Source organism: Sphingorhabdus sp., assembly GCF_046154385.1.
Classification (GTDB): Bacteria; Pseudomonadota; Alphaproteobacteria; order Sphingomonadales; family Sphingomonadaceae; genus Sphingorhabdus_B.
Genome location: NZ_JBJXFW010000006.1, coordinates 1 through 55,952, shown reverse-complemented (window position 1 = coordinate 55,952; position 55,952 = coordinate 1). Strand labels below are relative to the sequence as shown.

Annotated in this window: 55 protein-coding genes (1 of these 55 running past the window's edge); 31 read left to right on the top strand and 24 right to left on the bottom strand. The window is 57.8% G+C overall.

Translation table 11 applies throughout. The features are described from left to right. Positions 1 to 537 carry the 5' portion of a peptidylprolyl isomerase gene (locus tag ACKVOS_RS01050; protein ID WP_409210225.1) on the bottom strand. Its footprint begins 27 nt before the window's first position, so the window shows 537 of its 564 coding nt (coding positions 1–537); its start codon is at positions 535 to 537; the stop codon falls past the left edge of the window. Between the two features lie 403 nt (positions 538 to 940). Between ACKVOS_RS01050 and ACKVOS_RS01045 the strand changes: the two genes are divergently transcribed. The 4 genes from ACKVOS_RS01045 (at position 941) to ACKVOS_RS01030 (ending at position 9,015) form a co-directional block, all read left to right on the top strand. Beyond that, positions 941 to 4,078 carry a TonB-dependent receptor domain-containing protein gene (locus ACKVOS_RS01045; RefSeq protein ID WP_409210166.1) on the top strand — a complete coding sequence of 1,046 codons (3,138 nt, stop codon included), beginning with the start codon at positions 941 to 943 and terminating at the stop codon, positions 4,076 to 4,078. A 156-nt stretch (positions 4,079 to 4,234) separates the two neighbouring features. Continuing rightward, positions 4,235 to 6,232 (top strand): sulfotransferase, encoded by a 1,998-nt coding sequence (locus ACKVOS_RS01040; RefSeq protein ID WP_409210165.1) that lies wholly within the window; start codon positions 4,235 to 4,237, stop codon positions 6,230 to 6,232. A 203-nt stretch (positions 6,233 to 6,435) separates the two neighbouring features. Continuing rightward, positions 6,436 to 8,388: an ATP-dependent zinc metalloprotease FtsH gene (gene ftsH / locus ACKVOS_RS01035; protein ID WP_409210164.1), complete on the top strand. Its 1,953-nt coding sequence runs from the start codon at positions 6,436 to 6,438 to the stop codon at positions 8,386 to 8,388. Positions 8,389 to 8,454: 66 nt separating this feature from the next. Then, positions 8,455 to 9,015: a hypothetical protein gene (locus ACKVOS_RS01030; RefSeq protein WP_409210163.1), complete on the top strand. Its 561-nt coding sequence runs from the start codon at positions 8,455 to 8,457 to the stop codon at positions 9,013 to 9,015. Positions 9,016 to 9,081: 66 nt separating this feature from the next. On the opposite strand, the gene rpoZ is transcribed toward ACKVOS_RS01030, so the two are convergent. Further along, the gene (gene rpoZ, locus ACKVOS_RS01025; protein ID WP_409210162.1) at positions 9,082 to 9,426 is read right to left on the bottom strand and encodes a DNA-directed RNA polymerase subunit omega; all 345 of its coding nucleotides are present in this window, start codon (positions 9,424 to 9,426) and stop codon (positions 9,082 to 9,084) included. A gap of 130 nt (positions 9,427 to 9,556) precedes the next feature. Between rpoZ and ACKVOS_RS01020 the strand changes: the two genes are divergently transcribed. After that, positions 9,557 to 10,738 (top strand): phospholipase D-like domain-containing protein, encoded by a 1,182-nt coding sequence (locus ACKVOS_RS01020; protein WP_409210161.1) that lies wholly within the window; start codon positions 9,557 to 9,559, stop codon positions 10,736 to 10,738. Positions 10,739 to 10,788: 50 nt separating this feature from the next. Here the strand turns inward: ACKVOS_RS01020 and ACKVOS_RS01015 are convergent, their stop codons facing one another. Then, positions 10,789 to 11,235 carry a hypothetical protein gene (locus ACKVOS_RS01015; protein ID WP_409210160.1) on the bottom strand — a complete coding sequence of 149 codons (447 nt, stop codon included), beginning with the start codon at positions 11,233 to 11,235 and terminating at the stop codon, positions 10,789 to 10,791. Between the two features lie 119 nt (positions 11,236 to 11,354). Between ACKVOS_RS01015 and ACKVOS_RS01010 the strand changes: the two genes are divergently transcribed. From ACKVOS_RS01010 to coaD, 3 genes are read left to right on the top strand one after another with little or no spacing between them, the layout of a single operon-like run. Then, positions 11,355 to 11,594 carry an exodeoxyribonuclease VII small subunit gene (locus ACKVOS_RS01010; RefSeq protein ID WP_409210159.1) on the top strand — a complete coding sequence of 80 codons (240 nt, stop codon included), beginning with the start codon at positions 11,355 to 11,357 and terminating at the stop codon, positions 11,592 to 11,594. Positions 11,595 to 11,600: 6 nt separating this feature from the next. Further along, positions 11,601 to 12,482: a polyprenyl synthetase family protein gene (locus ACKVOS_RS01005; RefSeq protein WP_158902260.1), complete on the top strand. Its 882-nt coding sequence runs from the start codon at positions 11,601 to 11,603 to the stop codon at positions 12,480 to 12,482. After that, positions 12,482 to 12,982 (top strand): pantetheine-phosphate adenylyltransferase, encoded by a 501-nt coding sequence (coaD, locus tag ACKVOS_RS01000; protein WP_409210158.1) that lies wholly within the window; start codon positions 12,482 to 12,484, stop codon positions 12,980 to 12,982. The genes ACKVOS_RS01005 and coaD overlap by 1 nt, the downstream gene beginning before the upstream one ends. Before the next feature lie 92 nt (positions 12,983 to 13,074). Here the strand turns inward: coaD and ACKVOS_RS00995 are convergent, their stop codons facing one another. Next, positions 13,075 to 13,545: a DUF2721 domain-containing protein gene (locus ACKVOS_RS00995; protein ID WP_409210157.1), complete on the bottom strand. Its 471-nt coding sequence runs from the start codon at positions 13,543 to 13,545 to the stop codon at positions 13,075 to 13,077. Beyond that, entirely contained in the window at positions 13,535 to 15,103 is a 1,569-nt protein-coding gene (locus ACKVOS_RS00990) for a class I adenylate-forming enzyme family protein (RefSeq protein ID WP_409210156.1), read from the bottom strand. The genes ACKVOS_RS00995 and ACKVOS_RS00990 overlap by 11 nt, the downstream gene beginning before the upstream one ends. A gap of 443 nt (positions 15,104 to 15,546) precedes the next feature. Here ACKVOS_RS00990 and gyrB point away from each other — a divergent pair, with 443 nt between their 5' ends. Both gyrB and ACKVOS_RS00980 read left to right on the top strand, forming a co-directional pair. Beyond that, positions 15,547 to 18,099, top strand: coding sequence for a DNA topoisomerase (ATP-hydrolyzing) subunit B (gene gyrB / locus ACKVOS_RS00985; RefSeq protein WP_409210155.1), 2,553 nt, complete (start codon positions 15,547 to 15,549; stop codon positions 18,097 to 18,099). A gap of 101 nt (positions 18,100 to 18,200) precedes the next feature. Continuing rightward, entirely contained in the window at positions 18,201 to 18,569 is a 369-nt protein-coding gene (locus tag ACKVOS_RS00980) for a septal ring lytic transglycosylase RlpA family protein (RefSeq protein ID WP_409210154.1), read from the top strand. A gap of 8 nt (positions 18,570 to 18,577) precedes the next feature. Here the strand turns inward: ACKVOS_RS00980 and ACKVOS_RS00975 are convergent, their stop codons facing one another. Continuing rightward, positions 18,578 to 19,819: a polyhydroxyalkanoate depolymerase gene (locus tag ACKVOS_RS00975; protein WP_409210153.1), complete on the bottom strand. Its 1,242-nt coding sequence runs from the start codon at positions 19,817 to 19,819 to the stop codon at positions 18,578 to 18,580. Between the two features lie 251 nt (positions 19,820 to 20,070). On the opposite strand from ACKVOS_RS00975, the gene ACKVOS_RS00970 reads away from it, so the two are divergent. Then, positions 20,071 to 21,783: an ABC transporter transmembrane domain-containing protein gene (locus tag ACKVOS_RS00970; RefSeq protein ID WP_409210224.1), complete on the top strand. Its 1,713-nt coding sequence runs from the start codon at positions 20,071 to 20,073 to the stop codon at positions 21,781 to 21,783. Positions 21,784 to 22,061: 278 nt separating this feature from the next. Here the strand turns inward: ACKVOS_RS00970 and ACKVOS_RS00965 are convergent, their stop codons facing one another. Both ACKVOS_RS00965 and ACKVOS_RS00960 read right to left on the bottom strand, forming a co-directional pair. Beyond that, positions 22,062 to 22,511: a DUF1465 family protein gene (locus tag ACKVOS_RS00965; protein WP_409210223.1), complete on the bottom strand. Its 450-nt coding sequence runs from the start codon at positions 22,509 to 22,511 to the stop codon at positions 22,062 to 22,064. A 117-nt stretch (positions 22,512 to 22,628) separates the two neighbouring features. Beyond that, positions 22,629 to 22,826, bottom strand: a complete 198-nt coding sequence (locus ACKVOS_RS00960; protein WP_409210222.1) for a YdcH family protein — start codon at positions 22,824 to 22,826, stop codon at positions 22,629 to 22,631. A gap of 155 nt (positions 22,827 to 22,981) precedes the next feature. Between ACKVOS_RS00960 and ACKVOS_RS00955 the strand changes: the two genes are divergently transcribed. The 7 genes from ACKVOS_RS00955 to ACKVOS_RS00925 all read left to right on the top strand — a co-directional run bounded on the left by ACKVOS_RS00955 (position 22,982) and on the right by ACKVOS_RS00925 (position 30,557). Beyond that, a complete protein-coding gene (locus tag ACKVOS_RS00955) occupies positions 22,982 to 23,149 on the top strand; it encodes a YdcH family protein (RefSeq protein WP_409210152.1) in 168 nt (55 codons plus the stop codon). Between the two features lie 75 nt (positions 23,150 to 23,224). Continuing rightward, on the top strand, positions 23,225 to 25,489 hold the full coding sequence (gene ptsP / locus ACKVOS_RS00950) for a phosphoenolpyruvate--protein phosphotransferase (protein WP_409210151.1): 2,265 nt from the start codon (positions 23,225 to 23,227) through the stop codon (positions 25,487 to 25,489). 96 nt (positions 25,490 to 25,585) lie between these two features. Further along, positions 25,586 to 26,395, top strand: coding sequence for a helix-turn-helix domain-containing protein (locus ACKVOS_RS00945; RefSeq protein ID WP_409210150.1), 810 nt, complete (start codon positions 25,586 to 25,588; stop codon positions 26,393 to 26,395). Positions 26,396 to 26,507: 112 nt separating this feature from the next. Beyond that, positions 26,508 to 27,464, top strand: coding sequence for a tetratricopeptide repeat protein (locus ACKVOS_RS00940; RefSeq protein WP_409210149.1), 957 nt, complete (start codon positions 26,508 to 26,510; stop codon positions 27,462 to 27,464). After that, a complete protein-coding gene (tilS, locus tag ACKVOS_RS00935) occupies positions 27,455 to 28,414 on the top strand; it encodes a tRNA lysidine(34) synthetase TilS (RefSeq protein ID WP_409210148.1) in 960 nt (319 codons plus the stop codon). Before ACKVOS_RS00940 ends, tilS begins: the two co-directional genes overlap by 10 nt. Positions 28,415 to 28,554: 140 nt before the next feature. Continuing rightward, on the top strand, positions 28,555 to 29,265 hold the full coding sequence (locus tag ACKVOS_RS00930) for a hypothetical protein (RefSeq protein ID WP_409210147.1): 711 nt from the start codon (positions 28,555 to 28,557) through the stop codon (positions 29,263 to 29,265). Further along, positions 29,262 to 30,557 (top strand): terminase large subunit domain-containing protein, encoded by a 1,296-nt coding sequence (locus ACKVOS_RS00925; RefSeq protein ID WP_409210146.1) that lies wholly within the window; start codon positions 29,262 to 29,264, stop codon positions 30,555 to 30,557. Before ACKVOS_RS00930 ends, ACKVOS_RS00925 begins: the two co-directional genes overlap by 4 nt. 218 nt (positions 30,558 to 30,775) lie before the next feature. Here ACKVOS_RS00925 and ACKVOS_RS00920 read toward each other — a convergent pair whose 3' ends face one another. The 3 genes from ACKVOS_RS00920 to ACKVOS_RS00910 form a co-directional block, all read right to left on the bottom strand. Further along, complete coding sequence (locus ACKVOS_RS00920; protein WP_409210145.1) at positions 30,776 to 31,651, bottom strand: LysR substrate-binding domain-containing protein; 876 nt, start codon at positions 31,649 to 31,651, stop codon at positions 30,776 to 30,778. Positions 31,652 to 31,881: 230 nt separating this feature from the next. Beyond that, entirely contained in the window at positions 31,882 to 33,141 is a 1,260-nt protein-coding gene (locus tag ACKVOS_RS00915) for an MFS transporter (RefSeq protein WP_409210144.1), read from the bottom strand. A gap of 50 nt (positions 33,142 to 33,191) precedes the next feature. Further along, positions 33,192 to 33,515, bottom strand: a complete 324-nt coding sequence (locus ACKVOS_RS00910) for an antibiotic biosynthesis monooxygenase family protein (RefSeq protein ID WP_409210143.1) — start codon at positions 33,513 to 33,515, stop codon at positions 33,192 to 33,194. Positions 33,516 to 33,647: 132 nt separating this feature from the next. Here ACKVOS_RS00910 and ACKVOS_RS00905 point away from each other — a divergent pair, with 132 nt between their 5' ends. Continuing rightward, positions 33,648 to 34,274: a class I SAM-dependent methyltransferase gene (locus tag ACKVOS_RS00905; protein WP_409210142.1), complete on the top strand. Its 627-nt coding sequence runs from the start codon at positions 33,648 to 33,650 to the stop codon at positions 34,272 to 34,274. A gap of 13 nt (positions 34,275 to 34,287) precedes the next feature. On the opposite strand, the gene ACKVOS_RS00900 is transcribed toward ACKVOS_RS00905, so the two are convergent. After that, positions 34,288 to 34,599, bottom strand: coding sequence for a glycine zipper 2TM domain-containing protein (locus tag ACKVOS_RS00900; protein WP_409210141.1), 312 nt, complete (start codon positions 34,597 to 34,599; stop codon positions 34,288 to 34,290). 197 nt (positions 34,600 to 34,796) lie between these two features. Between ACKVOS_RS00900 and ACKVOS_RS00895 the strand changes: the two genes are divergently transcribed. Then, complete coding sequence (locus ACKVOS_RS00895; RefSeq protein ID WP_409210140.1) at positions 34,797 to 35,018, top strand: hypothetical protein; 222 nt, start codon at positions 34,797 to 34,799, stop codon at positions 35,016 to 35,018. A gap of 5 nt (positions 35,019 to 35,023) precedes the next feature. After that, positions 35,024 to 35,920: an EamA family transporter RarD gene (gene rarD, locus ACKVOS_RS00890; protein ID WP_409210139.1), complete on the top strand. Its 897-nt coding sequence runs from the start codon at positions 35,024 to 35,026 to the stop codon at positions 35,918 to 35,920. Positions 35,921 to 35,929: 9 nt separating this feature from the next. Here the strand turns inward: rarD and pyrC are convergent, their stop codons facing one another. Further along, complete coding sequence (gene pyrC, locus ACKVOS_RS00885; protein ID WP_409210138.1) at positions 35,930 to 36,967, bottom strand: dihydroorotase; 1,038 nt, start codon at positions 36,965 to 36,967, stop codon at positions 35,930 to 35,932. A 38-nt stretch (positions 36,968 to 37,005) separates the two neighbouring features. Between pyrC and ACKVOS_RS00880 the strand changes: the two genes are divergently transcribed. The 3 genes from ACKVOS_RS00880 (at position 37,006) to ACKVOS_RS00870 (ending at position 38,689) form a co-directional block, all read left to right on the top strand. Beyond that, a complete protein-coding gene (locus ACKVOS_RS00880) occupies positions 37,006 to 37,737 on the top strand; it encodes a YgfZ/GcvT domain-containing protein (RefSeq protein WP_409210137.1) in 732 nt (243 codons plus the stop codon). A gap of 369 nt (positions 37,738 to 38,106) precedes the next feature. Further along, on the top strand, positions 38,107 to 38,397 hold the full coding sequence (locus ACKVOS_RS00875) for a type II toxin-antitoxin system RelE/ParE family toxin (RefSeq protein ID WP_409210136.1): 291 nt from the start codon (positions 38,107 to 38,109) through the stop codon (positions 38,395 to 38,397). After that, positions 38,387 to 38,689 (top strand): HigA family addiction module antitoxin, encoded by a 303-nt coding sequence (locus ACKVOS_RS00870; protein WP_409210135.1) that lies wholly within the window; start codon positions 38,387 to 38,389, stop codon positions 38,687 to 38,689. The genes ACKVOS_RS00875 and ACKVOS_RS00870 overlap by 11 nt, the downstream gene beginning before the upstream one ends. Before the next feature lie 275 nt (positions 38,690 to 38,964). Here ACKVOS_RS00870 and ACKVOS_RS00865 read toward each other — a convergent pair whose 3' ends face one another. Beyond that, complete coding sequence (locus tag ACKVOS_RS00865; RefSeq protein ID WP_409210134.1) at positions 38,965 to 39,324, bottom strand: hypothetical protein; 360 nt, start codon at positions 39,322 to 39,324, stop codon at positions 38,965 to 38,967. A 772-nt stretch (positions 39,325 to 40,096) separates the two neighbouring features. Next, the gene (locus ACKVOS_RS00860) at positions 40,097 to 40,447 is read right to left on the bottom strand and encodes a hypothetical protein (protein WP_409210133.1); all 351 of its coding nucleotides are present in this window, start codon (positions 40,445 to 40,447) and stop codon (positions 40,097 to 40,099) included. A 240-nt stretch (positions 40,448 to 40,687) separates the two neighbouring features. Here ACKVOS_RS00860 and ACKVOS_RS00855 point away from each other — a divergent pair, with 240 nt between their 5' ends. After that, on the top strand, positions 40,688 to 42,019 hold the full coding sequence (locus ACKVOS_RS00855; RefSeq protein WP_409210132.1) for a DUF1963 domain-containing protein: 1,332 nt from the start codon (positions 40,688 to 40,690) through the stop codon (positions 42,017 to 42,019). Between the two features lie 75 nt (positions 42,020 to 42,094). Here ACKVOS_RS00855 and ACKVOS_RS00850 read toward each other — a convergent pair whose 3' ends face one another. The 6 genes from ACKVOS_RS00850 to ACKVOS_RS00825 all read right to left on the bottom strand — a co-directional run bounded on the left by ACKVOS_RS00850 (position 42,095) and on the right by ACKVOS_RS00825 (position 49,525). Continuing rightward, positions 42,095 to 44,230 carry a prolyl oligopeptidase family serine peptidase gene (locus tag ACKVOS_RS00850; protein ID WP_409210131.1) on the bottom strand — a complete coding sequence of 712 codons (2,136 nt, stop codon included), beginning with the start codon at positions 44,228 to 44,230 and terminating at the stop codon, positions 42,095 to 42,097. A 509-nt stretch (positions 44,231 to 44,739) separates the two neighbouring features. Then, on the bottom strand, positions 44,740 to 45,918 hold the full coding sequence (locus tag ACKVOS_RS00845) for an acetyl-CoA C-acyltransferase (RefSeq protein WP_409210130.1): 1,179 nt from the start codon (positions 45,916 to 45,918) through the stop codon (positions 44,740 to 44,742). A 24-nt stretch (positions 45,919 to 45,942) separates the two neighbouring features. Continuing rightward, positions 45,943 to 46,401 carry a MaoC family dehydratase gene (locus tag ACKVOS_RS00840; protein ID WP_409210129.1) on the bottom strand — a complete coding sequence of 153 codons (459 nt, stop codon included), beginning with the start codon at positions 46,399 to 46,401 and terminating at the stop codon, positions 45,943 to 45,945. A 242-nt stretch (positions 46,402 to 46,643) separates the two neighbouring features. Continuing rightward, positions 46,644 to 47,819 (bottom strand): mechanosensitive ion channel family protein, encoded by a 1,176-nt coding sequence (locus ACKVOS_RS00835; RefSeq protein ID WP_409210128.1) that lies wholly within the window; start codon positions 47,817 to 47,819, stop codon positions 46,644 to 46,646. Positions 47,820 to 47,985: 166 nt separating this feature from the next. After that, positions 47,986 to 49,362 (bottom strand): putative O-glycosylation ligase, exosortase A system-associated, encoded by a 1,377-nt coding sequence (locus tag ACKVOS_RS00830; RefSeq protein WP_409210127.1) that lies wholly within the window; start codon positions 49,360 to 49,362, stop codon positions 47,986 to 47,988. Then, a complete protein-coding gene (locus ACKVOS_RS00825) occupies positions 49,355 to 49,525 on the bottom strand; it encodes a hypothetical protein (protein ID WP_409210126.1) in 171 nt (56 codons plus the stop codon). The genes ACKVOS_RS00830 and ACKVOS_RS00825 overlap by 8 nt, the downstream gene beginning before the upstream one ends. A gap of 101 nt (positions 49,526 to 49,626) precedes the next feature. Between ACKVOS_RS00825 and ACKVOS_RS00820 the strand changes: the two genes are divergently transcribed. Both ACKVOS_RS00820 and ACKVOS_RS00815 read left to right on the top strand, forming a co-directional pair. Then, complete coding sequence (locus tag ACKVOS_RS00820; RefSeq protein ID WP_409210125.1) at positions 49,627 to 50,850, top strand: TIGR04063 family PEP-CTERM/XrtA system glycosyltransferase; 1,224 nt, start codon at positions 49,627 to 49,629, stop codon at positions 50,848 to 50,850. 29 nt (positions 50,851 to 50,879) lie between these two features. Then, positions 50,880 to 51,806, top strand: a complete 927-nt coding sequence (locus ACKVOS_RS00815; RefSeq protein WP_409210124.1) for a hypothetical protein — start codon at positions 50,880 to 50,882, stop codon at positions 51,804 to 51,806. A 239-nt stretch (positions 51,807 to 52,045) separates the two neighbouring features. On the opposite strand, the gene ACKVOS_RS00810 is transcribed toward ACKVOS_RS00815, so the two are convergent. Both ACKVOS_RS00810 and ACKVOS_RS00805 read right to left on the bottom strand, forming a co-directional pair. Next, positions 52,046 to 52,327 (bottom strand): hypothetical protein, encoded by a 282-nt coding sequence (locus ACKVOS_RS00810; RefSeq protein ID WP_409210123.1) that lies wholly within the window; start codon positions 52,325 to 52,327, stop codon positions 52,046 to 52,048. Continuing rightward, positions 52,324 to 52,530 (bottom strand): hypothetical protein, encoded by a 207-nt coding sequence (locus ACKVOS_RS00805; protein WP_409210122.1) that lies wholly within the window; start codon positions 52,528 to 52,530, stop codon positions 52,324 to 52,326. The genes ACKVOS_RS00810 and ACKVOS_RS00805 overlap by 4 nt, the downstream gene beginning before the upstream one ends. Before the next feature lie 120 nt (positions 52,531 to 52,650). Between ACKVOS_RS00805 and ACKVOS_RS00800 the strand changes: the two genes are divergently transcribed. Together ACKVOS_RS00800 and ACKVOS_RS00795 are read left to right on the top strand one after the other, a co-directional pair. Further along, on the top strand, positions 52,651 to 53,289 hold the full coding sequence (locus ACKVOS_RS00800) for a helix-turn-helix transcriptional regulator (protein WP_409210121.1): 639 nt from the start codon (positions 52,651 to 52,653) through the stop codon (positions 53,287 to 53,289). A gap of 70 nt (positions 53,290 to 53,359) precedes the next feature. Beyond that, on the top strand, positions 53,360 to 54,046 hold the full coding sequence (locus tag ACKVOS_RS00795) for an MBL fold metallo-hydrolase (protein ID WP_409210120.1): 687 nt from the start codon (positions 53,360 to 53,362) through the stop codon (positions 54,044 to 54,046). Between the two features lie 19 nt (positions 54,047 to 54,065). On the opposite strand, the gene ACKVOS_RS00790 is transcribed toward ACKVOS_RS00795, so the two are convergent. Further along, entirely contained in the window at positions 54,066 to 54,464 is a 399-nt protein-coding gene (locus tag ACKVOS_RS00790; RefSeq protein WP_409210119.1) for an MAPEG family protein, read from the bottom strand. Positions 54,465 to 54,660: 196 nt separating this feature from the next. Between ACKVOS_RS00790 and rpmF the strand changes: the two genes are divergently transcribed. Then, complete coding sequence (gene rpmF, locus ACKVOS_RS00785; RefSeq protein ID WP_409210118.1) at positions 54,661 to 54,837, top strand: 50S ribosomal protein L32; 177 nt, start codon at positions 54,661 to 54,663, stop codon at positions 54,835 to 54,837. A gap of 31 nt (positions 54,838 to 54,868) precedes the next feature. Further along, the gene (plsX, locus tag ACKVOS_RS00780) at positions 54,869 to 55,888 is read left to right on the top strand and encodes a phosphate acyltransferase PlsX (RefSeq protein ID WP_409210221.1); all 1,020 of its coding nucleotides are present in this window, start codon (positions 54,869 to 54,871) and stop codon (positions 55,886 to 55,888) included. Positions 55,889 to 55,952 lie beyond the last annotated feature (64 nt).

The window sequence follows — 55,952 nt, the reverse complement described above, 5'->3', positions numbered from 1 at the left end:
TACAAGCGGTGGCGTTATATTGTCGGACGCGATCGATGCCTGTATGACCTTGCTCGGACTTGCAGGTGGTTCGCCACGTTCGATTGCGTCGACATATTGCATCCCTGAAACCACCCGGCCGAAGACGGTGTATTTGTTATCAAGACTGAAACGCGGTTGAAAGCATATGAAGAACTGGCTGTTGGCGGTGTCAGGTTCATTTGTACGCGCCATGGACACCGTGCCACGCAAATGCGGCAGCTTGTTAAACTCGGCTTTCAGGTCGGGCAGTTCTGACCCGCCCTGTCCGGTCCCCGTTGGGTCCCCGGTTTGCGCCATAAAGCCGTCAATTACCCGGTGGAAAACCACTCCATTATAAAATCCCTGACGGGCAAGCGTTTTGATGCGGTCGACGTGCGCGGGGGCTATGTCTGGATAAAGCTGGATGGTTACACGTCCGCCGGTCGACAGATCAAGGTGTAACATATTGTCCGGTGTAGCCGCCGGAGCCGCAGCAGCGGGGGCAATTTGTGCGGCCAGATGGGCAGGTGCAAGCATGGTCAACGCAAGCAAAATAGCCGTTGCGGCACGGATAATCGGATAAAAAGCGGACATCGGGATCAGGTCTCTCCTGTAAAAGGTTGTGACGCTATTAACGAAAGCCGCTGTCGCTGTCATGAATGAAATATCACGGACAAGATATTCGATGTTGATATTCTGCACTGTAAATATTGCCCGACCCATGGGGGCAAGCTGACCCTGAAAATACTGTGGCATAAATACTACATGCGCCAAAATTTCCCGTCGCGATCCAGCAATTTCTTTGCGCGGCATAGGCTTTTCGGCCAAAGCGAAGGCAACCTAGAGTAAATTTTCCGCCGTGGCGCATACCCGATGCACATGGAATGGATGAAAATCTGGGGCATTAACAAGCTTTGCAAACGCGACCCAAAGTGTTTGCATGACCCAAATAGCTATGGAGGGCTATACCGTGAAAACTACACGTATCAGCAATTTGAAATATGCCGCAGCACCGCTTGCAATCGGTCTGGCGCTGATTTCTACACCTTCGTTCGCACAAGATGCGGCCGAGGAAGAAGTAAGCGAGGCAATCATCGTCACAGGTTCGCGCATCGCGCGGCCAAATCTGGAATCCTCGAGCCCGATCACCGTTGTCAGCAGCGAAGACATCAAGCTTCAGGGAACCGTCCGGGTTGAAGATCTTTTGAATTCGCTTCCTTCGGTTTTCGCAAGCCAGGCTTCGACCTTGTCGAACGGTGCAGACGGAACGGCTTCGGTTGACCTTCGTGGTCTTGGAACAAGCCGTACCTTGAGCCTGATCAATGGTCGTCGTCTTCTTCCGGGTGATCCTAGCCCAGGAAGCGGTTCTGCTGCCGATATCAATATCATCCCTGCCTCCATCCTGAAGCGCGTCGAAGTACTTACCGGTGGTGCATCGTCCACTTACGGTGCCGATGCTGTGGCCGGTGTTGTGAACTTTATTATCGACACCGACTTTACGGGTGTTCGCTTTGATGGCCAGTACAGCTTGTTCCAGCATAACAACCGCAACAAGTTGCTGCCGCCGTTGCTTGATGCACGTCAGGCGCAGGGCCTTGCCGGTTACGGATATCCAGAAGGCAGCGTGACCGACGGTGGCGCTTTTGACGGCACGGTTTCGATCGGCAGCGGCTTTGACGGCGATCGCGGACACGCTGTGGTCTATTTCGGCTATCGCAATGTAAAGCCCGTCACTCAAGCAAATCGTGACTACAGCGCTTGCGTTCTTCAGAACACAGGTGGTGGTGCGAACCAGTGCGGTGGTTCGGCGACTTCACCCGAAGGTAACGTCCTTGTTTTCGACGGCGGCACTTCGACCTTTTATTCGTTCGCACCAGGTGGCGGGTTCAACAATGCGGCAACGCGTTTCAACTTTGCTCCTACAAACTTCTTCCAGCGTAACGATGAGCGTTACACGGCGGGACTTTTTGCGAACTATGAAATCAATGATGCTATCAAGCCTTATATGGAGTTCATGTTCATGGACGACCGCACGGTCGCCCAGATCGCGCCATCAGGTAACTTTGGTAACACATTGACGATCAACAGCGACAACCCGCTGATCTCGGCAGCGCAACGTGCGGTCATTTTTGACAATGAAAACCTGATTAACGGTTTCCTTGGCACATTCCCGCTTGCTGTCGGCGCGCCATATAACCCTAATCCCGGCGCTGCTCCGATCAACTTCATCGACCCTACAACCGGACTGCCTTACAACCGGGCATATTTCCAGTTGCTGCGTCGTAACGTTGAAGGTGGACCACGTCGTTCCGATTTGCAGCACACCAACTTCCGCGCTGTTCTCGGCAGCAAGGGCGATTTGGGTAAAGCATGGTCCTACGACGCTTATTACCAATATGGCCGCACCAATTATACGCAAGTGTACACCAACGAATTTTCGGTTGCACGGTTGACCAAGGCACTGGACGTTGTTGCCGGACCTGGCGGCGTTCCAATTTGCCGTTCGGTACTTGATGGCACGGACCCGAATTGCGTTCCTTATAACGTATTTGCAGGTCTGGGTGGCGCGAGCGCTGCTGCGATCAATTATCTTGACGCAAGCGGTTTCCAAAAAGGCCAGACTTCGGAGCAGGTCATATCTGCTTCGTTGACCGGCCAGCTCGGCGAATATGGCTTCAAGGCCCCTTGGGCGAATGACGGCGTTGCCATCAACGTTGGTGTTGAGTGGCGCAAAGAGTCACTCGAACTGCTGACCGACAATGCGTTCCAGACGGGCGATCTGACCGGTCAGGGCGGTGCGACTTTGCCGCTTTCGGGTGATTTCAGCGTCAAGGAATTCTTCGCCGAAGCACAGATCCCAATCGTGCAGGATAACTTCATTCACGAATTGTCGCTGAATTCTGGCTTCCGCTATTCGGATTACAAGACAAGCTCGGGTAATTCCTACAGCACGACCACGTACAAGATTGCTGCCGATCTGGCGCCTGTCGAAGACATCCGTTTCCGTGCGGCCTATAACCGTGCGGTTCGTGCGCCTAACATTCAGGAACTGTTTTCAACGCCAACAGTTGGCTTGAATGGTTCGGTAGATCCTTGCGCGGGCGTAGTCATCACAGCGACTGACTTTGGCTGTCTGGCTCAAGGTTTGCTGGTCGGTCAAACGACAGCGGCAAACCCTGCTGGTCAGTATAATGGCTTTGTTGGCGGCAACCCCAATTTGTCACCGGAAAAGGCAACGACCAAGACTTTTGGCTTCGTATTCCAGCCATCGTTCTTGCCGCGCTTTTCACTCACCGTTGACTATTTTGATATCAAGGTCGCGAACGCCATCCGTTCGTTCGGCCAAGATGCCATTTTGGGTGACTGTATTGCAAACGCGACTGCTACATTTACCCCCGTATCATGCGGACTTGTGGATCGTGACGCAGCGGGTTCAATCTGGCTCACACCAGGCGGTTTTGTGAACGATTTGCCGAACAACGTCGGTGAAGTGCAAACCAAAGGTATTGAAATCAATAGCGGTTACAATACGGAACTGGGAAGCATCGGAACATTGTCCTTCAGCTTTGTCGGAACCTATCTGGATGCTTTCAAGGTCGACAATGGCCTGACCCAACCTTATGATTGCGCCGGTCTCTATGGCCCAACATGCAGCAAGGGCGGCACCACAGACAGTGGCGCTCCATTGCCTAAATGGCGTCATAAGGTGCGGACAACGTTGCAGATGGCCAATGGCATTGGCCTGTCACTGCAATGGCGTCGTATTGGCAAAGTAAGGGCGGAAACGCTGTCGACGAACCCATCGCTGGCCGGTGCATTCAACTTTGATCCGGGTCTCCGCATCAAGGCACAGGATTACTTCGATCTGGCTACGACCGTTGCAATTGGCGACAATTTCAACTTCCGTCTGGGCGTCAACAACCTGCTTGATAAGCAACCGCCATTGGTCACATCAGGAAACGGCGGACGTGCCGGATCCAACCTGTGCCCAACCGGTCCTTGCAACGGCAATACCTATCCTGCGACCTATGACGCACTGGGCCGGTATCTCTATGCTGGTGTAACACTGGATTTCTAAATCCGGTTTGATTGCTAAGATTAGGCGGCTGGTCATGTACCAGCCGCCTTTTTTTTGGGTAATCAGCAGGCTTTGCAGCCTTTACGTTTCCGTCGCATTTGCCGTCGGCCTGTGCCAAAAGAAGCGCTCTTGAGTTAAACAGATAGACTGATATTCATGCTAGACCCGAAAACGGCTGAAATCCTGAAAATCGCGATGGCGCACATTCGGTTCGGCAATGTCGCACTTGCGACCAAGACCGCCCGAGAAGGCCTTGATCAATCTGGCGATCCAGTGGCGCTGAATGCCTTTCTGGGCATGATATCGGCCCGGAACGGTGACACAACAGCGGCTGCGGACCATTTATATCTCGCCCATCGGGGGAACCCGACCGATGGCGTCATTGCCGGTAATCTTATCGCCATATTGATCGAAACCGGCGACGTTTCGGCCGCACTTGAGATCGCATCATGGGAACTTGCCGAGCAGGAGCCATCGCTTCGCATTATGCGCTATCGTGGCTTTCTCTCGCAATCCTTGGACCGGTTTGCCGATGCTGCCCAAGCGTATAGATATGTCGTGGACCGCGTTGCGGACGATTTCGAAAGCTGGAACAATCTTGGCAATGCACTGCAGCCTCTGGGGGAATTTGAAGCAAGCATCGGCGCCTTGGAACGTGCGGTATCGCTGGACCCCAAATCAGCACCATCGCGGCTCAACCTTGCCGCAGCTTACGACGCGGCTGGCCGAACCAAGGATGCCGAAGAGGCTTTGGAAAAGATGATACGGGATTTTCCGGATTCGGCGCGGCCCATGTTCGAACTTCATTCCCACTTCAAAAGATTGAACCAGCCTGAAAAGGCACTCGCAGCGTTGGAGCAAGCGGTCACTATCGAGAGTGAAAACGCGGGAATGCAACTGAAACTCGCCATCGAATATGGCATGATCTTGCGTACCGCCGAAGCCGAAACAGCTTACCGCCGCGCCCTTGCCAGCGATCCGCATCTGGCCGAAGCCTATCTGGGGCTGGCCATCCATTATGAACATACCAACCGCGAAGAAGAATTCGCGCCGCTTATTGCCATGGCGGAACTGCACGGATTGGACGCAGGTGTTTTGGGATTTCTGCGCGCGCTTGAATTTCGCCGCGCGGGTCAATTTGCCGAGGCGCTGGAGTGCATCACGAATTTGCCGGCAACTCTGGAGCCGGAACGCAGCTCCCACATACGCGCAACCCTGTTGGATCGGATGGGGCTGTCGGACGAAGCCTTCGCCGCGTTTGACGAAACAAACCGGTTGCACCAGCTGGATGCATCCGATCCGGTACAGCGGGCCCACGACGTCCGCGCGAGGTTGCGTTCCGATTTGCAGTTGCTCACGCACGATATCGCGGCTTCGTGGCCGCATCCCGGGCTAAATCCGGATTCCCGCGACCCTGTATTTCTCGTCGGATTTCCGAGATCCGGGACGACCTTACTCGACACCATATTGATGGGGCATCCCCAAACGACGGTGTTGGAAGAACATCCCGCGCTAAACCGCGTTGATGGTGCGATTGGCGGACTGGCGGCAACCTTGTCGCTGGATGATGAGGCTATCCGGCGTGCGCGATCGCACTATTTTAAGGAAATCGGAGACAGCTTCGCTGTGTCGGGGGCAGATTTGCTGATCGATAAATCGCCGCTTTTCCTTCAGAAAGTTCCGCTCATTCGCCGACTGTTCCCCAACGCCCGCTTCATATTAGCCTTACGCCACCCGTGCGACGTTTTGCTGAGCTGCTATATGAGCAATTTCCGATTAAACTCGGCCATGTCAAACTTCCTGCGGCTTGAGGATGCGGCCGAATTTTATGATCTGACATTTCAGCATTGGCAGCGTTCGCGGGAGCTGTTTGCCCCCGATGTGCACGTCATCCGATACGAGCGGCTCATCGAAAATGTTGAACAAGAGGTCCGGCCACTTTTCGAATTTCTTGGCCTTGAATGGAAAGCCGAAGCGCTCGACCATCGCAGCACGGCAAAAGCGCGGGGATTGATTACGACCGCAAGCTATTCGCAAGTGACCGAACCGATCTATCAACGCGCTGCAGGCCGCTGGGTACGTTACCGAGACCGGCTGGAGCCTGTATTGCCCGTGTTGCGTCCTTGGGCCGATGCATTTGGTTACGAGATATAGGGTTAGGACCTTAGGTCCTGCGGGGCTGTCCGTGCCGCCATTGCTTCATGCTCTAGTAACAACGTCGTTCGGCGCAAGGATTATGGAATCTCCGCCTCTCCGAGCAAAAATTGCACTTCATTATATTGTCATTCAAACATTCTCGCTTACATTGCAGGGATAATCTGCTGCACATTGCGCAGGTGATGATAATCAAGGCGTAAATGATGAACGAAGAACCGGAGTCCAAAGGCAATCCGTTGTTGCGTAATATGGCAATTTGGTCAGCCATCATTGTCGCCATATTGCTTGTTGCATCGATATTTGGCGGATCATCGGAACCTGCCAAGGGTATCAGCTATTCCAGTTTCCGGGATAAGGTCGAAGCGGGCGAGGTCAAATCGGTTGCCATTGCGCCGGAACGCATCACCGGCAAATTGCAGAATGATGAAATTTTCATCACGGTTCCTATTCCCGGCGACAACAGTCTGTACCCGTTGCTCGATGAAAAGGGCGTGGATGTGCAAGGCAAGGCCGAAGAACAGCCAAGCCTGTTGTTGATTCTAGTTTATCAGGCGCTCCCTTTCCTGCTGATCCTCGGCATCGCTTTTTTCGTTCTGCGTCAGATGCAAAAAGGCGGCGGCGCGGGTGGTGCGATGGGCTTTGGCAAGTCCAAGGCGAAGTTGCTCACCGAAAAACATGGCCGCGTCACCTTTGAAGATGTCGCCGGTATCGATGAGGCACGCGAAGAGCTGCAGGAAATCGTCGAATTCCTGAAGGACCCGCACAAATTCTCGCGCCTGGGTGGCAAAATCCCCAAGGGTGCTTTGCTCGTTGGTTCGCCGGGCACCGGCAAGACATTGCTCGCCCGCGCCATTGCCGGTGAGGCAGGCGTGCCCTTCTTCTCCATCTCCGGTTCGGACTTTGTCGAAATGTTCGTCGGCGTCGGCGCAAGCCGCGTGCGCGACATGTTCGAACAGGCCAAGAAAAACGCGCCGTGCATCGTCTTTATCGACGAAATCGACGCCGTGGGCCGTAGCCGTGGCGCAGGCCTTGGCAACCAGAATGACGAGCGTGAGCAGACATTGAACCAGCTGCTCGTCGAAATGGACGGCTTTGAAGCCAATGAAGGCATCATCATCGTCGCTGCCACCAACCGTCCCGACGTGCTCGACCCCGCCTTGCTGCGTCCCGGCCGTTTCGACCGTCAGGTTGTTGTGCCGCGTCCCGACATTGATGGCCGCGTAAAGATCCTTGAAGTGCATATGAAGCGCGTGCCACTTGCCCCCGATGTTGATGGCCGCGTCATCGCGCGTGGTACGCCCGGCTTCTCCGGCGCCGACCTTGCCAATCTGGTGAACGAGGCGGCCTTGCTGGCGGCACGACGTGGTAAACGTCTGGTGGCGATGCAGGAATTCGAAGACGCCAAAGACAAGGTCATGATGGGCACCGAACGCAGGTCGATGGTCATGACTGAAGACGAAAAGAAAATGACCGCTTATCATGAGGCTGGTCACGCGATTGTTTCGATCCATGAAACTGCATCGGATCCGATCCACAAGGCAACGATTATCCCGCGCGGCCGTGCGCTGGGTATGGTCATGCGCCTGCCGGAACGCGACAGCTACAGCTATCACCGCGACAAGATGCACGCCAACCTGTCGGTATCGATGGGCGGCCGCGTCGCCGAAGAGCTGATCTTCGGCTATGACAAGGTGTCGTCGGGCGCGTCGAGCGATATCCAGTACGCCACCAGCCTCGCGCGCGACATGGTCACCCAATGGGGCATGTCCGACGAGATGGGCCCGCTGCAATATGAAGAGCGGCAGGACGGCTATCTCGGCTATGGTATGTCGCAACGTTCAGCCATGTCAGATGAAACCGCGAAGAAGATCGATGCCGAAATCCGAAAGCTGGTCGAAGGCGGCCACAAGCGGGCTACGGATTTGTTGAAAAAGCACAGCAAGCAATTGCATCTGCTGGCCAATGCGCTGCTCGAATTCGAAACTCTGTCGGGTGACGAGATCAAGTCGCTGCTAGCCACCGGCAAGTTCGAGCGGGACGATGGCGCGATTGCCAAGCCGTCGAGCATCCCGCAGATCGGTACTGCTATTCCCAAGGCAGGCCGCCGCAAGGCAGGCGATGTATCGGGCGAACCCAACCCGCAAGGCGCGTAAGCACCGACCGGGTCCGGCACCATGCCGATCTATTGCGATGAATCAGGCGGTGTAGGCCGGGGTGTGATGACCCTGGCTGCGCTCTTTATTGACGACGCTGACGCACAACTCGCACTTGACCGGTTTCGGTTGGCCACCGGCCTGTCAAGCGAACTGAAAGGTAGCCGGATTGATCTGGACGAACGCGCCCTTTTGTTCGAACTGCTTTCGGTATTGAACTGGTCCGCGACCGTAGGGATTGCAATTTCGGCTTTAACGCCCGAAATTGGGGGTGATCGGGGAGACCATGATGTCGCGATCTATGCTGCCTTATTAGAGGATTCCGTCGGTGCAATCCTGCCTGTGACTGGCGGTTGTGCGCAGGTTTTTATCGATGACGGACGTTATGGCCCCGACACTTTGGCGCGGGTCCGCAAAGATATCGCGGCGTTGATCGGCCCATGCGGCAACGCGCAACTGGAACTGAGCCACCGCCTGCCCGGCCTGCAAATTGCCGATGTCATCGCTAACACCTTCTTCAACCGCGCTATGGTCACCGAACGGCAGGCGCGTATGGCGGCCATCGTCGCGCCTTTTCTGGAAAGCGGTCGCATTCAATTGCGGATATTGTCAGGTCGCACCGAATAACATCCCTAAAAAAGAAAAGGCCCGGTCGATGCCGGGCCTTTTGAACTTTGTTTTGGACGGACCGGATTACCGGTCGTAATCGCGCTGCATACCAGCGCCGCGCGCCGGGGCTGCTGCGGTCAGGCGAAGTGCCTCAGCCGACAGGCTGATCGAACCGATTTCATCGGCTTCTTCGTCTTCGTCGACCTGGACCTTCTGCAGCGATTGAACAAGGCCTTCCTGCAGATGTTCAGGACGGACAGTTTCGTCAGCGATTTCGCGCAAGGCAACAACGGGATTTTTATCACGGTCACGGTCGACGGTCAGTTCCGCACCGCCGGAAATTTCGCGGGCACGCTCGGCTGCGAGCAATACGAGGTCAAAACGATTGGTAACCTTATCAATGCAATCTTCAACGGTAACGCGTGCCATAGTGGCTCCTGATTCTTCGCAAATTTCGGAAAGTTGAGCGCACCTAAGGTTATAGCAGGAAAATGTCAACGAAAACGGCGTGTCCCATGCTTTGCTTGCCGATTTTGGCGGGAGGCACTACCTCGACCTGATGGCGGCCCGTCTTTCCCTTACCGGATTTCCCGGAAAACATTTTGACGTCGCTGGGCATGACCTTTTTGTTGTCCACGCGCCCGAAGTGAGGCTCGCCGCGATGCACGCAGTGATTGCGGCGGCGACGCAGTCGATCCGGATGTTTTTCTATATGTACGCGGACGACGAAACCGGCAGGGAGATATTGGATGCGTTGATTGGCGCGGCAAAGCGCGGCGTGCAGGTGCAGCTTATTGTCGACAGTTTCGGTTCGGCCGATCTCGATTACGCATTTTTCGAACCGCTGGTCCGGGCCGGCGGGGCATATCATTTTTTCAGCACTCGCAAAGGCTTCGGATATCTGATCCGTAACCACCAAAAGATGCTCATAGCCGACGCTGCCATCGCTCTGGTAGGTGGGTTTAACATCACCAACCAATATTTCGGCCGCGCCGGAGAGGACAGCTGGGAAGATTTGGGTTTGATACTCTCCGGGGCCGAAGTGGCACGTCTTGCCAATTATTTTGATGATCTTGACCGGTTGTCGCATGACGGCAAGGTCCGTTATCTGGGGATCCGCGGAGTCATCAAAAACTGGCGACCAGGGATCGGAGAGATACAGTGGCTGCTCGGCGGCCCGACCAACCGCATTTCGCCGTGGGCGTTGACCTTAAAACGATCGTTACAGGTGGGTAAGAAGTTCGATATTGTCTCGGCTTATTTTTCGCCTTCGCAAACCATCCTGCGCCGTGTGGCCCGTGTGGCCAAGCGTAACGCTGGGTCGCGCCTCGTGCTGGCGGGCAAGACCGACAATGGCGCAACTATCCCCGCGGCCCGTTTGCTCTATCGCTATCTGATAAAGCGCAAAGCACGCCTGTATGAATATCAGACCCGCCCGTTGCATATGAAATTGATGGTTATCGATGATGCAGTTTACATCGGCTCGGCCAATCTCGATGTCCGCAGCCTGTTTATCAATCTGGAAATCATGGTTCGGATAAAGGACGCCGCATTGGCCGCCCATATGCGCGGTCTGGTCAACCTGTTGGTCGAACAATCTGAAGAACAAACGGGTACGCTCGTGAAAAATCGCGACCGCTGGTGGAGCCGATTCAAGGGCGGCCTTGCGTATTTTCTAGTGAACACGGTGGACTATACGGTCGGCCGCCGGATCAAATTCAGGTTGCTGCGCAACCGGTAACGGCAATATTGGAATGGGGGGCTGTCCCGAAAGCACAGCCCCTGGTTAAACTAGCTACTTTTGCAAATCTGTTCGTTTTTGCCGGAAAGCTTGACCTTGATTTCCTTGCCAGCGCCCGCAAGCGTGCTTTCGCCGTCTGCGGATGTCAGCGGACCGGCGGGGGCTGCTTCGGCTGCGGGCTTGGCGGCGTCGGTTGCGGCGGCGTCAGCGGCAGGCGCTTCGGGAGCAGGTGCGGTGACGCGGACGGCGGTGGCGGCCTTGTCGCCTACGCGGATGTCGGCGGCTTCATTCGCGCCGAGGAAATCGACATAGAGGATCGTGTTGTCGGCGCAGCGATAGGTGCCAGAGGCAGTGATCGCGGGCGGCATTTCGATTTCTTCTGCGGCCGCGGTGGCCTTGGTCGCGTCGGCTTCACCGGCGGCAGGGGTTTCGGTTTGGTTGCATGCCGCTAACGCCAGCATGGACAAGGGGGCGAGGATCAGGAGAGGTGTTTTCATAAGGCGGCCCGTTTGCCGTAGCCTTTCGCCATTGAAAAGCAAAAATGCGCGTCCGCCAAAGAATTTTGCGATTACCCGAAAGGCTTGACCCGAACAGCCGCTAGCGCCATTGCAGGGGGATGTCTTCCGAAGCACCCGAACTGAATTTCGAACAGGCGCTGCGCGCGCTTGAGGATATCGTCCACAAGCTGGAAAGCGGGGAAGCGCCGCTCGACGAATCGATTGCGCTCTATGAAAAGGGCAACGAGTTGCGCGCGCTGTGTCAGCAACGGCTGGATGCGGCAAAGGCGCGGATCGAGGCGATCACGCTGGGCCCCGACGGCACGCCTGCTGGCACCACGCCCTTCGACGCCGGCTGACCGGATATGTTGCACGACGCGCTGAACCAGATAGCTGCGGATGTAGACGCCGAATTTGACCGGCTGCTCGCGCTGCCCGGCGATGCGCGCGACCCGCTCTATGCCGCGATGCGCCATGCGGCGATTGGCGGGGGCAAAAGATTGCGGCCCTTGCTGGTCACCGCGACCGCCGCCCTGTTCCATGTCGACCGCGATGTCGCGCTGCGCGTTGGCACGGCGGTGGAGGCGATCCATGTCTATTCGCTGATCCATGACGACCTGCCGTGCATGGATGATGACGATATGCGGCGGGGCAAGCCCACCGTGCACCGCGCTTTTGGCGAGGCGACCGCCGTGCTCGCGGGCGACTCGCTGCATGCGCTGGCCTTTGAAATCCTGGCAAGCTCGCGCACCCACACCGACCCTTTCATCCGCAGCGAACTGATCGCCACCCTTGCGCTGGCGAGCGGCCCTGATGGCATGGCGGGCGGGCAGATGATGGATCTGGAGGCGGAAAAGACGACCTTTGACCTGCCCACGGTGACACGTTTGCAGGCCCTGAAGACCGGCGCGTTGATTGCTGCCAGCGTCGAAATGGGTGCGATCCTCGGCCATATCCCGCCCGAAGGCCGCGCGCATCTGAAAGGCTATGCCCGCGATATCGGCCTCGCTTTCCAGATTGCCGACGACATATTGGATGTAGAGGGCGATCCCGAACTCGCCGGCAAGGCGCTGCAAAAGGATGCCGAGGCGGGCAAGGGGACCTTTGTCTCGCTGATGGGCCTCGACCGCGCCAAGCAACAGGCGGGCATGCTGGTCGCGCAGGCGAACGAGCATTTGGCAAGCTATGGCAGCGAAGCCGACCTGCTGCGGGCCATTGCCAATTATATTACGGAGAGGGACCGTTAATGACACATCGCATCGGCGTATATCCCGGCACCTTTGACCCCATCACCTTGGGGCATATGGACATCATCCGGCGCGGCGCGAAGCTGGTAGATATGCTGGTCATCGGCGTCACCACCAACGCCGCCAAATCGCCGATGTTTTCCGACGACGAACGCATCGCGATGGTCGAACGCGAAGTGGCGAGCATCGGCGATGCGACCATCCGCGTTGTGGGTTTCAATTCGCTGCTGATGGATTTTGCGGAATCGGTTGGCGCATCGACGGTGATCCGCGGCATTCGCGGCGTGACCGACTTCGAATATGAATATCAGCTCACCGGCATGAACCGGCAGCTCAACAACCGCGTCGAAACAGTGTTTCTGATGGCCGACGTCGCCCTGCAACCCATCGCCTCGCGCCTCGTCAAGGAAATCGCACTGTATGGCGGGGAGATCGGCAAGTTCGTGACGCCCCCCATTCGCGACGAAGTGGTCGCGCGAGTTGCGGAGAAGAAGGGGTAGGTCAGGGGTTGGGGACAGTCCCCGAGGGGACAGTCCCCGCGTGAAGTCTACGGGGACTGTCCCTGCAGGGACTGTCCCCAACGCCTCCGCCCTCACCCCTTTTCCGGCAGTTCCAGATATTCCTCCGGCACATGGATCGCATGCGTCGCGAGCCGGATTTCATGCACAAATTGCAGCAGGCAGGTTGCGAGCAGCGCCAGCGACAGCATGAAGACTGACACCGCGATCCAGGGTGCCGAAAACTGCGTCAGGCCCATCAAGAACAGCAGAGCGATCATGATGCACACGGTGATGGCCGACAGCACCGCGAACAGAATGGACGATCCGACCACGCGCATCCGCCGTTCGATGATGCGCAGCTCGCTCACCACCCGCTGATGCGCCGCGCTTTCGGTGACGCCGTGCAGTTGCTGCAAATCGCGGGAGCGGTCGACAATGCGCGACAGGCGGCCGGTCAGGACATTGAGCAGGCTGCCCACCGCAACCAGCAGAAATGCGGGCGTCAGTGCGGTTTGCAACACCGAGATGACGACCGTCAGATTGGGCCCGAATTCAGGATGCATGCTGCTTCTCCGCCGCGAGATCGCGCAGGTCGGTTTTCAGCAGCTTGCCGATATGGCTGCGCGGCATTTCGGCAATTTCGTAAAGCGCGGACAGGCGCTGCGTCTTGCCAAGCTGCGCATTGGTCGCGGCCAGCACGGCGGCGCTGTCGAGCGCGGCACCCTTGGCGGGCGTGACAAAGCCGATGGGTGTTTCGCCCCATTGTTCGCTCGGCATGCCGATCACGGCGGCTTCCTCGACATCCGGATGCTGCAGCAACACGGCCTCCAGATCGACGGGGTAGATGTTGAACCCGCCCGAAATGATCATGTCCTTGGCGCGGCCGACCAGTTCGACAAAGCCGTCTTCATCGACGCGGCCGATATCGCCCATCCGCTGCCACCGGCCGCCGTCTTCATCGTACCAGCTTGCTTCCTGCGTTTTTTCCGGCTGGTTCTGGTATCCGGACATCATCGTCGGCGACCGCCCGACAAGTTCGCCAATGCTGCCCGGCGGCAGGCGGTTGCCTTCTTCGTCGATGGTGAACACCTCGCTGCCCGGTGCGGGCTGGCCGACGGTGTGCAGCTTGTCCGGATATTTATGCGCGTGCAAAAGGCAGACGACGCCGCCCTCGGTCATCGAATAAATCTCGATCAGCGCCCCCGGCCAGCGGCGGACCACCTCGGCCTTTAATGTGGCGGAAAAGGGTGCGCTGGTGCAATATTTGATCTGGAAGGACGACAGGTCGAAGCTGTCGAACGCGTCATGTTCCATCAGGCGCTTATACTGCACCGGCACCAGCATGGTGTGCGTAATCCGTTCCCCCGCTGCAATCTCCAGATAGCGCGCGGCGTCGAATTTGGGCATCATGTAAAGGCTGCCGCCATAAGCGAGCGTCGGCATCACCAGCGCGAGCGTCGTGTTCGAATAAAGCGGCGTGGAGATGAGCGTTTTCTGCTCCGGCTCGCCATAGCCTGCATTGGGGCCGACGGCGGCATGTTTCCAGCGCATCCCGCGCGAATGGACAATGCCCTTGGGCGTGCCGGTCGTGCCGCTGGAATAGATGATGTTGAACGGATCGCTGGCGGTGCAGCCCAAATCTGCTGGCGTCGCGCCTTCCTCCGCCATCCAACCATATATGTCCGGCGCATCGGGCAGTGGGGCGTCCAGCATGATGGTTTTGAGCGGCGGCAGATCTTCCCCCGCCAGATCAGCGCGCTTGGGTGCGTCGATGAACAGATGCATCGCCCCGCTGTCGCGCAGCATCGCGTCAAGCTGCCCGGGCGCGGCTGAAGTCGTGAGCGGCGCCGCACAGCCACCCGCCCGCACGGCGGCCAGATAGGCGAGGGCATAGCGGACCGAGGTCGTGCCGAGGATCGCGACCGCCTGCCCCTTGCGCAATCCATCGCGCTGCATCTGCGTCGCCATCCGGTCAACCAGCGCCGCCACCTGCCCCCAGGTCAAACTCTCCCGCCCATCATCAAGCGCAACCCGCCCCGGCCGGTCCTGCCCCCAATGCGCAATCAGATCGGGGTAGGAGCCAAAGGGTTTTTCAAGTTCGGCCTGCGGATCAAAGGTCATTGGGTGCCTTGGGTTGGATTTCGGAAATTTGGTTGTGCCAGTTTTTTCGTCAGAAGGAAGAAGGAAAAGAAGGAAAAAGGGTTGGAAATGGAGACATTCCCGAGTTCGCGTCTTCCTTAGACTTCCCGTCACTCTGAACTTGTTTCAGGGTCTATCGCTCCGCGAAACTCCGCCGTGGAATGCTTAAAAGTTATGGTAGGCTTCATAACTCTACCCACGGGGGCGCCCTCTGGATGGACCCTGAAACAAGTTCAGGGTGACGTAGTGCGAGGTAAAGAATGGCGCGAACCCACTTCCTTTTTTCTTCTTTTCCTTCTTCCTTTTGACGAAATAATCCGCGCAACATCGAAAAACAGCCAACTGCCTGATTTTACAAGTCAAATAGATGTGGAAAACGGTCGCATTAGCTTGGGTTTTGGCGCAGCTTCCTTTATAGTGCCACGATGAATGATATACCTGAAGAGCGTACCGGCGATAGCGCCGCTTCCCCCAACCAGAATGAATATGGCGCCGACAGCATCAAGGTGTTGAAGGGGCTTGATGCCGTGCGTAAGCGGCCGGGCATGTATATTGGCGACACCGACGACGGGTCGGGTCTGCACCATATGGTGTTCGAGGTATCGGACAACGCGATTGACGAGGCGCTGGCCGGGCATTGCGATCTGGTATTGATCGAACTCAACCCCGATGGTTCGGTCAGTGTCGAGGACAATGGTCGCGGTATTCCAACAGGGATGCATACCGAAGAAGGCGTGTCGGCGGCCGAGGTCATCATGACCCAGTTGCACGCAGGCGGTAAGTTTGAAAACACATCCGACGACAATGCCTATAAGGTGTCGGGTGGTCTGCACGGCGTGGGCGTGTCGGTTGTGAACGCGCTTTCGGAATTTCTCGAACTCACCATCTGGCGTGAGGGCAAAGAACATTGGATGCGCTTCGAACATGGCGATGCCGTGGGGCCGCTCAAGGTCGTGGGCGACGCGCCCGAGGGCAAGAAGGGCACCCGCGTAACCTTCATGGCCTCGACCGAGACGTTCAAAAATGTCCTCGAATTCGACTTTGACAAGCTTGAGCATCGCTACCGCGAACTGGCTTTCCTCAACTCGGGCGTCCGCATCCTGCTGCGCGACAAACGGCATGAAGAGATCAAGGAACACGACCTTTATTATGAAGGCGGCATCGGCGCTTTCGTGAAATATCTCGACCGGAACAAGGCGGCGCTGTTGGCAGAGCCGATCACCATTTCGTCTCAACGCGACGGCATCGGCATCGACGTCGCGCTTGAATGGAACGACAGCTATTATGAAAATGTGCTGTGTTTTACCAATAACATTCCGCAGCGCGACGGCGGCACGCACTTGGCGGCGTTCCGCTCTGCTCTGACCCGCACGCTGAACAATTATGCCGAGAAATCGGGCGTATTGAAGAAAGAGAAAGTCACCCTGACCGGCGACGATATGCGCGAAGGTTTGACCGCGATTGTCTCGGTCAAATTGCCTGACCCCAAATTTTCGAGCCAGACCAAGGACAAGCTGGTCTCGTCCGAAGTGCGGCAGCCGCTGGAAAGCCTGATGGCTGACCGGATGAGCGAATGGCTGGAGGAAAATCCCGGCCATGCGCGCACCGTGATCCAGAAGGTCATCGACGCCGCCGCCGCCCGCGAAGCCGCGCGCAAGGCGCGTGAAGCCAGCCGCAAATCGGTGATGAGCGTCGCGTCCTTGCCCGGCAAGCTCGCGGATTGTCAGGAAAAGGATCCGGCGAAATCCGAACTCTTCCTGGTCGAAGGGGACTCCGCAGGCGGCTCTGCCAAGCAGGGCCGTGACCGGCATTATCAGGCGATCCTGCCATTGAAGGGTAAAATCCTGAACGTCGAACGCGCGCGTTTTGACCGGATGCTGTCCTCCAAGGAAGTCGGCACGCTCATCCAGGCGATGGGCACCGGCATCGGGCGTGAGGATTTCAACATTGAAAAACTGCGCTACCACAAGATCGTCATCATGACCGACGCTGACGTCGACGGCAGCCATATCCGCACGCTGTTGCTCACCTTCTTCTACCGGCAGATGCCGGAGATTATCGAGAACGGCCATCTCTTTATCGCGCAGCCGCCTTTGTACAAGGTCGCCAAGGGACGCAGTGAGATTTATGTGAAGGACGACCGCGCGCTCGATGACCATCTGGTCGAAGTCGGCCTCAATGGTATTGTCCTCGAAGGCGCAGGCGGACAGCGTGCCGGTGCGGATCTGGGTGCTTTGGTTGACCATGCGCGCCGGATGCGCAGCCTGATGGCATTTGTTCCGCGCCGCTATGACCCGACAATTGTCGAGGCGATGGCGCTGACCGGCGCACTCGACCCCGATGCAAGCGATCGCACGGCTGCGGTCGCAAAGGCTGCCGCATGGATGGGCGCGCAGGATGTCGAAGGCAAATGGACCGGCCGCGTGGCTGCCGATGGCGGCTATCATTTTGAACGGCTGTGGCGCGGCGTGACCGACCACCACATCATCGAAGCGGCCTTCCTGCTTTCGGCAGAGGCACGCCGTTTACACAAGCTCGCCAGCGAGGAAAGCGCTAGCTACGAAACACCAGCGCGCCTGATCAAATCGACCGGCGCTGTGGTTGTCGAAGTAGAAGCCGAGATCGACGATGAAGGCGAAGACATCACCGCTGTCGGCGATCAGGTGCAGCGCGCTGTTACGCCAGCGGGCATCGGCAACAAGGGCGCGATCACCCGTCCGTCCGAACTGCTCGACGCCGTGCTGGCCGCGGGCCGCAAGGGCCTGTCGATTTCGCGCTACAAAGGCTTGGGCGAAATGAACGCCGAACAGCTCTGGGAAACCACGCTCGACCCCAACCACCGCAGCCTGCTGCGCGTGGAGATCGATCAGGCGGATGTGGCCGACGATATCTTTACCAAATTGATGGGCGAAGTCGTCGAACCCCGGCGCGATTTCATCGTGGAGAACGCGCTGAACGTGGCCAATCTGGACGTATGATCGGTCATATCACCTCGGCCCAATAATGGACCGCCGTATCGAAAGGCGGATTGGCGGGTTTTGGACTCGCCGATAAGTTGGGCGAATCGATGGAGGGGTCCATGAAAATCAGGTATCGTAAGGCGTTTCTGGCGCTCGCCCTATTGCCGGTTCTCGTCCAGGCTGGGGACATCAGGCGTCATGTCGGTGACGGTATGGCCAGCTATTACAGCAATGAATTTGCAGGCAGCCGCACGGCAAGCGGGGAGCGTTTTGACCCCGCCGCAATGACTGCCGCGCATCGCACACTCGCCTTCCACAGCCGGGTTGCGGTCACCAACCTTTCCAATGGAAAGGAAGTAGTCGTCCGCATCAATGACCGCGGACCATGGGGCAAAGGCCGGGTGATCGACATCAGCTACGCCGCCGCCAAAGCCATCGGCATGCATCACAGCGGTACCGCCCGCGTGAAGCTGGAATTGCTTTACTAGACTTTGTATTAAACGCCGCTGTTTTTCGCGATCCAGTCTTCGAGTACCGGGGCGATCTTGTCGCGCCATTTGCTGCCGTTGAAGATGCCATAATGGCCGACTTCAGGCGCCATATGGTATTTCTTGTGGCTGTCGGGCAGGCCGGTTGCGATGGTCAGCGCCGCTTTGGTCTGGCCGAGGCCGCTGATATCGTCCCGCTCGCCTTCGATGGCGAGGATCGCGATGTCCTTGATCGCGCCGGGGTCGACCAGCTTGCCGCGATAGTTGAACTCGCCCTTGGGCAGCAGGTGGCGCTGGAATACAGTGTCGACCGTCTGCAGATAGAATTCCGCCGTCATGTCGCAGACCGCGCGATATTCGTCGTAAAATTCCTTGTGCCGGTCCGCACCCTCGCCATCGCCTTTGACGAGGTCGGAGAACATGGACCAATGGCTGATCATATGGTTGCCTAGGTTCATCGACATAAAGCCCGAAAGCTGAAGGAACCCGGGATACACGCGGCGGCCCGAGCCTTTATAATAGGGCGGCACGGTCGCAATCACATTTTGCACGAACCAGTCGTGCGGACGGCGGGTCGCATGGTCGTTGACGGCGGTGGGGGCTTCGCGGGTGTCGATCGGGCCGCCCATCATGGTCAGCGTGCGCGGACGCAAGGGGTGTTCATTTGCGCTCATGATCGCGGCTGCGGCATAGGCGGGAACCGACGGCTGACACACGGCCAGCATATGCGCGCCGCGACCCCCTGCATCGGGACCGATAAATTCGAGCCACTCGATCAGATAGTCGATATAGCTTTCCAGATCGAAGCCGCCGCCGGTCAACGGCACATCGCGCGCATCTTTCCAGTCGGTGATATAGACGTCATAAACGGGCAGCATCCGCTCCACGGTGCCGCGCAGCAGCGTGGCGAAATGCCCCGACATGGGCGCACAGATCAGAAGCCGTGGCTTTTCGCTGCTGCCTTCATAGGTAAAATGCTTGAGCTGGCCGAAGGGCTTGCGCGCTTCGTTGACTTCGGTGACCGGCAGATGCTTTCCGCCAATGTCGACAAAATCGAGTCCAAAGGCAGGCTTGCCGCGCGGCATTACCGAATGGGCAAAGACGTCGAGCGCGGAGGCCGCAATGGGGGCAAGACCGCCGTAGCTGAACGGACCGGAAGCAAAATTGTTCAGGAAATCAGCTTGCTTCTGGGCAATCCAACCTGCGCCAGCAAGCCATCCGCGTTGAATATCATAACCGGTGTAAAGCATGGGTACGTCCTTAAAAATATCCGCCGGGCTGTTGCCAGCACCCGCTCATCGGGCCCGACATAAGCCTTTATTGTGCATTGCACCATAAAAAACTTAACACTTCGTCCCTCTCCGCAATTGTTTGCGTGTCTGCGCACTGCTAGGCGCATGTCATGACCGAACCGACAATTGTGACCGAAGCTCCATTGACCATCGACCCGTCCAACGAAACGCTTCCGCCGCCGCCAGCCCGCAAATTGGGGCAATTACGAATGGTTGCCCGTTTCGCCAGCCATTATCCGCGCCAGATATTCTATGCGGCTATCGCGCTCGTCGTTGCGGCAAGTGCCACGCTTGCCATACCAGCCGGTTTTCAGCGGATAATTGACAAAGGCTTCATTGCCAGCGGCGGCGATATTGACCCCTATTTCCGCTATCTGTTAATGATCGTTGCGATTTTGGCGGTTGCCACAGCGATGCGGTTTTATTTTGTGAGCTGGTTGGGCGAGCGCGTGGTGGCTGACGTGCGGGTTGCGGTGCAGAAAAACCTGCTCGGTCTCGCGCCGCGCTTTTTTGAAGAAAACCGCCCCGCCGAAATCGCCAGCCGCATGACCGCCGACACCGCCGTCATTGAACAGATTGTTGGCACCACCGTTTCGGTCGCCGCGCGAAACCTGGTGATTGGCGTTGGCGGCATCATCTATCTTTTCACCCTCGCCCCCAAATTGACGGCAGCCCTACTCATCGGCATCCCGATCGTCATCCTGCCCATCGTGTTCATCGGGCGTCGGCTGGAAAAGGCGTCGCGTTCTTCGCAGGACCGCGTCGCCGACATCGGCACCATCACCTCGGAAAGCCTGGGCGCGCTGAAAATCGTGCAAGCTTTCGGGCAGGAAGGGCGCGAGCATATCCGCTTTTCCGACGCCGTCGAAAGCACCTTTGCCGCGGCCAAGCGCCGCATCGGCCTGCGCGCCATGCTGACCGCCATTGTCATCGCCCTGATATTCAGCGCGATCACTCTGCTGATGTGGGAGGGTGCACAGGGCGTGGCCGAGGGCACCATTTCAGGCGGCACCATCGCGGCCTTCGTGCTGACCGGCGGTCTCGTTGCCGGCGCGTTCGGGGCATTGACCGAAGTCTATGGCGATCTGGTGCGCGGTGCAGGCGCCTCGGGCCGTCTTGCGGAATTGCTGGCGGCACAGCCCGATATCGCCCCGCCAGCCAAACCTGTCGCCCTGCCAGTCCCCCCGCGCGGGCAGCTTGAATTCCAGAATGTGAACTTCCGCTATCCCACCCGGCCCGAAGTATCGGCGCTCGATAATTTCAGCCTGAAGGTCAGCCCCGGCGAAACCGTCGCCGTCGTCGGCCCGTCGGGCGCGGGCAAGTCGACTTTGTTCCAATTGGCGCAGCGCTTCTACGATCCCGAAAGCGGCGCGATCCGCATCGACGGCGTCGCGTTGACGAGCGCCGACCCTGCCGAAATCCGCCTGCGCATGGCCTATGTGCCGCAGGACACCGTGCTGTTCGCCTCTTCGGCGCGCGACAATCTGCGCTATGGCAACTGGCTTGCCGATGACGACGCCATCTGGCACGCCGCCGAACAGGCCAATGCCGCGACCTTCCTGCGCGAATTGCCGCAGGGGCTCGACACCTATCTGGGTGAAGGCGGCGCGCGGTTATCGGGCGGGCAACGCCAACGCATCGCCATCGCCCGAGCCGTCCTGCGGCAGGCCCCGATCCTGCTGCTCGACGAAGCGACCAGCGCCCTAGACGCCGAAAGCGAACGTCTGGTGCAGGATGCGCTCGACCATCTGATGAAGGACCGCACGACCATCGTCATCGCGCACCGTCTGGCCACCGTCCGTTCGGCTGACCGGATCATCGTGATGGACCAGGGGCGCATTGTCGAAGAAGGCGACCATGCGAAACTGAGCGCCGCCGGGGGCCTCTACGCGCGGCTGGCGAGTTTGCAGTTCGACGCGTGAGGGGGATGAACCCTCCCCAACACATCGGAGCCGAAGGCGTGCAAATCACAGCTTGCCTCTCCGCGTCACCCTAAACTTGTTTCAGGGTCGATTTATCAGTTCATTCCCGTCCTTTCTTGACACGCCAGGCCGAGACGCAAGTTGGGCTACCTTCACACAACGGGTCCCGTTGCACGATGGACCCTGAAACAAGTTCAGGGTGACGGTGGTTTGGAGCCGCGAGGTGATGGCGCGTTGAAGCTAAAGGTAACGGAATACTAAGAAAGACCGACAGAGTCTCAAAACGATGCGCGAAGCCGTTCTATCATGGCCAAAGGCTCGGGCACCGGAGCCGTCATCGAGCGCATTTTTTCACTGATACGTTGCAGCCGGAAATAGAGGTCTTCACTGGCGACGACGAGGGCTTGTGCCTCTTCGGGGAACCGCTGCACCTGAAAGCCGTCGCTGGCGGGCGAATAGCCCAATTCGCGTTCGTCATTAAAAGAGTCGCGCCGTGATATTTCACCGGCGCGAATCGCTTTTTGGTTAAGCAACCAGGCGATGCTGTGCATCAGACGCGTCGTCACTTTTAACGATTCGCACGAAAAAGCGACCGATATTTCAGGCGACGAAAATCCATTGGCATGGTCCCTGTCGAAATAGGACCGCGCTTCATCCGCAAGCACCATCGCCTCCACATAAAGCGAGTCCAATAGCTTTGGCGTGATTTCGTGGTGCAGTGTGTCCATCACCCTCATATGCCACCGGTCGCGCCATATTGTTAGCGCTAAAACCCAGAAAACAGGGTTAACGGGCCGACTGTACCGGGATGAAACGCCTGATAGTTAAATGTAAACTTGCACGGATCAGGCGATTATATCTGGCACCAGCTGGTCTTCGAGACGCATGATGCGGTCTTTGAGGCCAAGCTTTTTTTTCTTGAGCCGGGCAATTTGGAGCTGATCGACGACCGGCTGGGCCATCAACGCACCAATGGCGTCGTCAAGATCGCGATGTTCGATCCTGAGCTGTTCAAGTAGATGCTGGTAACCCTCATCGTTCATGCTTCCCTGTAACCCTAATGCGGTTAACAAGTCATCGTCAAAATAATGCGCCGCACCTCCGTGCATCTGTCGAGACAAAAATAGGGAAGACAGCATCAATTATTCATGATTTACTTCGATCTTCAATCGTCGAGTCTCACAAAAAGGAGTATGAGGTGAACAACAGCCATATATCCGCGCTTCGCACGAAACACGCCCAATTGGAGGCCAAGCTGGAGCGAGAGGAGGTTCGGCCGATGCCGGACGAAAGCCTGATCCACAGTTTGAAAAAGCAAAAGCTGCACCTCAAAGATATGTTGCGACAGCAATCGTTGTCCGGTTGAAATGCGGACAATAACCTGAAACTATTTTAAGCAATAAGTATCGCTTGCCAAGGGTGCGTCTGCTAGACACGAGATATGGAAACCGCAACTCGCTCTGCCCGTAACATATTGACCGGTCTACATGAAGTCATGGCCTCCAAAAGCCTTGCCCAGACCAAATTGAACCATGTGGTCAATATCATCGGCGAGGCTTTGTCGAGTGAAGTATGCTCTATATATCTGCTTCGCGACGGGGCTTTGGAACTGTTCGCCACGCGCGGTCTTAACGAGGCGGCGGTCCATGTCACCCGGCTCGGCCTTGGCGAAGGGCTGGTCGGTACGATTGCAGAGAATGTCGAAACACTGAACCTGGACGAGGCCGCGGCGCATCCAAATTTCCGATATGTCCCCGAAACGGGCGAAGAACGATTTCACAGCTTCGCTGGTGTTCCCATCGTCCGGTCTGAGCGCGCCGTGGGCGTGCTAGCGGTGCAGCATGTCGAAACGCGTAAATATGACGAGATCGAGATAGAGGCATTGCAAACGGTAGCGATGGTCTTGTCCGAACTGATCGCCAACGCCGACCTGATCGATGATCCCGAAACAGGTGGCGGCATGGAAACCGGCACTGTTATCCTGACCGGCTTGCCGCTGGTAAAAGGCGCGGCGGCGGGGGTTGCGATATTCCACCAGCCAAATGTTCGCATCGAACATACGGTGGCCGAAGATACCGAGGCCGAACGTCAGCGCGTCTATTCCGCCTTTGACAAAATGCGCGAGCAAATTGACCGCATGGCTAGCCAGATCGATTTCGGCACCGGCGGAGAACATGAAGAGGTCATCTCGACTTACAAGATGTTCGCCTATGACGAAGGCTGGAGTCGCCGTATCAACGAAGCCATCGACAGCGGCCTGACCGCCGAGGCGGCAATTGAACGGGTGCAGCAACGCACCCGGATGCGGATGCGGCAAATTGACGACCCGCTGCTGGCCGACCGGATGCACGATCTGGAAGATCTGTCGAACCGGTTGCTGCGGATTGTATCGGGGCAAATGAGCACCGCCGCACAATTAGGCCTGAAAAAAGACACGATCCTGTTGGCGCGCAATCTCGGCCCTGCCGAACTGCTGGAATATGACAAAAGGCGGCTGCGCGGCGTCATCCTCGAAGAAGGGTCCCTTACGGCCCATGTCGTCATCGTCGCCCGCGCGATGGGTATTCCCGTGCTTGGCCGCGTTCGCGGCATTCGGCACAAAATCCGCGATGGCGATATGCTGTTGCTGAATGCCGATGACAAGAGCGTGATCGTCCGACCCGCGGCAGGGACCGAGGAGTTGTTCCAACATGATCTCGTCGACCGGCAAAAGAAGAAAGCGCGCTACGCTGCCATGCGGGACGAAGCGTCGGTCACAAAGGATGGTGTTCCTATCACCTTGATGATCAATGCGGGCCTGCGCGACGATATGTCGGCGCTGGCGACCACCGGGGCCGAGGGCGTCGGGTTGTTCCGCACCGAATTCCAGTTCCTGATTTCCGCCACCTTGCCGCAACGCGAGCGGCAGCAACGCTTTTACCGTGATGTTCTGGACGCGGCAGGCGAAAAGCCTGTTATTTTCCGCACGCTCGACATTGGCGGTGACAAGGCTTTGCCGTATCTGAAAGACGAAACCAGCGAAGAAGAAAACCCCGCGCTGGGCTGGCGCGCATTGCGCCTGTCGCTTGACCATGCCGGATTGATGAAAACGCAGGCCCGCGCCCTGATCGAGGCATCGGCGGGACGCACCTTGCATGTGATGTTCCCGATGGTGTCCGAACCGTGGGAGTTCGACGCAGCCAAAGCCATATTTGAAGGGCAGATGAAGTTTCTCGGGAAACAGAAAAAGCAATTGCCCAGCAAGATCCGTTATGGCGCAATGCTTGAGGTTCCGGCGTTGGCCGAAACGCTCGATATCTTGCTGCCCAAGATCCAGTTTCTGTCGATCGGCACCAATGACCTGACGCAGTTTCTGTTCGCCGCTGATCGAGCGGACCCGCGCCTTGCCGAGCGCTATGACTGGCTGAGCCCCGCTATTTTGCGCTTCATCAAGCGTGTCGTGACCGCAACCGACGGCCACGATGTCGACGTCGCCATATGCGGCGAAATGGGTGGGCGCAGTCTTGAGGCGCTGGCCTTGATTGGCCTTGGCATCCGTAGATTGTCTATCACACCTGCGGCGGTCGGGCCGGTCAAGGCGATGATACGCTCCGCCGATCACGCTGGCATCCGGGACAAGATGACCGAGTTGCTGGCAGCGCCGACATCCAATCTGCGCGCAGATTTGTCAGCATGGGCGGCCAGCCGAGGTATCGAAACAGGCTGATATCCCGCCCTTTATCGATTGACTTTCAACGGTGTGATGCCATTGTCCGTTCATCCGCCCGGAGAGGTGGAGGGACATAGGGTTGTGGAGATTGCAGTGGGTGACGATTCACCGAGTGAAGACGAGTTCCGGTTTCACACCGTCGGCGAACAGCTGAAAGCGGCGCGAGAGCGCTTGGGTTTTAGTCTTGCTGATCTTGCTGCCCGCACACGGGTGCCGATGCGGCATCTGGAATCCATTGAAAAATCTGACTTTGCGGCGCTACCCGGCTCGACCTATACGTTGGGATTTGCCCGATCCTATGCCCGGGCGGTGGAGCTGGATGCAATCAAAGTCAGCGCCGATTTACGTTCCGAACTCGCCCAAGGCGGACATGAAGGGTATCAAGCCCCGTTGCAAAATTATGAGCCGACAGACCCTGCACGTGTGCCTTCGCGCACGCTGGCGTGGACGGCTGCCGTCATTGGCGTGCTGGTGGTCGCTGGCTATTTTATCTGGCGCAGTATGATGCTGGATGCCGCGGTTGATATCACCATGCCTGCACCCATGGCCCAGAATGCGGCTCTGACCCCTGCTGCTGGCAAATCCGCCGCGGCACCCTCGCCCGATGCCGTGGCGACTGGTGGGCTTGTTGTTTTGACTGCCACAGATACGGTCTGGGTGAAAATCTATGATATTGAAAATAAAAGACTTTTTGAGAAGGAAATGCAGTCCGGCGACAGTTTTACCGTGCCGCAGGATGCCAACAAGCCGATGATCGTCACCGGACGGCCGGAGGTATTGAACGTCACCGTCGGCGGGAAGGCTGTGCCCACATTAGGCCCGCCGGAAAAGACCGTCGCCGATCTGGAAATCAGCGCCAAGGCCCTGCTGTCGCGTCAACCGGCCGCAACCACAACGCCCTGAAATCCGCCCCCGCAAGCGAAACTTTACATAAATACATTGCGATAGGCCTTTAATGCGTGAATCGGGCAGGCTATAGGTTCAGGAATTGGACAGCATTCTGGGGAGAAGCCCAATGACATTGAGAGTTTTTTTACTGGGCGGCGCGGCATTGATGCTGTGTATCCCAGCCGTCGCACAAGATGCAAACATCGACGGCCGCGTGGGCAAGCTGGAAAAGGAAATGCGCGCGGTACAGCGTCAGGTGTTCCCCAATGGCGCCGGAAAAACCCTGGAGGCCGAAATCCAGACGCCCGAGGTGCCCAGATCGACGGGTTCCGCATCCACCGCCACCGCCGATCTTTTGGCACGCGTCGACGCGCTTGAAACGCAATTGGTTACCCTGACCGGTCAGGTTGAACAGCATGAGTATGCCATGCGGTCGATGGAAAGCCGGTTAAAAGCGATGGAAGCGCAGTTAAAGGCGCAGGCCGACGCCGCCATCGCCGCGACTGCCCCGCCGCCCGCATTGACGGTCGTCAATGAGCCGGAATTAAAGCCGGTCGCAACCCCTGCGGCATCGACGCCCCAGCCCCGGTCCCAGCCCAAGCCCCAGCCCAAGCCAGCCCCCGTAATTGTGGCTTCCAAACCTTCGGCAGCACGGACAGCCGCCGTCGCGGCGATTGAAAAACCGGCCACCGGCGATGTTTTTGAAGACGGATATACCTATGGCTTCCGTTTGTGGGAGGCAAAATTTTATCCTGAATCACAGGCCATGCTGGAAGAAACCCTGAAAAAATTTCCGCAACACAAACGCGCAAGCTATGCCCGCAACCTGCTCGGCCGCAGTTGGCTGGATGACAAGAAACCGGCAACAGCGGTCAAGATATTCTACGAAAATTACAAGAATGACCCTCGCGGCGACCGCGCACCCGACAGCCTGTTTTTCTTGGGCTCTGCCTTGACTGATCTGGGCAAGACCGCCGAAGCGTGCGAAGCTTTTGGCGAACTGGCCAAGGCCTATCCCGATGCGGCGAGCGGTCGGCTGGCCGAACGCATTGTCGCCGGTAAAACCCGGGCCAAGTGCAAATAGACATTCCCTGCAACGGGCTGGACCGGTTCCGGCAGGCGCTGACCGATCTGGGCATAAGCGGGCCGGACAGAATGTTACTCGCCATATCGGGCGGGCCGGACAGCCTTGCGCTGTTATTGCTCGCGCACCGCGCATGTCCGGGCCAAGTGGCCGCCGCCACCGTCGATCATCAATTGCGACGGGAATCGGCACAAGAGGCTGAATTTGTCGGCGGCCTGTGCTGCAATATCGATGTCCCCCATAGCATCCTGCGGCCGGCACAACCCATATCTGGTAATATCCAGTCGTCCGCGCGGCGCGCGCGCTACGCGTTGCTGGACCAGGCGGCGGATGACCAGACGTGCACGTTCATCGCCACCGCGCATCATGGTGATGACCAGCTTGAAACGATGCTTATGCGGTTAGCACGGGGAAGCGGCGTTGACGGCATGGCGGCAATCCGCGCAAAGAATGGGCGGATTGTGCGCCCGATGCTGGGCTTCACCAAAGCCGAGCTAGAGGAAATCTGCGCCGCCGCCGGTGTCGAACCCGTGCGCGACCCGAGCAATGATAATCCGGAATTCGACAGGGTGGCAATGCGCCAATGGATCGCGCAGGCAACGCATCCGTTCCAGTTCGAACGGACCAACCGTACAGCGTCGGCGCTTGCCGATGCCGCCGATGCCCTGTCATGGATGACAGCGGTGCTGGCTGCGGAACGGACGACACAAGTTGACAGTGCGATTACATGCGACGCCAATGCGTTGCCCCGCGAACTGCAACGCCGCCTGTTGCTGCACTGTATCGCCCAGCTCGAACCGGCTTTGCATCCAAAAGGCGAAGCGGTCGACAGGCTGCTGGTCGAACTGGACGCCGGAAAAACCGCGATGATCGGCAATATTTTATGCAAGGGCGGAACCCGCTGGACACTAACCCCCGCGCCCCCGCGCCGGGATGGTGGGATCAAATAGAGCGGGATAGCCGTGTGGTCTCAGGGTACATAAATCACCAATATGGTTAAATATATTGACAGCGTAACGCTAATCAGGTAAATTACCTGAGGCTGGGACGTGTGCGTCCTGCCATTTCTCTCCCAAAAAAGGAAATCCTCATGCCTTCCAAAACCGTGTCACCCAGGTGGGTGCGGCCGTTTTTGCGTGCGCTTGGTGAAAGCGCCAATGTCCAATTGTCCGCACGGGCCGCAGGGATTGCGCGCCCGACGGCGTATAAATATCGAAGCCGAAGTCCAGATTTTGCAAAATCATGGGTAAAGGCCATGTCATCGGCACGAGACTGCATCGCGTCCGAAAAAGAATCAACCGGGCTGAAACTACCCGATGGGCGTGAGGGTATCGTGCGTTTAACCAAAAATGGTGGAGCCCAGATTGTTTTGACAAGCCCGGGAGGTTGGAGCGCAGAGGTCGAAGACAAATTTTTCACCGCTTTGGCCGCCACCGGGAATGTCATGGAAGCCGCACGGCAGATCAATATGGCCCAGTCAACCTTGTACCGCCGCCGCAAGATGTGGCCCGCTTTTGACGCCCGGTGGGATGAAGTCATCTCACTCGCCACCGAAAGGCTGGCGGTTCATTTGCTCACATCGGCCAGCAACGTGCTCGAACCGCCGGAATTGCCGGTCCCTGAACTGGAACCTATGTCGTTAGATCAGGCCATTAGAGTCGCCCAAATATATGAAGCCCGACGTCGGAAAAACGGCGAACTTCGGCGTTATCACCCGAACCGTCCACCCGTCGATGTGGAGGCGGTGAAGGAGGAAATCATCCGAAAGGCCAAGCTTCTGTCTGGCGGCAAACGTCTATGACGGATCACTTCTTGGATGTTGCGGCCAGCGAAGCTGGCGCGACGATCATCCGCAAACTGGACAGTCGCTCCGCGAAAAGGCTGAATGCCGATTTTGCCACATTTCACCATGAAGGGCAGTTGCCGCCCGACAGCGACTGGCGCACCTGGATGATTATGGCGGGGCGTGGTTTCGGCAAGACGCGGGCAGGGGCCGAATGGGTGCTGGCACAGGTGCGCGCGACCCCGTGCGCTCGTATCGCTCTGGTTGCCGCAACGCTGGATGAGGCAAGGCGGGTCATGGTGGAGGGGCCGTCAGGCCTGCTGCGGGTGGCGATGGACTACGAAGTCGAACAATGGTCAGCGTCACAGCGCACCGTGTGGTTCAAAAACGGAAGCATGGCGATACTCTATTCCGGGGCTAATCCCGAAAGCCTGCGCGGACCGGAGCATCATTTTGCATGGGCCGACGAACTTGCGAAATGGAAATATCCCGCCGAGACGTGGGACAATCTGCAAATGGGCCTTCGCATGGGCAAGTTCCCCCGGGCAACGGTGACCACCACGCCGCGATCACTGCCCGTGTTGCGCCGCATATTGGAGGCTCATGACAGTGTGCGGACGGGCGGGTCGACCAATAACAACCTGCATCTGCCGCAAAGCTTTGTCGACGCGATGCAGGACCATTATGGCGGCACGCGCATCGCGTTGCAGGAACTGGAAGGCCGGTTGTTCGACGATGTCGAGGGCAGCCTTTGGCCGCTAGAGCTGATCAACCGGTGCCGCGTTGTGTGCGATGAAGGCTTTGCGGTGACCCGCACCGTCATCGGCGTTGATCCGCCCGCTTCGGCCAATGGCACCTGCGGCATAATTGTGTGCGCGACAGCCAAAGATGGCAAAGCTTATGTGCTGGCGGATTGCTCGGTTGCGGGGGCCTCACCCGAGGGATGGGCCCGGGCCGTGGCCGATGCGGCGACGGCGTTCGATGCCGACCGCGTGGTCGCTGAACGGAATCAGGGCGGCGCGATGGTGCGGTCTGTCCTGTTGGCGGCGTCGGCGACTTTGCCGGTGGAGCTCGTTCATGCAGCGGTGGGCAAATCCGCGCGGGCCGAACCGGTGGCGGCCCTGTTTGAAAATGGCCGAGCCTTTTTCGCCGAAGAATTTGCCGAGTTGGAGGCGGAGCTGACCGGCCTTGTTCCGGGCGGCTATGTAGGTGAAGGCAAAAGCCCCGACCGCGCCGACGCGATGGTCTGGGCGCTGTGGGCGCTGATGCTGAAAGGCAAAAAAGGCGCGCCGCGGATACGGGTGCTTTAGGGGGAGGAGAGGGTGGATGTTGAAACTCCGCTCAGTTTACCCAAAGAAACAGAATATTTCACGCAAAGGCGCGAAGGTTTTTAAGAGGGCAGTCGAAAATATCAAACTCACTCAATCCAAATCGCGCGTGATTTATTTTAGGGGGCATCCGCCCTCTTGAAAATCTTCGCGCCTTTGCGTGAAACTATCCCCGGATAGGGCCAAGACCGACGCTTCCCTTACACACCGGATTTCAACAACCAGTCGTGGAAAATCTTCACCGCCCGTTGCTTGAGCGCGCGCGGGCGGCAGACGAACCAATAGCTGTAAGGGCTTTCAACCTCGATATCGAACAACCGCGTCAAACGCGGGTCGCGGGCGTCGGAAAAATGGCTGCCGTGCATGATGGCAACGCCCAGCCCGTTGGCCGCCGCCTCCAGCATCAACGGGCCGCTATCGATGTGGTCGATGGCCAGCGGTTTTAGCCGTGGATAGCCGACCGCCTCGCGCCATGCGTCAAAGATCATCGGCATATCACTGTGGACCATGACGGTATGTTTGCCGAGGTCTGCCGGTGTTTTGATGTCCTGTTCGCTGGCCCATTCTTCGGATGCGATCGCGAACACCACATTCCGGTCAAGCCGGACGCTGTATAATTTGGGGTCGACTTCAGCCGCGATTATGATGGCAGCATCGACGACATCGCCCAGCAGATTTTCCGCATGGCCGGATGTATCAACATCGATATGCAGTTTCGGAAACGCCTTACGCAGTGCAGGCAGTTTCGGGATCAGCCGCTGGGTCCCGAACAAGGGCAGAACGCCCAGCCGCAACCGATATTCACCGCCGCGACCGGCCAATTCCTCTACCGCTTCGGCCATCGCATCCATTGCAGGCTCGACCGCGGCCAGCAAAGCCTCGCCATCGGCGTTGATAACCATCGCCTGGGCACGCCGGTCAAACAGAGGTTTGCCGATGAAATCTTCAAGCCCTTTGATTCGCCGGCTGAGCGCAGGTGGCGATAGCGAAAGCTCGCTCGCTGCGGCTTTGGCAGAGCCAAGTTTTGCAACACGCAAAAACGCTTCAAGGGAGCGCAAGGGGGGTAAACGACGCATCACAACCTCCTAAAGATTTGTCGCGGCGCAACAAATACAGGATTTTCATCGCATCTGCCCGAACAGCACGATATTTCGCTCTGAAACCACTATTGTGCAGTTGCACTTTATGCAACCTAAATTGCATTGTTCGCACTTGCACAATAATTGAAACGATGGCATATCGATCATGCCTTATAGGCATCCTCTCCTAAAAACTTATTCAGGGTCGGCTTCGGTCGACCCTTTTTTTATGTCTTTTCAAAGGACGACACGACCAACGCCTTGCGTCCCCATATAATCAGGAACAGCAACGCGGCCCCGGTCAGGATGAACGTCGCGGGTTCCCACAGGTCGAGCAATGCCACTCCTATCGCAGGTGCAACAATATACGCCGCGCCGTTTATCGACGCGATTTTGCCTGCGACATCGCCTTGTTCATGCCTGCGTACCGCCAGCGATGCGCCTGCGGTGAACCCCGGACGGAACAGCCCGAAACCCAAGGATGCAATCGCAAAGCCCGTGCTGATTCCGTAAAAATCCTGACTGACCGCGGTCAATGCAACGCCGATCAGGGCGAGTGCCGATCCCAGCAAAACCGAACTGCGCGCGGCCAGCGATAGCATCGGGATCAGCCCCCATTGCGCCAGCAATGTCGCCATCGCACCGATCAGCATGACAGAGCCACTGGCCTGCACTGCCTCCCACGGGCGATCCTGAAGGCCGAGCCGGTCGCGCACCAGAAAACCGACGACGCCCAGCAATATTGCCTGTGCATGGCCACCGATCAGCCCGGCAATCAGCCAGGCCAACATCCGTTGGTCGCGCCACGGCAGGCGTACTTCTGTGTCGGGCAAAACCGAATCGAGCGCCTGACCGTCGGCCTGTTCGGGTTCGGGCGAATTCATCGATGCCGAATTGGGATAGGCCGCAACGTCGCCGCGCGCGGCAAACCGGGGCGTGTCGTTGGGCAATTGCACATGCAACGCCACCAGCACGGCGACCCCGAATGCGGCAAACATGATCAACGGTCCGGCAAGTCCGAAGGGTGGAAACAACAGATAATGCGCGACCGCCGGGCCAATGACAGTGCCCACACCAAAAGACGAGGCCAGCATCGACAGCGCCTTTGTCCTCTCCTCCCGCTCGGTCCGGGCGGCGACATAGGCCTGAACCGCAGGTGGCGCGGCGGAGCCAAAGCCGCCATACAGGCTGCGGAACAGGGCGAATAACACAAAGGTCGTGACAGGTCCGATCCAGCCCGCAAGCCCCATCCACAACGCCAGTCCGCACAGCCCCATGGATGCGATGAACCCGATGACACCAACGCTCATCAACTGTTTGCGGCCGCGACGATCGGACATTCGCGCCCATTTTGGCGCAGTGATGACCCAGAGCAAAGCCGACCAGCTGAACGCGAGGCTGACCCAGACATCGGGCATTTCCAGCTCGCTTGCTATTGCTGGCAGTGCCGATTGCATCGCCGTGTTACCGGCCGCAGCGACCAGCATGACGAGAAACAGGACGACGACGCGACTGTTGGAAATGGCGGGGACGGCGCTTATGCTTTTTTCCAGTCATAGCTGCGGGTGACTTGCGCGACGTGCAGGCTGTAATGCGTGTACCAACGGTCGCGCCCAGCATCGCGGATGGCGGCGTGTTCGGGGTGGTCGCGCCACGCCTTGGCATCGGCATCGCTGCGCCAATAGCTGACGGTGATCCCGAGGCCATCATGACCACGCACCGAATCGATACCCAGATACCCCGTTTGCTGCGCCGCCAAGGCATCCATCACATGTGCGGCGCGGGCATAGCCCTCGTCGTCGTCACCTGTTCGCTGTGCGATGAAAATCACCGATATCGTGCCTGAAGGAAGCGTGCCCATGTGCAAGGCATAGAACCTAATCATCCGGTGTTGCAACCCGTCGAAAACATATTCTGACCGATTGCGGTTGCAATCACCGTCCCGATTTGCGAGGTCGCGGGGCTGCAATAAAAATGTAATGGAACCGTAAAAATGCCGCTCACCACCTTTGTCAAAAAGCCGCTGATCGACCGTGCAAAGGCACGCGTGAGCCGCTTTTTGGGTCCGTGGGGTGTGTTTTTCAAAGGCTTTTTGAAACATCCGGTCATGGTCGGGGCGATCATTCCGTCTTCGAACCGCACCGTTGCCAAAATGCTGGCGCCGGTGGATTGGGGCAATACCCGATTGTTCGTCGAATATGGCCCCGGTATCGGTACATTTTGCCAGCCGGTGCTTGATCTTCTGCGGCCCGACGCGACCTTGCTGGTGATCGATCTCAACGCCGATTTTATCGATTATCTCCGCACGAATATCCGCGACAGTCGCTTCATCGCGGTCCACGGGTCGGCGGCGTGCGTGCACGATATTATCGCGCAATTTGGCTTCAAACACGCCGATTACGTCCTGTCCGGCCTGCCCTTTTCAACCTTGCCGGACAATCTGGGACCCATCATCGCCGAAAATACGGCCAGGGCATTGCGTCCGGGCGGGGCGTTTCTGGTGTACCAGTACCGCGCCCGCGCCCGTGATTTCATGGCCCCCTATTTCCGTAACATCGACACCGGATTTGAATTCAGAAACATCCCGCCTTGCCATCTGTTCTGGGGCTGGAAAGAATGAATCGAGGCCGCATTTATTTGCAGCGGTAATTTTTCCGCTCGATATGGCGGCCCAGCAAGGCTCCGCCTGCTGCACCCAATATGGTACCCAGCGTCTTGTCGCCGCTTCCCGCGAGTGCACGGCCCAGCAAGCCGCCGCCAGCCGCGCCGATGATCAAGCCGGTCGTGCCATCGTTGCGCTTGCAATAATATTGGCCATCGCGGCCCTTCCAGATGCGATCACCTTCATCGATACGTTCGGCCTGACGGTCCTTCTTCAGCGCGAGGGCGCTGGTGGCGGGCGTGGCTACGGCCAATATCGTGGCCAGAAGAACAAGTTTTTTCATTATATACCCTTTTTCATTTTATGCAGGGGAAGCAACTTCGGCCACGCAGGCTGAACCGTTGTTGCACGATCCGTTCAGAAAAGGATGAAATGGGCGGAACTTGCGATAAAAGATGTTCATCGGTCTTTTGCGGAAGTTTGCCGAAAATATTTCTCGCGGCCCTTGCCTAACGACCCGAAAGACCGCACACATCACGCATGGCCAATATCATTGCAATCCTGCTCGGACTCATCGCTCTCATTCTTGCCATCATCGGCTTCATTCCGTTGCTCGGCTGGTTGAACTGGTTGATTATAGTCATCGCAGGCATCGGCGCGGCATTCGGCTTTGCCTCGGAGAAGAACGCGGGCCGCAATTTCTGCCTCGTGGTGATGGCCATTTGCGCCCTTCGCCTGTGGATCGGCGGCGGCATCATTTAAGCCACGTGCCCGTTAAAAGCGAAACCCCGCCGCCCAATGGCCTGCCCTATGCCTTGGGCGCCTATCTGACATGGGGCTTTGTCCCTGTTTATTTCAAATTGCTCAGCCATGTCCCGCCGGTCGAGATCGTGGCGCAGCGGATTTTATGGTCGATCCCCCTGCTGCTGGTCATCATGGCCTTCCGCAGCCAGCTGGCCGACTATGCCGCCATTTTCCGCAATCGTGCGCTGTTGCGCAACCTGATCGCGTCGGCGGTGCTGATTGCGGTGAACTGGGTGATCTATATCTGGGCGGTATCGACTGACCATATATTGGCGGCCAGCCTCGGCTATTATCTGAACCCGCTGGTCAACGTGTTGCTTGGCCGGATGTTTCTGGGCGAACGCCTGCGCCCGATGCAGCTGGTCGCGGTGGCCGTTGCGGCGCTGGGCGTTGCAATCCTGATCGGCGATGCGCTCGATACGCTATGGGTGTCGGTGTCCCTGGCGCTCAGCTTCGGCGTCTACGGCCTGATCCGCAAGATTACCCCCGTGGGTTCGGTGCCCGGACTGGCGGTGGAGACCACCCTGCTTGCACCCGTCTCGCTTGCGGCGGCGCTCTGGTTTGCGTCGCAGGGCACCGGTGGTTTCGGCGATGATTGGCATACGTCGGGCCTGCTCATATTGGCCGGCGCAATCACCGCCATCCCCCTGCTGCTGTTCGCGACGGCGGCCCGGCGGATGAGCTATGCGAGCCTTGGCTTCGTCCAATATCTCGCGCCGTCCATAGCCTTCCTGCTCGGTGTGTTCGTCTATCATGAACCGCTGAGCACGACAAAGCTCGCCTGCTTCATCCTGATCTGGATCAGCATCGCCATCTTCTGCGTCGACGCCGTTCGCACCTACCGCGCGGGCAGGGCGTAGCGCGAAGCGTCAGCCGCGATAGACCCAGCCCAATGTTTCACCAGCGTGGAAGGGAACGATCGTGGTGCCGTTGGCGTCGACCGTATCGGGCACATGGGTTTCCACGCGTTCGAGCGTGATCGTGCCCTCATTCAGCGGCAGGCCGTAAAAGCGCGGGCCATTCTCGCTGGCAAAGGCCTCGAACCGGTCAAGCGCGCCTTCTTCGTCAAACACCGTGACATAGCTTTCCAGCGCAAAAGGTGCGTTGAATATACCCGCACAGCCGCAGGCGCTTTCCTTTGCCGATTGGGCGTGCGGCGCGCTGTCGGTGCCGAGGAAATATTTGGTGCTGCCCGACGTCGCGGCCTTACGCAGCGCCAGCCGGTGCACCTCGCGCTTGGCAACGGGCAGGCAATAGGCGTGCGGGCGCATGCCGCCTGCGAACATCGCATTGCGGTTGATATGCAGATGCTGCGGCGTGATCGTCGCGGCGACATTGGGTCCGCTGGCATCGACAAAGGCGGCGGCATCGGCGGTGGTGATATGTTCGAACACGATCTTCAGTTCGGGCAGGTTCCGGACCAGACCCGATAATGTGCGCTCGATAAACACGGCCTCGCGGTCAAAAATATCGACATGGCTGTCGGTCACCTCGCCATGGATCAGCAAGGGCATCCCTACCGACGCCATTTTTTCAAGCGCGGGCATGATCTGCGCGATGTCGGTCACGCCATGCGCGCTGCCCGTGGTGGCATGGGCAGGGTAAAGCTTGGCCGCGGTAAACACACCTTCGGCAAAGCCCCGCGCCAGTTCGTCGCCATCGACCCCGTCGGTCAGATAGGCGGTCATCAACGGCGTGAAATCCACGCCCGCCGGCACCGCCGCCTGTATCCGGTCGCGATAGGCGGCGCAGCCTTCGACGCTGGTCACCGGCGGAGACAGGTTGGGCATCACAATGGCGCGGGCAAATTGCCGGGCGGTAAAGGGAACGACCCCTTTCATCACAGCGTCATCGCGGAAATGGAGGTGCCAATCATCGGGGCGGCGGATCGTCAAGCTGTCAGTCATCTCTTCCCTTTAGGCGAAGCGGACCCTATCTGTCACCCATGTCCAACCCCCGCCTGTTCGATCGCTTTGTCCTCCGCCTCTCCCCCACCGAGGAAGGCGAAGATGTGCGCGGATTTCTGCAAGGCCTGGTAACGCAGGACAGCAAAGGCGCCCTGCCCGCATGGTCCGGCCTGCTCACGCCGCAGGGCAAGGCCCTGTTCGATTTCATCATCTGGGACGGAGGCGCGGATATCTTGATCGATTGCGAGGCCGCGCAGGCCGAGGCACTGGCACGGCGGCTGTCGATCTACCGCCTGCGCCGCAAGATCGCGATTGCTGTGGATGACGCATTCGGCGTCTTTTGGTCACCCGAAGGCACAGGCGACCCGCGCCACCCCGCGCTAGGGCGGCGCTGGATCGCGCCCATCGGCGCCGACGACACGGACGCAAGCGAAGCCTTCCGCCGCCACCGGCTGGCGCTGGGCATTGCAGAAGGCGTGGCCGAACTCGGCAGCGACCAGACGCTCTGGCTCGAAACAAACGCGGCGGAACTGGGCGGCGTGTCCTTTTCCAAAGGATGCTATGTCGGGCAGGAAAATACGGCGCGCATGAACTGGCGGCAAAAGGTCAACCGCCGCCTGGTGGTCGTCCCGCTGGCAGTCGCCGACCCCAAAAGGCAGCGCGTGGCCTATCCGGAGCTAGGGTTCTCGGTCGAGTTGCGGCGGGTGGAGGATATGGCGGGGCTTGAATTGCCGGAGTGGCAGCGGGGTGCTTTGGGGGATGGGGAGTGAATGAATTCTGGGTGTGGGATTTTTTTCGCTAGAAATTTTTTTCGCTAGAAGGAAGAAGGCAAAAAGGAAAAAGGCGTGGGGGCTCTTAATCTAGCTCGGCGCTCTTACTCAAACGCATGTTGAGCCATAAAACTCCGTCACCCTGAACTTGTTTCACCTTCGGTGACTACGTTCCAGGGTGACGATACTTTCGATTGAAGAGCAACGCCGCATTGGCCGCGCAAAGGCCTTCTTCCTTTTGGCCTTCTTCCTTCTAGCGAAAAAACCCCGGCCCCTCCCGCTTGCGGGAGGGGCCGGGGGAGGGCGAGTCGACGCGTAAAGCGTAACGCGACACTTGACAATGCAAGCATTTCTGTCTAATATTGCAAAGTGGAGATTGAGAGCATCACGCATAAAGGTCTGCGCCGCTTTTTCGAAACGGGAAATGCAAAAGGCTTGGTGGGTGATGTCGGGCGACTTCGAAAAATGTTGACCTATATAGATGCGGTGGAGTCTCTAGACGAATTACGGATACCGCCAAATTACGGGCTGCATGAATTGACCGGCGACCGGAAAGGCCAATGGTCAATGACAGTAACACGCAACTGGCGGCTTACGTTTTCGATGAATGCCGATGGCGCGTTGGTGGATATGGATTTGGAGGACCATCATGGCACTTAAAATGCATCCGCTTTTGGCCGTGCATGTCGGCGACTGGTTGAAGACCGAGATTGTCGAGCCTGCGGGCATCAATGTCACGGCCCTTGCCGCCCATTTTGGTGTATCGCGCCAGGCATTGAGCAATTTGCTAAACGGCAATGCCAATCTGTCGGCGGACATGTCCATCCGCTTTGAAAAGGCATTTGGTGTGAAGGCCGATACCCTGCTGCATATGCAAACCACCTATGAAATCGCCCGCGCCCGCGAACATGAGGCAGAGATTAAAGTGGAAAAGCTTGCGAAGGCAGCATGATCGTTCGGGGAAGCTGCCATTGCGGAGCGGTACGAAGCCTTTTGGCGTCGACCATGAGGACGAGTGGAGAAGTGGAGTTGAGGCACCTCACTCCCCTCCCGCAAGCGGGAGGGGGATTGCGCCTTCTTCACGAACTCTTCGTGAACTTGATAACACCGCTTTTCTGGTTCACGCAGAGGCCGCAGAGTTCGCCGAGATTGGAACGGCAGTCACCCGGGACAAGTGTCCGGTTTCAGGGTGTCCGAAAAGTATCCGTAACGTCTGGAATGTTGTGGTTAGCGGACGTTACCTTGAGTGCTTAGTTGGTTAAGCAAACGCACTTTATTTCGCTTTCCATGGGTTACCCAACTTGTGAGGCGAAGGTAGTTTGGCCGCTCTTGTTGCAGGGCAACTTCTGCACCGCGCTCTCGGAGAAAGCGACGAAACCTTTGGCAATTCTTGCGACCCCAGACTCCTACATATCTCATCATCCAAGGCGCTTGCCGATAAGAAGCATATCCGCTGAAGGCCTCGTCAAGCTCCGCAAGCGTCATAAATGGAAGCACCTTCGAAAGCGGCGCGATGCAGACGACCGCATCGCTACCCACAACGAATGCGGACTCAGTGAACTCGAAAAGGTGAACCGGCTTGGCCATAGCTCAGCAATGCACTGAAACGCGAATGCCCGCAATGTTGTCGTGAGCTGACTGTCGGCTTTTGGTTATTGTTCGGCGTTTCTATCTTTTAAAAACCCACAGACGCGGCAACACCCACCCATATGGCTAAACGGTAAGCACCATAGATAAGGATGCAGCAAATCACCGTAGCGAGTGGGCAGCCCCAAATCGGCACAGTGCAACCCGGGTTGTCTTCACCGCGCTCAATTTCATCGGACGAGTAACCATTCTGCATGGAAACCCATTAAAGTGCTCTCATTTAACGGTCAACGATGTGGCAAAATGAACCAATGTCCGCTTTGTTGTCGTGTCCTGTAAGTCCGCGTTGGCAGATTTGTTGTGGAAAACAGACATTTGATAACTTAGGCTGGCCCGATGTTCGTTAGTCGCTACACCGCTGTAATATCACGCGACCATGTTGCGCTCACCAACTGTAGGACGGGCGCTTCAGTTGCAAAATCTGCCCCGATCCCATTTTCATCCGATGAACAGCTCATCGAAAACTATGACGCGGCCTTTGATTTCGTAGCCGAACTAATTCGAACTATGGAAGGTCGCGCCCGTTGGTTTCGCATTCCAACCATTGTGGTGACAGTTCCAAACTCGCAAAACTCGAACCTTGATTCCCAAGCTGTTAGACGTCTTTTCGAGGAACTTGGTTATGTCCGCATTCAAATCAGCTAATTCTATTCCGACGTCCGCAATGTTGTGGAAAGCAGACATTCTATCATAACTTACTGCTTAATATTATTTAGCGAGGTTCGAGCGGCGCACCTCGTGCAGATTGATTTATTTTACTCTTTAGATTTTTATCAATTCTGCGGTCAACCCGCGGCTTGTTGAGGATTGCGACGACCATAAGCATTATCCAAATGAGGGACATCCCAGCAGCACATGCCGCCCAAATGTAATAGCCTTCAGGATTGTATTGGTAGAAGCTTCTCTTACGAGGAAGTAGCTCCAAGATGAGACGAAGGAGTGGCTCGCATTGCGCGCGAAAAGCAAACATGAGTGCGCTAAGAAGCGCAAAACTTACACCTCCCGAAATCCCAATCAAGAGCAACCCTTTGTTAGTGTCGCCGAATGGTCGAAATATCTTCATGCCTACTAGCATAACACCGCCGCTTTCGACCGCAATGTTGTCGTGTCCTGACAGGCAGCTTTTATCGCATATCACTGGAAAGCTGCCCTCCGTTCACACTATGAACAAACGGCAGAAAACGATGACGGGAAACTATTGCCTGAATGGCAGGAATGTTTTGGTGCGCGGACAAAATTTACTCGGTGTCAAACCAAAATCTAGATCATCGACAGTAGCATTCAGATTACGCTATCATGACGTATGCCCGAGTATGATTTCGACCCGCTGTTTGCGCGCTATCGGCGCGACGCAATTTTGCTGTATCGGCCTTATCCGCCGCTTTTGAAGACGTCGACGAACTCAAAATTTGGCGGCTTACCTCGTTTGCCAGCAGACATAGCTTGGCCGCGCGATGCACATGGAACAGCATTGCACTTTTTGGCTCAAATCGATTGTTCCGACATTAAAATATCGTCCCAATTGCCTGATAAGGGCGTATTGTTTTTCTTTGGTCGTGATGACGAGGAACAGCTTTGGGCTGACACGCCTAAATCGGCGTCGGTCATATATTCCAAAGAGGCGACGGCATCAACGGTTCACCAATCTCCGCCGCCCGATCTTCCGCCGATCGGAGGTGAGTATTACAAGGCTTATGCTTGGAGGAATCTGTTATTAGCTGACGAAGTGGGGCCAAATGTTCATGTCGAGTGGCCGATCCAGCCGCTACCAATAGATAGCTGGCCGGACACGTTATTCGAAGACGGACCACCTGAAACCGCTTCGTTCGACTGGCGACACTTGCTGAAGCAATTGCTCGAACGAAAGCCGCAAGCCGAAAGCTGGCAGGACGAACAAAAGCGCTATGTCGCCTACACCGACCGCCATGAGGAATTGCGAAACGATGCTTTCGTTCGGGCCACCGGCAAGCCAATTCTGGAATGGAACCCGCTTGCAGGCGAACGTGAAGCCGCGCAACGCATATTTGACCATGCTGATGCGGGTCCAGATGCCTTTCCCCATTTCTGGATCCAAATTGAATATGCAGTGCGAACGTTCATTGGAAGTTTCGGGGACCGTCCGACCCACGGCACCTATGATGAAAAGCACCTTTTAAGTGCGAGAAATTGGCTTCGAAAAGCACAGGCATCCAATGGGATGACTGAAGTAAATGCGGCAGACAAGGCCGCATTTCGCATTTGGTTGATGCGATTGCATAAGCCCCGGAAGGGACCGCCATCGCCGACACCCTATGCCGAGTGTGTTTTTCACGCTGCGCGGTTGAATATTCGATCATGGGCGGGCGATCCGGACTTGTCTGCCAAGATCACACCGATTGTTTACGGTGCAATGGAACCTTATCTCTCCGGAAATTCCGCGTGGGGCTTGCAATACGCCCAAATGCTTGGCCATGCGCCATCGGCACAAAGCCCGCTACATCCCGATGAACCGGACATATGCCTTCTGAACCTCGCCAGCGATGCGGCGCTGGGCTGGATGTTTGGCGATGTTGGAAACGCAACGTTCTTCATCATGCCGGACGCGCTTGCTAAGCTTGATTTCAGTCAAGTCGAAGCTGATGTCGTTGGTCACTAAACACTCGAACGGTGAACCAAGTTGTGCGCTACACGACTTCGGCTCCCAGGTGACGGGTTCTGTAGATTGTGACTGTCACTTCAGCTCCAGCCCCGTCCATTTGGCGAGGAAGGCGTAGATGTCGGAATATTCCTCAATCAGCTTGTCCGTCGGCTTGCCCGAACCATGGCCCGCGCGGCTTTCGATGCGGATGATCTTGGGCCGCGATCCGGTCTTTGCCGCCTGCAGCGCGGCGGTATATTTGAAGCTGTGCCCCGGCACCACGCGGTCGTCGGTGTCGGCGGTGGAGACAATAACCGCCGGATAATCGACGCCCGATGTGATGTTGTGATAGGGCGAATAGGTCAGCTGCATCTTCAGATCGGCCTCTTTCGCAGGGCTGCCATAATCGTCGACCCAATAGCGGCCCGCGGTGAAGCGGTCGAAACGGGTCATGTCCATCACACCAACGGCGGCATGGCCCGCGGCAAAAAGGTCCGGCCGCTGGTTCAGCGACGCGCCGACCAGCAGACCGCCGTTGGAGCGGCCTTCAATGGCAAGCTTGCCCTTGGCGGTGTAGCCCTTGGCCACCAGATATTCGCCCGCCGCCGCAAAATCGTCGAACACATTCTGCTTGTTCATCAGGCGGCCCGCATCATGCCACGGCTTTCCATATTCGCCGCCCCCGCGCAGATTGGCGAGCGCGAAGACGCCGCCCGACTGGATCCACGCCATGCGCGTCGCCGAATAGGTCGGGGTCTGCGAAATGTTGAACCCGCCATAGCCATAGAGCAATGTCGGCGCGCCTTTGCTGAGGTCGAGGCCCTTTTTGTGGACGATGAACATCGGGATATTCGTGCCGTCCTTTGACGGGTAGAAGACCTGCTCGATTGCAAAGTCCGCCGGATTGAAGCTCAGTTTCGGCTCGGCAAAGGACGTCGACTGGCCCGTGCGGCTGTCGAAGCGGTAGACCGCGCCCGGCTGGTTGAAGCTTGAAAAGCCGTAGAAGGTTTCAGGGTCACCCGGCGTACCTGAAAAACCGCTCGCCGTGCCAATGGCGTTCAGCGAGATTTCCGTGGCCGGACCGCCTGCCAAATTGGTCATCATCGCCATCGATTTCGCGTCCTTGATAAAGGACAGGATCAACCGCTCGCCCACAATCTGCGCACGGGTCAGCGTTTCGGTGCGTTCGGGGACGATGTCGGCGAAGACCGGCGCCTTGCCCGCGACATCGACCGACACAACCTTTAGCCGCGGCGCATCCTTGTTGGTGATGAACCAGAGCTTATTGCCCATGCCCTCGACCAATTGCCATTCATGCTCCAGCCCTTTGACCAGCGGTGTCGCTTTCCACGACGGTTTCTTGCCGAGCGGCATGATGTGCAGCTCATATTTCTCGTCCGTCCCCTGCGACGTGGTGATCAGCGCCCATTTGCCGTCATGCGTGACCTGCGCGCTGTGGCCATATTCGGGCTTGTCGGGGGTCGCATAGATCGCCTTGTCTTCCGACTGGGGGGTGCCGATCTTGTGGTAATAGACGGTCTGGTTGTAATTGAGCTGCTGGAAAGCGGCGCCTTCCTTCGGCTCGGCAAAGCGCGAATAGAGGAAGCCGTCATTGCCGACCCAACTGATGTTGGTGAACTTCGCCCATTTGATCTCGTCGGTCAGGATATTGCCCGTCGCGGTGTCGAGCACCTTGATCGTGCGCCAGTCGGAACCGCCATCCTGAATTGAATAGGCGAGCAGCTTGCCATTTTTCGACGGCACCCAACTATCGAGCGCGGTCGCGCCGTCGTTTGCCCAACTGTTGGGATCGATCAGGATACGGTTCTTGCCGGTCAGCCCCTTGCGCACATACAGCACCGACTGGTTCTGCAGCCCGTCATTCTTCGTGAAGAAATAATGCCCGCCCGCTTTTTCAGGCAGGCCAAAACGTTCATAATCGAACAGCGTCTTCATCCGCGCGGCGAGCACTTCTTTGCCCGGCAGCGTGTCGAGATAGGCGTCGGTCACCTTGTTCTGCGCCTTCACCCAATCGGCGACGGCGGGATTGACGCGGACATCATCCTCCAGCCAGCGATAGGGATCGGGGATCTTGATGCCAAAGGCGGTGTCGACAACATCAACGGTCTTCGTCTGCGGATAGGTCAAACCACCCGCATCATCGGCAAATGCGCCCTGCGGCCCCGTCATCACCATCAACGCAACCCCCAACCAAAGTGCTTTACGCATATATTCATTCCTCAACCCGCAAAATTCTTTCGCTACGCTTAGTGCCCCGCTCGGCCAAGGCCAATAGTTTCATTGTATGGAACAATTTCCTCTCCCTCTTCGGCTCCAGGGTGACGGGTTTGTGTTGATGGAGCGGGTGAGTTGGCGCGCTTTACTCCCCTCCCGCGTGCGGGAGGGGCTGGGGGAGGGTGATGGAGGCATTGGTCTTGGTCTTAACCGAGGATAGTTTCACGCAAAGGCGCGAAGATTTACAAGAGGGCGGATGCCCCTCAAATATGTCACGCGCGATTTGGGTTGAGTGACTTTGATATTTTCGACCACCCTCTTACAAACCTTCGCGTCTTTGCGTGAAATATTCTGTTTCTTTCGGGACACCAAGCGGAGTTTCAACACCCGCTCTAAAACGCCTTCGGCTCAAGGGTGTCGGGAAGAGAGGGGGTGACGGAGTCCAGGGGATCTAAGTCGGCGTCAGGGAGACAGGCCCATGCAGGCCCGTCTCCCATGTCGCTTTAGAATATCTCGAACAGTCCGGCTGCGCCCATGCCGCCGCCGACGCACATGGTGACGACGCCATATTTGGCACCGCGGCGCTTGCCTTCGATCAGGGCGTGGCCGGTGCAGCGTGCGCCGGTCATGCCATAAGGGTGGCCGATGGAGATCGAGCCGCCATTGACGTTCAGCAGTTCACCCGGAATGCCCAGCTTGTCGCGGCAATAGAGCACTTGCACGGCGAAGGCTTCGTTCAGTTCCCAGATGCCGATATCGTCCATCTTCAGACCAAAACGCTGCAGCAGTTTCGGAATGGCGAAGACAGGGCCGATGCCCATTTCGTCGGGCTCGGTTCCGGCGACGGCCATGCCGACATAGCGGCCCAGCGGATTGAGGCCCTTCTTTTCGGCAACCTTGGCTTCCATCAGCACGCTGGCCGATGATCCGTCGGACAATTGGCTGGCGTTACCGGCGGTGATGGTCATGTCGGGGCCAAGCACCGGCTGGAGCGCCTGAAGACCGGCCAGCTGGGTGTCGGCGCGGTTGCCTTCGTCCTTGGCGATGGTGACTTCCTTCTGGCTGACTTCGCCGGTTTCCTTGTTGGTCACATTCATGGTGGTGGTGACGGGCACGATTTCGGCGTCGAAATAACCGGCAGCCTGCGCCGCGGCGGTGCGCTGCTGCGACTGGAGGGCATATTCGTCCATCGCGTCGCGGCTGATATTATAGCGCTTGGCAACTACTTCGGCGGTTTGCAGCATCGGCATATAGACATTCTGGTGCATCGCGATCAGGTCGCGGTCGGGGGCAACGCGCATTTCCTTGGTCTGCACGAGGCTGATCGATTCCTGGCCACCGGCGGCCATGATGTCGACATTGTCGACGATGATCTGCTTGGCGGCAGTGGCGATCGACATCAGGCCCGACGAGCATTGGCGGTCCATGGTCATGCCCGATACCGTGATCGGCAGGCCGGCGCGCAGAACGACCTGACGCGCGAGGTTACCCGCCTGCGTGCCCTGCTGCAGCGCGGAGCCCCAGAGGACGTCGTCGATTTCGCCGCCTTCAATACCGGCGCGCTCGACGGCGGCTGCCAATGAATAACTGCCCAGCGTCGGGCCGGATGTGGCGTTAAATCCGCCGCGATAGGCTTTACCGATGGCGGTACGGGCGGTCGAAACAATTACTGCATCACGCATGGGGGTGGTTCCTTGTTTTAGAGATTATACGAAAAACTGGCTGATCCATTCGGCCTGAAGGGCGGGCTTGTCCTCGCCTTCAATCTCGACGGTGAATTCAAGCGTCTGCTGCCATTGGCCGGGACGCTTTTCGACAAGCTCAAGCAGCTTGAAATGGCCGCGCACCCGCTTGCCGGAGCGGACAGGTGCGAGGAAACGGGTTTTGTTGCCGCCATAGTTGACGCCCATTTTCACGCCTTCGATCCGCGGGCTGTCCGACTTTGCGGACATGACGGGGAAAAGCGACAGCGTCAAAAAGCCATGGGCAATGGTCCCGCCAAAGGGGGTCATTTTGGCCATTTCCTCGTTAATGTGGATGAACTGGTGGTCGCCGGTGGCATCAGCGAATTTGTTGATCATGTCCTGGTCGACCAGGATCCATTCGGATGTACCGATTTGTTCGCCCACTTTGGTGGCGAGTTCGGCGGGGGTTATGGTGGTCATGGGCATTCCTCCTAAAGTCAATTTTGCCCTATCGTGGCCCGATTGCCGGCGTATTACAACCCCTGCGCTTTTGCCGCTACGGCATGCTTGGCTGTGGCGATGGCGGGTCGAGGGATGGCGGATGGGGGTGGGGTGATTCTCGGAAAATATGTCGGTTGATGGGGACAGTCCCTAAGGGGACAGTCCCCGAAAAGCACAACGTTGGGGACTGTCCCTTCAGGGACTGTCCCCTTTTCCGCCCGTCACGCCTTCGCCCGCGCCTTGGGCGCAGCAGCCGCTGCCGGAGCATAAGGCATAACCAGCGTGCCGTCCGGGGCAGCCGTAAAAGTCGTCTGGGTGGGGTAGGCAAATTCGATGCCGTCGCGCGCGAAGCGTTTGACAATGGCAATGCCGATGGCGTGCCGTGCCTTGAACATTTCCTCGACATCATCGCTGTTCACATCGAACACCAGCTGGAAATCAAGCGAGCTGGGGCCGAAGGTCGAAAAGCCTGCGCGGATGAATTCCGAGCCATGGGCCTCGACAATTTCCTTGAGCAAATCCGGCACCCCTGCGGCCACGGCGGGCGGGGTCTGGTAGACGAGGTTGATCGGGAAGACGACGCGGCGATAAACAGTCAGCGTGTTGTTGGTGATTTCCTTTTCCAGCAGTTTGCTGTTGGCAATGATCTTCTCTTCACCCGTCAACGCGCGCAGGCGGGTGCTCTTCATGCCGATCTTTTCGACCCGCGCGGTGGTCGTGTCATAGGTGACCGTGTCGCCCCGGCGGAAAGGCTTGTCGAAGATGATCGAGATGGCCGCGAACAGGTCGGAAAAAATGCCCTGTGCGGCAAGGCCGATGGCGATACCGCCGACGCCAAGACCTGCAATCAGGCCCGTGACGTTCACGCCCAGATTGTCGAGGATGACGATGGCGGCGATGGCAAACAGCGCGAAGCTGACCGACAGGCGGATCAGCACCATCGCACTCGCCAGCGTATCGCGCTCATGCTGGCCTTCGTTCACCCGCCGTTCGATCAGGCCGAGTATGATCTCGCGCAGCCACACCGCGATCTGGATGGTGACCGCGATGGTGAACAGAATATCGACCATATGGGTAAGCATTTCCGGTGCACCTGCGGAGCGGTTCACCACCTCGACCGCCACCATGATCCGGAAAAATTTGCTCGTTCTTGCCAGCGTGCGTGCGATAATCGATTTCAGTTCGGCGCGATGTTCGCTTTCACGAGCGATTTTGGCCGCAACGCGCTTGAGCCAGCTGAGCAGCAGGAACACACATATGGCGGCCACGATGGCGAATAGGAGTTCGACGGCATTGCCCTGAACCCAGTTGACGAGCGAGGTCCAATAGGATTCGAGGCGGAGGATCACGGATTGCGCGTCGATGCGGGGGGAGGGTGTCGGCGTCGGTTTGGTCATGCTTCGGCTTTAAGGAGGTTCGTCGCCGCACACAATGCGCCTCGTCGGGCTTTGTTCCCGTGGCGCTGCTTAAGGGGACAGTCCCCAAGGGGACAGTCCCCAAGGGGACAGTCCCCGGTCGTCGCGTTATAAGGGGACTGTCCCTTTAGGGACTGTCCCCAACGTCTTAAGTTTGCAATGTCCCTTTAGGGACTGTCCCCAACGTCCTTAAAGGCCGCCATGCTGCCTCGCTCCGGCGGCGGGCGAGGTAGGTGTCGAAACTGATCTGCAACGCGATCAGCATGTAGAAAAAGGTCTGGAACGCGATTCCCACAAAGAGCGAGCCCACCAGATAGACGATCTGGCTGTTCTGCAGGGCCGTGGCGAGCGGGGCGACCCAGGCTTCGTCGGGGCGGTTGCGTTTGCGGTAGAGGCGGCTGATGACTTCCATCCGCCACACGCCGCCAAGGTGGATGATGAGCCACATCAGCAGGCCCGGAAAGCCCTGTTCGCCGAGCATCTCGAAATAGCTGGAATGGAAGGCGCGGCCCTCGTCGACGATCTCGCGCACCGCGGGCGCATCATAGTCCGCCGGTTGGGCAGGGTTGCTTTTCTGCTCCATATCGTAGCGGATGCGGTTCTGCCGATAGACGTCAAAGCCGCCGCCTAGCGGGTGTTCCTTCACATATTCCCACGTCCACGCCCAGACGGCGAGGCGGGTGGAGGCGGATTCGTCGGCTTTGTAATTCTTGATGGTGTCGGCCCGCGTCGTGAAACTCGACGGCAGGAACGGCACCGCCGCCAGCCCCATAAGCGCGACTGCGCCCAGATACAGCATCCGGTGCCGGACATAGCGCAACAGTAAGATGCCGAGCACGGCAATGCACACAATGCCGGTGCGCGCTTGCGTGCCGACAGGGATCAGCAGGCAGGCGAAGATCAGACAAGCGGCATAGACGCGCACTTTCCAGTCGGGTTTGAATATCGTCCCGTGCTTGGCAAGCCAGAGGATGAGCGGGATGATGGTGATCGCAACGCAGGACACGATGCTGCCTTCGAACAGGCCGCTATTGTCGTCGATCAGGATGACGAGCGAGCCATAGCCCCCGCCGCCCGTTGCGGTCTTGATACCGCCGGTCACGATTAGGGCGGAGGCGCACAGCACCATCGTCAATATGGTCGCCTCCATCCGCAGCTTCGTGCGCAATGTGAGGGGCAGGAAGGCGGCAAAGACGAGCGCTTTCCAGACCCAGTTCCATTTGTCGAGCGCGGCCACAGGCTCCACCGCGACGGACGTTGTATAGCCGCAATAGCCGAGCAGCAGGATCAGCAGGAACCAGCGCGGCGAAACCCGCACATCCTTTTTATCATCGCCCAGCACAAAGCCTGCAAAGGCGAGCGCAAAGAGGATCAGCGACAGCGGTATCGAGTTCAGCAGGAAATAGCTGAGCCGTTGCGGCGACACGATGTCGACATAGGCATAGACCAGCGTGAACAGGAACGGCCGCTTGAACGCCATCAGCATGATGAGCGCGATATAACCGACAAAGATCAGGTCACGCATCGGGCGTTCCCCTGGGCACAGGACGCCGGGGCTTTGCGAATCCCGTCGGCGCTTCGTCTGGTTCCGGCGGGTCCTCGACGTCGAGGTCGGGCCGGTTCATGAGATGCCACAGCGCAAAAGCGAGCAGGGCGTGACTCAGCAATATCGAAAAATTGTCGATCACCGGGAATGCGCCCCTTTTGGCCGATATGCGCCTGTCATAACTTGCCTATATCCGCGCCGGGTTGACGCGACGTTAATCCTTTTCTGGCAGGGATTTGGCCCATGTCGCGCATTCTTCATGTTCTTGATCACAGCCTTCCGCTGCACAGCGGATACACATTTCGCACCCGCGCCATCATGAAGGCGCAGGCCGCTGCCGGGTGGGATGTCGCCGGAATTACCGGCGTGCGCCAATATCAGCATGGCCAAATAGCCGATAGTCTGGATGAAACCGTTGAGGGCCTCCATTTCCACCGCACTTTAGATGCAGTTTCGGGGCCATCGCCGCTTCGCGAGTGGCGGGAAATTGCGGTGTTGGCGCAATCCATCATTGCCCTTCATACCAGATGGCCGTTTGACCTTTTGCACGCCCATTCCCCGGCGCTGAACGGGCTGGCGGCGGTCCGCGCCGCACGCCATTTGGGCCTGCCGATGCTCTATGAGATTCGTGCATTTTGGGAAGATGCTGCCGTTGGTAATGGCACCGGAACCGAAGGATCGGCAAAATATCGGCTGACCCGGGCGCTTGAAAATTATGTGATAAGTCAATCCGATGCGGTTGCGGTCATTTGCGAAGGGTTGAAGACCGATCTCGTCAGCCGCGGAGTGGCACAGGAGAAAATCACCATCTCGCCCAATGGCGTCGACCTTGAACTGTTCGGATCGCCGCCGCCGGCCGACGCTGCGCTCGCCGCGCAGCTTGGCCTGACGGGCAAGGATGTGATTGGCTATATTGGCAGCTTTTACGATTATGAAGGTCTGGATGACCTGATCGCCGCGATCCCGCTGATGAAAAATGACGCGCATTTGCTGTTGGTCGGCGGCGGACCGATGGAGCAGGCGTTGCGCGCGCAATCGCTGGCGTCGCCCTGCGCCGACCGGATTCATTTCGTCGGTCGCGTGTCGCATGAAGAGGTGGAGCAATATTACAGTCTGGTCGACATTCTGGCCTATCCACGCAAACGGATGCGCCTGACCGATCTGGTAACGCCGCTCAAACCGCTGGAAGCGATGGCGCAGGGGCGTCTGGTTGCGGCTTCGGATGTAGGGGGGCATAAAGAACTGATCCAGCATAACCGGACCGGCACATTATTTGCTGCCGATAATGCACCCGATCTGGCCCTTTCGATCGACGGGCTTTTCGAAAATCGCGCCAATTGGGATAGTATCAGGGCGACCGCTCGCCAGTTCGTGGACGAAGAACGCAGTTGGCAGAAGAATATTTATCGTTACGATCCTGTTTACCATTTGCTGATAGGGGATAAGGCAAATGTTCGCGCTGCGTAAATGTGCGGGTGACTTAACAGGATGAATACATGACCAAAACAGTCTCCAATAGCCAGATGAGAGCCATGATGCTGGCGATGGCCGGGGCGATCATCGTGGCTGTTACGATCATGTTTGTTCCCGTTGGATTGTTGGAAAACGCAGCCGGATCTTCGGGTCTGTCGGAACTGATTCCTGCCGCGCGCGCACCGTTGGGCGACACCGCCCGCGCGATTATCGCATTTGGTACAAGCGCGCTTACGCTCGCGGTGCTGGCCTATACCCTTCTTGCCTTTGGTACATCATCTGGAAACCGTTTTGCGCTTGCGGAATCCGCCCCCGATTGGGCCAGCGAACCGGAGGCCGCGAACAGCGCATCGCGCTTGGCGCGTTTGAAAATGCCCAGCCTGTCGATGCCAAAAATGCCATGGGTTCACGATGAAGGCGATATAACCGAGCTTTCGGACCTGCCCATTTTGCGGAACGGGGATACCCATCCCGACGCCCCGCCGCGCCGCCCCTTATTCGCCAATCAGGATTTGCCGGTCATCGATTTGGCCGAAATCGCAACAGACATGGCTCTGGATGCAGGGGATGATCCGCACACTGCCGAAGTGGCGCCCGTTCCTGCCGATCCGGCTATCCCGCCGCTTGAGACCGTAAAACCTGAAATCGAGCCTACATTGGCCGAAATGGTTGCCCAACTGGAGGCGGCCGTTGCTGAACGTCAAAAGCAGCTCACCGAACTGGAAACCGTCGCCGCGCAACTCGCATCGCGCGCGGTCGCGCAGCCCGTGCACGATGATATCGAAGGCGTCGAGGAGATAGCGGAGGCCGATGTGACGTTCGAACCGACCCGCGATGGCCGTCCGTCGCTGGAGATTGTACCTGATGTCGTGGCCAAGGATGATGACATGGATTCCGCCCTTGCCGCCGCCCTTGCAACCCTGAACCGCATGAACGGGACGTCGCGTTAAGGGATTCGTCAGAAGGAATAAGGGAATAAGGAAGAAGGGGGTTGCTGCCGTTCGGTTCCGGAGGTCTTTAATCTGAACCCTGATTTGAATGAAGGCTTCGCCTTCGCATTTTTCACATCGAGATCTTCATCGAAGGTGAAACAAATTGTGCACAGCACGCCTTCGGCTCCAGGGTGACGGGGTTGGGCACCCCCCTTCTTCCTTATTCCCTTCTTCCTTCTGACGAAAAATATCCCACCCTATCCTTCCAGAACCAACAACACGACCACCAATCCCCCATCAGCACGCTCGACCGCGATGTCGGCCACGATCTGGCCGGGCAGGCTGAATTCATGCGCCTCCAATATCGCCGCAACTTCTTGCGCCCCGCGCACATGGGCCGATGTGTAACCAAGGGTTAACTGCACCCCGGAAAAGGTCAGGCTGAACCAAGGCCGCTCCTGCTTCACGTGCCATTGTCCATGCGGTATAGCCCGCTGCAGTTCGCGCAGCAGTCTTGGCAGATTTGTCCGGCAGTTCATGCAGCGTTGTTCCTGCCGGTTTGCGCGTCGGAAGAATAGGCTGCGATATACCGGCGCAATTTTAACTCCATTTCGGGCCTAACTTCCCGGCCCATGCGCATATCGAGTACAAGCCTCGGGTCATGCGCCGCCAACCGGCCAAATTTGGTGGGGGGCAGGTTCTTTTCACGCAGAAAGCGTTCAACCAGTCGGTTTATGTGCATGACTTCTCCTCCGAGTGCGACCGGGTTTTTCTTGCCCGAATCAAATAGAACAAATAAAGAACAAATGTGATAGGAGAAATCCTACAAGTCTAGGAAATTTCCTTCCGGTTTGGAGCAAAAATGGTGGATGACGACCCGCGTGCATTTCTGGATCGGCTAATCGTTCAAAGCGGTGACGATTATGCGGGTCTTTCTAAATTGGTCGGACGAAATGCGGCCTATATTCAGCAATATATCAAGCGGGGGACGCCCAAGCGCCTGCCGGAAATCGAACGTGGCATATTGGCGCGCTATTTCGGGGTGGACGAACGGCTGTTGGGCGGTGTCGCGTCGGCGGCGTCAAAACCCGAGATGCGGTTGATTCCCAAACTTGCCGTGGGTGCATCGGCGGGGCCGGGGGCGTTGAACGATGCCGAAACGCTGGCCGGAAAAATCGGCTTCGACGAAAAATGGTTACGCAAGCAGGGGTTGGAGCCTGCGAACCTCTCGCTCATTCGCGTCGACGGCGATTCGATGGCCCCAACGCTCAGCCATGGCGATGATATCATGGTCGACCGCAGCGCGGCGGCCGCAGGGTTTCGCGATGGCATTTATGTTATCCGGCTGGATGATGTGTTGATGGTCAAGCGGCTGGCAAAGGGCCCGGCGGGCCGGTTGTCCATATTGTCCGACAATCCGTCCTATCCGGACTGGCCCGACATCGCCGGTGCGTCAGTCTCCATCGTGGGAAGGGTGGTATGGGCCGGACGACGGCTATGACGGCCAGTCTGGTAAAGGCCAGTCTGGTAAAAGGTTGCAAGCGGTGCACCGCTTCGCCACATAGGGCATCATGGCAAACGTAACATCCTCTGGTAGCAAACAACCCCCGTTGAAAGCCGTGATCATTCCGGTCACGCCGCTGCAGCAAAATTGCACTTTGTTCTGGTGTACTGAAACCAACAAGGCCGCTCTGGTCGACCCGGGCGGCGATCTCGACAAGTTGAAGGCGGCGGTGGCGCAAACCGGCGTGGAACTGGAAAAGCTATTGGTGACACACGGGCATTTGGACCATTGCGGACAGACCGGAATGCTGGCCAAGGAACTGGGTCTCCCGATCGAAGGGCCGCAGGAGGAAGACCGTTTCTGGATCGCCCAGCTGGATGAAGACGGACCGCGCTGGGGGATGGAGGCGCACACGTTCGAGCCCGACCGGTGGCTTGAGGATGGCGACACCGTCACCGTTGGCAATCTGACGCTGGATGTTATCCATTGCCCCGGTCACACGCCCGGCCATGTGATATTCTACCACGCGCCCAGCCGTCTTGCGATTGTGGGCGATGTATTGTTCCAGGGCTCGATCGGCCGCACCGATTTCCCGCGTGGCAACCATGCCGACCTCATCAACGCCATCACCCAGAAGCTATGGCCTTTGGGCGATGATGTAACCTTCATTCCGGGGCATGGCGCGACCAGCCAGTTCGGCTATGAACGCAAGACCAATATGTTCGTCGCCGACGACATATTGGCCGCGCGCTGATTTAGGCCCTGACCCTAATTTAGAGGACGGTCGCGTAGACCGCCCACAGGGCCCAGCCGGCAAGGCCGAGCAGGGTCAGCATGGTGATCAGCGTTCCGACCATCCGTCCCTTGCCCATTGCGCCACCGTCCATGCCAAGGCCATGCGCCAGACGCCCGACGATATACAGGATACCGACACCCCATAGCCAGTTGCTGGTGCCCGCCGTCGCTTCCAGTGCCGCGAGCAGGATCAGGACAAAGGGCGCGCTTTCGACGAAATTCGCGTGCGCGCGCATCCGCCGGATGACAAATTCATTGCCGCCATCGCCCACCGAAACACTTTCTTTGGTGCGGGCCTGACCACAGCGGATCATGAGCCAAAGGTTTACGAGCGCGGCGCCGGCTGCGATGGTCAGTGTTACGGGTAAACTCAACATATATACTCTCCCTATTTGGTGTATCCGCTTAACTGCTATCTCTCGGCTTGCAAAGCGCAGAAAAAGCGGTATATCGCGCCGCTCACACGGACATGTGCGGTGAACTAAGGCTGATTCTGGCGATTGCTTGCTTCGACCAGCCTTTTGACCTATCATGGCTCAGAACTTATTGATTTGAAATGGAACAGGTGCCGAGATGGCTGTCCCCAAAAGAAAAACTTCACCTTCAAAGCGCGGCATGCGTCGTAGCCACGATTCGCTTAAAGTTGCTGCCTATCAGGAATGTGCAAATTGCGGCGAATTGAAACGCCCGCATCATATGTGTGACGCATGTGGCCATTATAACGGCCGCGAAGTGATGGCGGTCGCCTAATCCTTCTCGTTAAGGAGAAATGCTGGTGTCGATGAAACCGCGTATCGCAATAGACGCGATGGGCGGCGACGAAGGCATTCCGGTAATGTTGGCAGGTGCGGCCCTGGCGCGGCATCGGCACGACAGTTTCGAATTTCTGCTGGTCGGGGATGAACCCCGGATCAAGACTGCTCTCGACAAGCATCCCAATCTGCGTGCGGCGTCGGAAATCCTGCATGCCGATGATATCGTCACCGGCGATGAAAAGGTTAGCCAGGCCATCCGCAAGGCGAAGACCAGCTCGATGGGCCTTGCCATTAACGCCGTCAAAGAAGGCCATGCCAGCGCCGCGGTGAGCGCAGGTAACACCGGCGCGTTGATGGGCATGGCGAAATTGGCCTTGCGGACAATGCCCGGAATTGACCGCCCCGCGCTCGCCGCCCTGTTGCCGACCTTGAAAGATACCGACGTTGTCGTGCTCGATCTGGGCGCCAACACCGAATGTGATGCGCGAAATCTGGCCCAGTTTGCGGTCATGGGTGCCGCCTATTCGCGGATCATCTTCGGCTTTGAACAGCCCAAGGTACGGTTGCTGAATATCGGCACCGAAGAAATGAAGGGCACTGACGAACTGCGCGATGCAGCGCAATATCTGCGCGACGCCAGCGGTCTGCACATGGATTTCCAAGGCTTTATCGAGGCTGACAAGATCAACCGCGGCGAATGCGATGTCGTCGTATGCGACGGATTTACAGGCAACATCGCGTTAAAGGCGATTGAGGGGTCTGCCCGATTCGTCACGGATTTGCTGCGCCGCGCCTTTACCAGCTCGCTGCGGTCCAAATTCGGCTTTCTGGTATCGCGTCCCGCGACCGAATTGCTGCGTCACCATCTCGACCCCAACAACCATAATGGCGCGGTTTTCATGGGGTTGAACGGGGTCGTCGTCAAAAGCCACGGCAGCGCAACAAGTAACGGTGTTGCAAATGCAGTCCAGGTCGCCGCGCGGCTGGTCGAAGAAGACATCACCGCGCGCATCGCGCAGGATCTGGCGCGGGTGCAGATAGGATGACGTCCACCGCTCTTCGCGCCGTCATCAAGGGCACCGGTTCCGCCCTTCCCCGAAACCGCGTTTC

Coding starts and splice junctions, on each gene's coding strand:
- ACKVOS_RS01005 (WP_158902260.1), top strand. CDS start 11,601: ATGTTGCACGACGCGCTGAACCAGATAGCTGCGGATGTAGACGCCGAA.
- ACKVOS_RS00965 (WP_409210223.1), bottom strand. CDS start 22,511: ATGGACACACTGCACCACGAAATCACGCCAAAGCTATTGGACTCGCTT.
- ACKVOS_RS00975 (WP_409210153.1), bottom strand. CDS start 19,819: ATGCTTTACACCGGTTATGATATTCAACGCGGATGGCTTGCTGGCGCA.
- pyrC (WP_409210138.1), bottom strand. CDS start 36,967: ATGACTGACAGCTTGACGATCCGCCGCCCCGATGATTGGCACCTCCAT.
- ACKVOS_RS00915 (WP_409210144.1), bottom strand. CDS start 33,141: ATGCTGGTCGCTGCGGCCGGTAACACGGCGATGCAATCGGCACTGCCA.
- gyrB (WP_409210155.1), top strand. CDS start 15,547: ATGAATGATATACCTGAAGAGCGTACCGGCGATAGCGCCGCTTCCCCC.
- ACKVOS_RS01030 (WP_409210163.1), top strand. CDS start 8,455: ATGACCCTGGCTGCGCTCTTTATTGACGACGCTGACGCACAACTCGCA.
- ACKVOS_RS00855 (WP_409210132.1), top strand. CDS start 40,688: ATGCCCGAGTATGATTTCGACCCGCTGTTTGCGCGCTATCGGCGCGAC.
- ACKVOS_RS01010 (WP_409210159.1), top strand. CDS start 11,355: ATGTCTTCCGAAGCACCCGAACTGAATTTCGAACAGGCGCTGCGCGCG.
- ACKVOS_RS00845 (WP_409210130.1), bottom strand. CDS start 45,918: ATGCGTGATGCAGTAATTGTTTCGACCGCCCGTACCGCCATCGGTAAA.
- ACKVOS_RS00940 (WP_409210149.1), top strand. CDS start 26,508: ATGACATTGAGAGTTTTTTTACTGGGCGGCGCGGCATTGATGCTGTGT.
- ACKVOS_RS00895 (WP_409210140.1), top strand. CDS start 34,797: ATGGCCAATATCATTGCAATCCTGCTCGGACTCATCGCTCTCATTCTT.
- ACKVOS_RS00970 (WP_409210224.1), top strand. CDS start 20,071: ATGGTTGCCCGTTTCGCCAGCCATTATCCGCGCCAGATATTCTATGCG.
- ACKVOS_RS00870 (WP_409210135.1), top strand. CDS start 38,387: ATGGCACTTAAAATGCATCCGCTTTTGGCCGTGCATGTCGGCGACTGG.
- ACKVOS_RS00805 (WP_409210122.1), bottom strand. CDS start 52,530: ATGCACATAAACCGACTGGTTGAACGCTTTCTGCGTGAAAAGAACCTG.
- ACKVOS_RS00840 (WP_409210129.1), bottom strand. CDS start 46,401: ATGACCACCATAACCCCCGCCGAACTCGCCACCAAAGTGGGCGAACAA.
- ftsH (WP_409210164.1), top strand. CDS start 6,436: ATGATGAACGAAGAACCGGAGTCCAAAGGCAATCCGTTGTTGCGTAAT.
- ACKVOS_RS00980 (WP_409210154.1), top strand. CDS start 18,201: ATGAAAATCAGGTATCGTAAGGCGTTTCTGGCGCTCGCCCTATTGCCG.
- ACKVOS_RS00925 (WP_409210146.1), top strand. CDS start 29,262: ATGACGGATCACTTCTTGGATGTTGCGGCCAGCGAAGCTGGCGCGACG.
- ACKVOS_RS00990 (WP_409210156.1), bottom strand. CDS start 15,103: ATGACCTTTGATCCGCAGGCCGAACTTGAAAAACCCTTTGGCTCCTAC.
- ACKVOS_RS00810 (WP_409210123.1), bottom strand. CDS start 52,327: ATGAACTGCCGGACAAATCTGCCAAGACTGCTGCGCGAACTGCAGCGG.
- ACKVOS_RS00850 (WP_409210131.1), bottom strand. CDS start 44,230: ATGCGTAAAGCACTTTGGTTGGGGGTTGCGTTGATGGTGATGACGGGG.
- ACKVOS_RS00860 (WP_409210133.1), bottom strand. CDS start 40,447: ATGAAGATATTTCGACCATTCGGCGACACTAACAAAGGGTTGCTCTTG.
- ACKVOS_RS01045 (WP_409210166.1), top strand. CDS start 941: ATGACCCAAATAGCTATGGAGGGCTATACCGTGAAAACTACACGTATC.
- ACKVOS_RS00865 (WP_409210134.1), bottom strand. CDS start 39,324: ATGGCCAAGCCGGTTCACCTTTTCGAGTTCACTGAGTCCGCATTCGTT.
- coaD (WP_409210158.1), top strand. CDS start 12,482: ATGACACATCGCATCGGCGTATATCCCGGCACCTTTGACCCCATCACC.
- ACKVOS_RS00900 (WP_409210141.1), bottom strand. CDS start 34,599: ATGAAAAAACTTGTTCTTCTGGCCACGATATTGGCCGTAGCCACGCCC.
- ACKVOS_RS01040 (WP_409210165.1), top strand. CDS start 4,235: ATGCTAGACCCGAAAACGGCTGAAATCCTGAAAATCGCGATGGCGCAC.
- plsX (WP_409210221.1), top strand. CDS start 54,869: ATGAAACCGCGTATCGCAATAGACGCGATGGGCGGCGACGAAGGCATT.
- ptsP (WP_409210151.1), top strand. CDS start 23,225: ATGGAAACCGCAACTCGCTCTGCCCGTAACATATTGACCGGTCTACAT.
- ACKVOS_RS00920 (WP_409210145.1), bottom strand. CDS start 31,651: ATGCGTCGTTTACCCCCCTTGCGCTCCCTTGAAGCGTTTTTGCGTGTT.
- ACKVOS_RS00910 (WP_409210143.1), bottom strand. CDS start 33,515: ATGGGCACGCTTCCTTCAGGCACGATATCGGTGATTTTCATCGCACAG.
- ACKVOS_RS00800 (WP_409210121.1), top strand. CDS start 52,651: ATGGTGGATGACGACCCGCGTGCATTTCTGGATCGGCTAATCGTTCAA.
- ACKVOS_RS00995 (WP_409210157.1), bottom strand. CDS start 13,545: ATGCATCCTGAATTCGGGCCCAATCTGACGGTCGTCATCTCGGTGTTG.
- ACKVOS_RS00880 (WP_409210137.1), top strand. CDS start 37,006: ATGTCCAACCCCCGCCTGTTCGATCGCTTTGTCCTCCGCCTCTCCCCC.
- ACKVOS_RS00835 (WP_409210128.1), bottom strand. CDS start 47,819: ATGACCAAACCGACGCCGACACCCTCCCCCCGCATCGACGCGCAATCC.
- ACKVOS_RS00795 (WP_409210120.1), top strand. CDS start 53,360: ATGGCAAACGTAACATCCTCTGGTAGCAAACAACCCCCGTTGAAAGCC.
- ACKVOS_RS00960 (WP_409210222.1), bottom strand. CDS start 22,826: ATGAACGATGAGGGTTACCAGCATCTACTTGAACAGCTCAGGATCGAA.
- ACKVOS_RS00790 (WP_409210119.1), bottom strand. CDS start 54,464: ATGTTGAGTTTACCCGTAACACTGACCATCGCAGCCGGCGCCGCGCTC.
- ACKVOS_RS00930 (WP_409210147.1), top strand. CDS start 28,555: ATGCCTTCCAAAACCGTGTCACCCAGGTGGGTGCGGCCGTTTTTGCGT.
- rpmF (WP_409210118.1), top strand. CDS start 54,661: ATGGCTGTCCCCAAAAGAAAAACTTCACCTTCAAAGCGCGGCATGCGT.
- ACKVOS_RS00815 (WP_409210124.1), top strand. CDS start 50,880: ATGACCAAAACAGTCTCCAATAGCCAGATGAGAGCCATGATGCTGGCG.
- ACKVOS_RS01015 (WP_409210160.1), bottom strand. CDS start 11,235: ATGAAAACACCTCTCCTGATCCTCGCCCCCTTGTCCATGCTGGCGTTA.
- rpoZ (WP_409210162.1), bottom strand. CDS start 9,426: ATGGCACGCGTTACCGTTGAAGATTGCATTGATAAGGTTACCAATCGT.
- ACKVOS_RS00905 (WP_409210142.1), top strand. CDS start 33,648: ATGCCGCTCACCACCTTTGTCAAAAAGCCGCTGATCGACCGTGCAAAG.
- ACKVOS_RS00820 (WP_409210125.1), top strand. CDS start 49,627: ATGTCGCGCATTCTTCATGTTCTTGATCACAGCCTTCCGCTGCACAGC.
- ACKVOS_RS00830 (WP_409210127.1), bottom strand. CDS start 49,362: ATGCGTGACCTGATCTTTGTCGGTTATATCGCGCTCATCATGCTGATG.
- ACKVOS_RS01020 (WP_409210161.1), top strand. CDS start 9,557: ATGGCGGCCCGTCTTTCCCTTACCGGATTTCCCGGAAAACATTTTGAC.